Here is a 57344-nt window from a genome sequence, read left to right on the forward strand (position 1 = left end):
CTTCGCGGGCAAGTCGAATCGTCGCACCGCCGCTCCCACAGGGGAATGCATTTCAACTGTGGGAGCGGCGGTGCGACGATTCGACTTGCCCGCGAAGGCGTCAGGTCGGGCAACCTCAATCCGGCTGAAACGGCGAGGCACTCAAAATCACGCCAGTCTCTTCCACATACTTTTGCCAGTGCTCGATCAAAGTGTTGAGCTTGTCCGGCTGACTCGACGCCAGATCATGAATCTCCCCCGGATCACTGCCCAGATCATAAAGCTGCCAGGTCGCCGGCCCCACCGGCCCGGGAATCCACACCGCCTTCCACTGCCCCTGCCGAATCGCCCGGCGTCCGAACAATTCCCAGCCGGTGACGGTGTGCTCGTCATGCACCTGCGCCGTCTCGCCGGACAAAAAGCCCAGCCACGATTTACCGCGCAACGGCGCTACCGGTTTGCCGTGCCACTGCTTGCCCGGATGGCGCACGCCGGCCAGATCGAGGAGGGTCGGCGTGATGTCCATCACCGTGCCGAAACCATGGCTGATCTGCCCCTTCAGCGGCAGTTGCGGATAGTGCAACAGTGCCGGAACGCGAATCCCGCCCTCGGTGGTGAACGCCTTGAACAGGCGTGACGGCGCGGTCGCCACCTGTGCCCAGTTCGGGCCGTACCAGACGTAGGAATTGGCGCGGCCTATGTTGTCGAGGCTGTTGTCGTAATGCTGGTTCAGATAGGTCAGCAATTCCGGGCCGAACTTGGGGAAGGCCTCCAGCAGCGCGCCCTCGGCGCCGTTATCGGACATGAACAGGATGAAGGTATTGTCGAGCTGGCCCTGCTGGCGCAGGTAGTCGACGACGCGGCCGATGTTCCAGTCCATGCGCTCGACCATCGCCGCGTAGACTTCCATCGCCCGGGCGGAGATGCGTTTTTGTTCATCGCTCAGCGCGTCCCATTGCGCGGTCAGCTGGATCAGCGGATGCGGCTCGACATCCGCTTCGATCAGCCCCAGCGATTTGAGTTTTTCCAGACGCTCAAGGCGCAGCACTTCCGGCCCCGCGTCGTAGCGGCCACGGTATTTTTCGACGATGTCGGCGGGCGCCTGCAGCGGCCAGTGCGGCGCGGAAAACGGCAGGTAGGCGAAGAACGGCCGGCTCTGGTCACGCTCCTTGAGGTATTGCAAAAGCTTGTCGCCGAAGGCGTCGGAGGAATAGAAATCCTTCGGTAATTCGTCGATGAACGTGTCGTCCTCGATGTACAGCGCCGGGGTGGATTTCAGTAGACCGGGCGTGTGCTCATCGTAGGTCGGTTCGAATCCGTAGTGGTTCGCCGCGCCGGGCAGCAGCGAGAACGAACGCTCGAAACCTCGGGCGTGGGGCGCCAGTTCGGCGGTCAGGCCCAGGTGCCATTTGCCGCTCATCAAGGTCTGGTAACCGGCCTCGCGCAGCAACTCCGGCAACGCGACGACATGGTCGTTGAGGTAACCCTCGTACCCCGGTTTGCCGATGAGTTCCGGGGTCAACGCTTCGGCCATGGTGCCGATACCGGCGATGTGGTGATCGGTGCCGGTGAGCAGCATCGAACGGGTCGGCGAACAGGTCGGTGCGGTGTGAAAATCGGTCAGACGCAGGCCATTGTTGGCCAGGGCATCGAGGTTCGGCGTGGCGATTTCGCCGCCGAAGGCACCGATGTCGGAGAAGCCGAGATCATCGGCCAGAATCACCAGAAAGTTGGGACGTTGCGGCATCAACAGGCTCCTGTTCAGCAGGCAATGAACGACAGCGGCAGATCACGGATCTGTACCGGTGCGCTCGGTTGGTAATGATCGTCACTGGTCAGTTCGTGCAGCAGCTCTTCGCGCAACTGATGGAAGTCGAAACTGCTGCGCTGGCGCGGATGGGGCAGGGCGATGTCCACCACTTGTTTGATCCGGCCGGGGCGCGGTTCCATCACCACTACGCGGTCGGCGAGGAAGATCGCTTCCTCGACATCGTGGGTGACCAGAATCGTGGTGATTTTTGCCCGCTCGCGAATCGCCAGCAGTTCGTCCTGCATCTGCTGGCGGGTCAGCGCGTCGAGGGCGCCGAAGGGTTCGTCGAGCAGCAGGATCCGTGGGCTCGCCACCAGCCCGCGAGCAATCGCCACGCGTTGGGCCATGCCGCCGGAGAGTTGATGCGGGTAGGCGCGGGTGAAGTCGCGCAGGCCCACCAGTTCGATGAAATCGTTGATGCGTTGCTGCTTTTCGGAGGCAGCCAGCGGCTCGTTGACCAGACCCAGGCCAATGTTGTCCGCCACCGTCAGCCACGGGAACAAACGGTGTTCCTGAAACACGATGCCGCGCTCGCCGCCAATGCCGCTGACGGCTTTGCCATCGACTGTGATCTGCCCGCGAAATTGCGTATCGAGGCCCACCAGCAAACGCAGCAGGGTTGATTTGCCACAGCCGCTGGAGCCGACGATGGCGACGAATTCGCCCTCCGCAATGTCGAGGTTGAATTCGCGAATCGCCTCCAGTTCGAAACCGTCGACGTCGAAGGATTTGCCTACATGGTTGAAGCTGACAATCGGTGCGTTCATGCGTGTCTCCAGCGGGTGGCGCGGATTTCCAGGCGTTGGCCAATGAGGTTGAGCAGGGCGCCGGTGAGGCCGACCAGCAGCATCCCGGCCATGATCAGATCCATACGCAGCAGTTGCTGGGCGCCGATCATCTGGCTGCCGATGCCGCCGTTGGACGGCATGAAATATTCGGCGCCGATGGTGCCGAGCCAGGCGTAGATCAGGCTCAGGCGCAGGCCGGCGAAGATCCCCGGTGCGGCACCCGGCAGCACCAGTCGGCGCAGGCGTTGAGCGAGGCTCAGGCGCAGTACTTGTGCGGCTTCGTTGAGCTGTGGTGAGAGGTTGGCGACGCTGCGTTGAGTCGCGACGAACAACGGAAAGAAAGCGGCGAGGGCGACGAACACCCACTTCGCCAGTTCGCCCAGACCGAACCATGCGGTCAGCAGCGGCACCCAGGCAAAAATCGCGATCTGGCGCAGGGCGGCGAGGGTCGGACCGAGTACGCGCTCGCTGGTCCGTGACAGACCCAGCAACAAGCCCAGCACGAGGCCGAGGCCGCCGCCAATCAGCAAGCCGCCGAGGGTGCGGCCCAGGCTCAGGGCCATACCCGAAATCAACGTGCCGTCGAGCAATCCGTTTTTGGTTGCCTCAAGCACCACCCACGGGCTGACCAGAATGTTGGCATCGATCCACCGCTGATCGACTGCCAGTTGCCACAGCGCAAACAGCGCCAGTGGCAGCAGCCACGGCTGCACGCGCTGCCAGCCTTCATAGCGTGGGCCGCGACGAATTTCTGCCGTGGCGGGATGGGGCCAGTGCACCAGTTTCCTGTCCAGCAGGCCGATGCCGCGATCCATCGCCACGCCGATCAGGCCGATCACCACGATGCACACGAACACGATATCGAGCATGAACAATTGACGCGCCCAGACCATCAGGTAACCGATGCCTTCGCTGGAGGCCAACAACTCAACGGCAAGCAACGACGTCCAGCCCGCGGCCAGCGCCAGGCGCACGCCGGCCATGAACGCCGGAAGGGCGGCGGGCAGCACCAGTCGGCGAATCAGCAGGCGTGGCGGCAGACGCAACACGGCGGCGGCTTCGCGCAATTTGGGTTGCGCATCGCGTACGCCGACCAGCGTGTGCAGGGTCACGGGCACCACGATGGCCTTGACCAGCACCACCAGTTTCAGCGTTTCGCCGATGCCGAAAAAAACCATGAACAGTGGAATCCACGCCAGCGTCGGCACCTGGGCCAGACCGGCGAAAGTCGGAAAGACCAAGCGTTCGAGGCGACGGCTAAAGCCCAGCGCCGCGCCGAGTACCGCGCCGGCGGCAATGCCCGTCAGCAGGCCCCAGAACAGCCGTTGCAGGCTGATCCACAAGTGACTCCACAACTCGCCCTGGGACAGCTCGATCGCGCTGTTCAACACCAGCGATGGTGCAGGCAGAATCTGTTCGCTCATCCATTGATTGCGCGCCGCCAGCCACCACAGCGCGAACAGCCCGAGCGGTAATATCCAGGGTAAAACGCGGTGGCTCAGGCTTGGCCAGGTGCGCCGGCTTTTCAACGGCGGAGCGGCCAGTGGCAGGCTGAGCAGGGATTCACGGGCCATGGTGACCTCCGTTGTCGGGTTGGATCGGGTCAGCGGAATTAGCTAAAAACCAATTGTTATAAGAGAATTAGAAAATAATAATTTTGGAGATAAGCAGCGCCATTTAAGGCCTCCAGCCCTCCACGCATCCAATGCATTCGAAGAATATTTTCGATGCTCTCCATGCATACGGCTCTGCATGTCCCGACTTTGCTGGCTTAGCGTGAAAAGCTATAAAAATGTGCTTTTTAAGTATTTAAGCGCTGATGCGGATTGCGCCTACTTTCGGCTCCTCAATGCCCGCCGTGATCAGGAGCTGCACCCATGAACCTTCCCTTCAAACGTGTCATCAGTCTGTTTGCCGCGCCGGCACTGGCGGGTCTGCTGGCGTTCTCTGCCCAGGCCGACGAGCTCAAGGAAATCAGGATTGCCGTGCCTGATCTGAGCGCGGGTACTCAACACAGCGGCGGGGGTATCGTGGACGTGCTGCGCGATCAGCAGATCTTCGAAAAGGCCTTCGCCGATCAGGGCATCAAGATTCAGTGGAGTTTCTTCAAGGGAGCCGGGCCTGTGATCAACGAGGCGTTTGCCAACGGCCAGGTGGATCTCGCCTATCTCGGAGATCTGGCGGCCATCATCGGCAAGTCCAACGGACTGGATACGCGCCTGCTCAGCGCCAGCGCCCGGGGTGTGAAGCAATACCTGGGCGTGGTGCCGGGTTCGGGGATCAAGACGTTGCAGGATCTGAAAGGCAAGCGCGTGGCGATCTTCCGCGGCACCGCGACCCAGTTGTCGTTCGATGCCGCGCTGGCCAGTGTGGGCTTGAGCGAAAAGGACGTGAAAGTGATCAACCTCGATTTCAATGCAGCGGTTGCCGCGCTGGCGGCGAAGCAGATCGATGCGTCGTGGGGCAGTTCCGGGTTGACTGCATTGCAGGCCAAGGGCCTGGCCGAGTTGCCGCTTAGCACCAAAGACCTCGGTGGCGCCGGCAGCGTACAGTCGGTGCTGGTGGGCACTGGCAAGTTTGTCGACGGGCATCCGGAAGCGGTAGCGAAGCTGCTCAAGGCGCAGCAACAGGCGGTGGAGTGGCTGACTCAGGACAGCAACAAGGACGCCTACGTGCAACTGGTCTCGGGGCTGGCGAGCTATCCGCCAGTGATCCTGACCCAGGATCTGAAGGATCAGAACCTGAGTGAAGTCTTCCCGTCGACACTGGACCCGCTGTTCCTCGAAAACCTGCAGGGCAAGGTGGATCTGGCGGCACAGCAGAAGCTGATCCGCAAGCCGTTCAAGGTGAACGAGTGGGTGGCGCCTGAGCTGGCGGCTGCGAAGCTCTGAATTTTTAGCGTCAGAGCAGACCTCATCGCCAGCAGGCTGGCTCCCATAATTGGATGCATTTCATGTGGGAGCCAGCCTGCTGGCGATGACGACCTCAAACCGCGACGCTGATTTCCTGTTTATCCACTGCCACCAACGTCTCGATCATCGCCCGCGCCGCCGGTGACAGCCGGAATCCCGTGCGGCTGACGATCCCGCACCGTGCATTCATGCTCTCCAGGTTCTGCGGCAGGTTGCGCCAGTGCAGCAGCGCCAGCGAGCCCTGGGCGATGTCCTCGACAAACGCCTCTTCAGTGCCCACGCCAATCGCGTTGGATTGCAGCACCACTTTCACCAGCGCCGGAAAATGCTCGGTCTCGATGGTCGGGGAAAAATCGATCCGCCCGCTGAGATTCGCCAGCAGTTTGCGAATGCCCGGCGGGATCAGCGTGGTCGCCAGCGGATAGTCGAACATGTCGTTGGTCGACAGGCTTTCCTTGGCCAGCAGCGGATGCCCCGGCCGGCAGAAAAATACCCCGCGCTTGGGCGTCAGCGGCTGGGTCTGGAAGTTCGGGTCGGATTCGAAATGGCGGATGTCGGCGATGAAGAATTCGATCTCTTCACGGCTCAGGGCGCGGCTGAGTTTTTCCCAGTTATCCACCTGAAAACAGGTGCGCACTTTCGGGTGCGCATTGATGAATTGCGCCACCGCGTCCGGCACCAGTTTCACCGCCGGCGCCGGGCCGCAACCGAAGTGCAGTTCGCCGGCATCGAGCTTGGTCATCTGCGTCACTTCGGCGCTGAGCAACGCCGCGCCCTGCACCAGGGTCAAGGCGTGTTGCAGCACCACCTGGCCTTCGGGCGTGGGGCGCAGATCCTTGTTGCCGCGATCCACCAGCACGCAGCCGAACTCCTGCTCCAGCCCTTGAATGCTCCGGCTGAACGCCGGTTGAGTGATGCCCATGGCGTCGGCCGCGCGGACAAAACTGCGGTGTTCGTTGAGGGCGATGAAGTAGCGCAACTGGCGAAGATCCATATGCTTTTCCGGCATCCTAAAAATAGCTCGAAGGCATTTGCGACGAGGTTGCTTGAGGTTTTAAATGCAAGCTCTTATTCCGTCAACGAAGCATGTGAATATCTATTAGATGTAAATGGAATATAGATAGAGCGTTGTTTCGCTGCCGTCCAACCGCAAGCAGTCGATGAGGGTCTACCCATGAGCAATGCCGCACTCGCTGTAAAACCCGCTGTCCACGCGCTGGACATTCATCCGGTGGCCGGCCGTATCGGTGCCGAAATCCGTGGCGTGCACCTGTCCGGTGAGCTGGATGCCGCGACGGTTGAAGCCATTCAACAGGCACTGATTCAGTACAAGGTCGTGTTCTTCCGCGAGCAGACCCAGCTCGACGATCAACGTCAGGAAGCCTTCGCACATCTGCTCGGCGAGCCCGTGGCGCACCCGACCGTGCCGTCCCGCGAGGGCACCCGTTATCTGCTGGAGCTGGACGGCGCCGAAGGGCAGCGCGCCAACTCCTGGCACACCGACGTGACCTTCGTCGATGCCTACCCGAAAGCCTCGATCCTGCGCTCGGTGGTGGCTCCGGCATTCGGGGGCGACACGCTGTGGGCGAACACCGCGACCGCGTACAACGAACTGCCGACCGAGTTGCGTGAGCTGGCAGACAAACTGGTGGCCGTGCACAGCAACGAGTACGACTACGCTGCCGTGAAGCCGGACGTGTCGGCGGAGAAGCTTGAGCGCTATCGCAAGATCTTCACCTCGACGGTTTACGAGACCGAGCACCCGGTGGTCCGCGTACACCCGATCAGCGGCGAAAAGAGCTTGCTGCTGGGGCATTTCGTCAAACGCATCAAGGGCTATTCCCAGGCTGATTCGGCGCACCTGTTCGGCTTGCTGCAAAGTCATGTGATCCGCCAGGAGAACGTCGTGCGCTGGCGCTGGAAGGCCGGTGATGTGGCGATCTGGGATAACCGCTCAACCCAGCATTATGCGATTGATGATTACGGCACTCAGGATCGTGTGGTGCGTCGGGTGACGCTCAAAGGGGAAGTGCCGGTCGGGGCGAATGGGCAGCGTAGCCAGACCATCAAAGGCGCTGAAATCGTCGGCGTCTGATCGGGCCTTATCGCGAGCAGGCTCGCTCCCACAGGATTTGTGTACGCCGCAAAACTGTGGGAGCGAGCCTGCTCGCGATGCTTTTAATCACCACACGCCGATCTGCACCATTTTCTCGGTCTCCGGCTCCCCATAACGAAACCGCTGCCCGCGCAAATCAATCTCCTGATGACTGATGGTCGTGCGCCGCTTCAACCCGCGCACCCACTCGAACAGATACCCCGCATGCTCCTCGCGCACCGCCGCATATTCCGGATCCGCGCCCAGATCCTGCAGCTCCTGCGGGTCATTCAACAGATCGAAAAGCTGCGGCCGGAAGCCGTCATACGCCAGGTATTTCCAGCGTTCGCTGCGCACCATGGTCATGCGGCAACGGTCGATCGGCTGGCCCAGTCGCTCCCGTGCCGGGGCCTGGAAGGCGTAGTCGTATTCGCTGATCGCATAGCGGCGCCAGTCGGGATTTTCACCGTGCAGCAGCGGAATCAACGAGCGACCCTCCAGGCGATGCTCAGCCCCCGTCACGCCCAGCGCTTCGAGAAAGGTCGGCACGCCGTCGATGGTTTCCGCCAGACGTTCGTCCACCGTGCCTCGTGTGACATCCGCCGCCGCACGCGGGTCGCGCACGATCAAGGGGACGCCCACCGCCTGCTCCAGCAAAAACTCCTTCTCGCCCAGCCAGTGATCGCCCAGAAAGTCGCCGTGATCGCTGGTGAACACGATCAGCGTGTCCTCCCAGCGACCGTTGCTTTGCAGGAAATCGAACAGCCGCCCCAACTGGTCATCGACCTGTTTGACCAGGCCCATATACGTCGGGATCACGTTCAGTCGTACCGGATCTTTGGAGAAATTCAGGCTTTCCTCATGCTGGCGAAAGGCCTGATAGACCGGGTGGTCGCTTGGAGAGGCATTACGTACCGGCTCGAGAATCGATTTCGTACTGTACAAAGTGTGGTACGGAGCCGGTACGATGTAGGGCCAGTGGGGTTTGATATAGGACAGGTGTAAAAACCACGGTTTTTCACCTTGCTCACCGATGAAGTCGATGGCTCGATTTGTAGTGTAGACAGTCTCTGAATGTTGCTCGGGAATTCGCGCTGGCAAATGGGCATTGCGCATTTTCCAGCCACTGAGTATTTCGCCGTTGTCGCCTTCGGCCGCGTTGGCCCAGTCGTGCCAGGGGTTGCGCCCTTCGAAACCCTGCTCGCGCAGGTAATGGGTGTAAGGCGCGGATTCGCGTTTGTCGTCGAACAGCGGATCGTCGGGGAAGATGCCGTCGTGACGAAAGTACGGCTCGAAGCCGACTTCGTTGAGCACTTCGGCCTGGGCGCTTTCGGGGTTGATCGCCAGCCGCTGCAAGGCATCGACGTTGGCCGTGGCGTGGGTCTTGCCGACCAGCGCAGTACGAATGCCGTGGGGGCGCAGGTAATCGCCGATGGTCAGTTCTTCCAGCGGCAGCGGCACGGCGTTCCACGCCACTTGATGGCTGCTGACATATCGCCCGGTGTAGGCCGACATCCGCGACGGCCCACAAATCGTGCCTTGGGTGTAGGCACGGCTAAAGCGCACGCCGGCCGCAGCCAGGCGATCGATGTTCGGGGTGTGCAGGTGCGGGTGGCCGTAGCAGGACAGGTAATCGCGGCGCAGTTGATCGCACATGATGTACAGCACATTGCGCACGGGGTTTTGCGGGTTGGACATGGGGTTCACCAGTCAGGAAGACAGGCGAGGTTTTTCGCTTTCGGCGAGGGTGTTCGGCAAGTGCATTCGGGGAATGGGTTTCATGCAGGAAATGCATCGGCGCCTGCACAGGCCTCTTCGCGAGCAAGCTCGCTCTCACAGTAGTTTGTTGGTGGATAGAGAATTTGTGATCGACACCGATCCTGTGGGAGCGGGCTTGCTCGCGAAGGCGGTGTGTCAGACGGCAAAGTTCTCCAATGAACACACTTCTTCATCCACCGCATCAATCGCCTTGATCTGCTCGATCATCGCCTCGGCCAACGGTGACAACCGATACCCGGCGCGGCTGACGATTCCATAACGGGTGTAAAGCTCCTCCAGATCATCCGCCAACCCTTCAATCTTCAAGCACACCAACTCACCCCGGGCCTGATGCAGCGCATCCGAATAGGCGCCGACGATGCCGATTGCATCGGAGCGCAGCACCACACCGAGCAGGCTGGCGCTGTTTTCACATTCCACATTCGGAACGAAATCCGGGCGGCCACTGAGGTCGACGATGACCTTGCGCAGGTTCGGCGGACGAATGCTCACGGCCAGTGGATAACTCATCAATTGCTCGGCCGTGACCCGATCCGATGCGGCGAGCGGATGCCCGGCGCGGCAACAGAAATGCCATTTGCGCGGCCGCAAGCGGTGGGTCAGATAATCCGGATCCGCTTCGAAATGGCGGGTGTCGGCGACGAAGAATTCGAACTCCTCGCTCAGCAGCCGTTTGCTCAGGCTCTGCCAGTCATCAACCTGGTAATGCACCCGCGCTTTCGGGTAGCGGCCGATGAAGCTGCCGATCGCTCGCGGGATCAATCCTGCCGCTGGCGCCGGGCCGCAGCCGAAGCGCAATTCCCCCGCTTCCAGCCCGTTGAACTGGCTGATCTCGTTGGCCATCTGCTGCGCACCGCTGACCAGCCGCCGCGCGTGTTCAAGCAGCACCTGGCCCTGTTTGGTCGGCGGCAATTCCTTGCGCCCGCGATCCACCAACTGGCAACCGACGCTGTGTTCCAGCGCCTGAATGCTGCGGCTGAATGCCGACTGCGACAGGTTCACCGCCTGCGCGCCGGCGACGAAGCTGCGTTGTTCGGCGAGGGCGATGAAGTGTCTGAGTTGGCGCAAGTCGATATGCATTTTTCACATAAAAAATATCCGGGAAATGCATTGGATATGCATTAGGTCGACTCCTTATAAAGGCAATCTCTTATGCAGTAAATCTTTGTAAAAACATAAATAAATAACTTAAAAGAATATGCGGCAAGAGAGATGTCTGCGTGTTTTTTGACCAGGAGCAGCCCCATGAGTCCGTTGAACCTCGCTTCACCGCCGCCGCCACGACGGCTCAAACGTCTGCCTCTGGCCCTGTTGCTGGCGGGGAGTGCCAGTTGGAGCCACGGCTACGCCGCTGAAGCGCAAACCCCTGCGCCGGCACCGGCAGACAAGACCACGAACGCCACTTCGCAACTGGAAACCGTGACCGTCACCACCCGCCGTCGCGAAGAAAGTTCTCAGGATGTGCCGACGCCAATGAGCGTGGTCAGCGGCCAGACGCTAGAGACGCAAAGGGTCTACCGGATTCAGGATCTGCAGCAGCTGGTGCCCAGCGTCAACGTCGCCTACATGCATGCGCGCCAGTCCAGCGTGTCGATCCGGGGCCTGGGCAACAACCCGGCCAGTGACGGTCTGGAAGGTAGCGTCGGGCTTTACATCGACAACGTTTATCTGGGTCGCCCGGGGATGGCGGTGTTCGACCTGATGGACATCGAACAACTCGAAGTCCTGCGCGGGCCGCAAGGGACGTTGTTCGGCAAGAACACCACCGCCGGGGTGATCAACATCAGCACCCGCGCGCCGAGTTTCACCCCGGAACGCAGCATCGAAACCTCGGTCGGCGAGGACGGTTATTTCCAGACCAAGGGCACGCTGTCCGGGCCGCTCAACGATCAGTTGGCCGGGCGCATATCTGCCTATCGCACTCGCAGCGACGGCGACATCAAGAACGAATTCAACGGCCATGATCTGAATGGTGGCTCCCGCGACGGTTTCCGGGCGCAGTTGCTGTTCAAGCCCAACGAAAACTTCAATCTGCGCTGGATCGGTGATTACAACGAAGAGGATTCCAGTGCCGGCACCCGCGTGTTGTACAACACCGGGCCGACCATCAATGGCGTCAATCTCTACTCGACCCGAGCCGCCGCTGCTGGCGCGACGCTGGTCAACGGCTCGCACCGCAAGGTCAATCTGGACAACGACCAACACGTCACCGTGCATCAGGGCGGCACGTCGGTGGAGGCCAACTGGACGCTGCCGAGCGACTTCACCCTGACCTCGGTCAGCTCCTACCGCTTCTGGAATTTCACCCCGCGCAACGATGATGGCCTCAACGTGGCGGCGACCTACAACGCCGGGGTGTCGGTGGAGGACAAACAGTATTCCCAGGAATTTCGTCTCGCATCGCCCAAGGGCGAATTCTTCGATTACGTCCTCGGCGCTTATTACTTCGGCTCGGATCTGGACAACAAATCCTTCGCCTATTACGGCCCGCAGGCAGACATCTGGAACGGCACGCCACGGGGCGCGCTGGCCAACGTCAACAGTGTCGGCCGTGGCCATATCAAGACCGACAGTTTTGCGCTGTTCGCCCAAGGCACCTGGCACCTGACCCCGCGTCTGGATTTCACCGCCGGGGTGCGTGGCACCTATGAAGAGAAGAACGCCTGGGTCAATCGTGATGCGCCGGTCGGTGGCGCCGCTGTCACGGGTGCCGCTGCCACCGCGCGACGTGGCCGGACCGGCGCCTACGATTCCGGCGATTTGAACCAGTACAGCTCCAGCCCGTCCGGATTGCTCAACCTCAGCTATCGCTTCACCGATGACCTGCTCGGCTACGCCACGCTGTCCCACGGCGAGAAGTCCGGCGGGGTCAACCTTGTGGTCGGCTCGGCACCAACCGCTGGCGCCGACTCGTTGCTGATCGGCACCGAGCGCGCCAACAACGCCGAACTCGGCTTCAAGAGCACGCTGTGGGATCGGCGTTTGCAGCTCAACGCCAACGTGTTCTGGACTCAGGTCAACGCTTACCAGACCAACGCCTACGACGACGTCAACCGTGTGCAATACCTGGCCAACGCCGGTTCAGTGCGCTCGCGCGGGGTGGAGTTCGAAAGCACCGTGATCCCGTTGCGCGGCCTGACGCTGAACTTCAACGGCTCCTACAACGACGTCAGTTACCTCTCGTACAAGGACGCGCCGTGCCCGCCGGAAGTCAGCCAGGCACCGGGTGCTCCGGCCTCGTGCGACCTTAGCGGTCATCAGGTGGTCGGCGCCTCAAAATGGATTGGCAACGCCAACGGCAAGTACGAATGGAATCTGGATAACGGCCTGCAACCTTACGTCACCGGCAGCTACGCGTTCCGCTCCAAAGCGGTCGGCACGGTGGAAGATTCCGACTACGGCCAGATCCCGAGTTACGCGGTGGTCAATCTCTCCACCGGCCTGCGCGGCGATTTCAATCAGGGCCAGTGGGACGTCTCGCTGTGGCTGAAAAACGCCTTCGACAAAACCTACTACACGACCCTGTGGACCGGCGGCAACGGCGGCTATGAAGGCCTGCTCGGTACGCCGCGCACCCTCGGCGTCACCGGTTGCTACGACTTCTGATCGATCCTTCAAGGAGCTGCATCATGTTGCGCATCAAAACCGCTTTACCGGTGTTGTTGTCCGGCGCAGTGCTCAGCGCCGGGGCGCTCGCCGCGCCCAGCGTCTACCCCACCGGCGTCACCCGATACGACCCGGCCAAGGCCTTCAATCAATATGTGATCTTCAGCGGTGCCGACAAGCAGACGCACCTGATCGACATGAACGGCAACGAGGTCAAGAACTGGCCTCAGGCCGGTTTCCCGTCGGCAATCATCGACCCGCAACTGGTCGGTGGCGAGCGCGGCCATGTGTTGCTGCAACTGAGCGAAAAGGATCCGGGCAAGCTCGGTTCCGCCGGCAATGGCCTCGGCAATCAGAGCGTCGGGGAGGTGGACTGGAATGGCAAAATCGTCTGGCAGTGGGGCGACAAGGCCCCCGGTGGTGCTGCGCAACAGCATCACGATCAGCGTCGCCTGAGCAACGGCAACACCGTGGTGCTGGCGAACAAGGTGCACAAGGTCAAAGGCTTCAAAGTGCCCGAGGTGATCGACGATGCGATCTATGAAGTCAGCCCCGCCGGCGAGGTGAAATGGCAGTGGCTGGCGTCGGATCACTTGAACGAATTCGGCTTCACCGCCGAGCAGTTGAAGCTGGTTCGCGCCAGTGAAAATCCGGATTACCTGCACATCAACAACCTCAACCTGGTCGGGCCGAACAAGTGGTTCGATGCCGGCGACAAGCGCTTCAATCCGGACAACCTGCTGATCGATTCGCGCAATGCCAACTTCATCGCGATCATCGACAAACACAGCGGCAAAGTGGTCTGGCGCCTGGGGCCGAATCTGCCGCTGGCCAATCCGAAAACCGCGCAGATAATTCCGCGTCCGGTGGACCAGTTCGTCGGCCAGCATGACGCGCACATTATCCCGGCCGGACTGCCCGGCGCGGGCAATCTGCTGGTGTTCGACAACCAGGGTTCGGCGGGTTACCCGAACGTCACGCTGGGACTGATTTCCGGTTCGCGGGTGCTGGAGATTGACCCGGTGAAAAATGAAATCGTCTGGCAGTACAGCGCCGCCAATTCCAAGCAGCCGGGGTGGGCATTTTACAGCTCGTTCATCAGTAGCGCGCGGCGCTTGCCCAACGGCAATACGCTGATCGATGAAGGCATGAACGGGCGGTTCTTCCAAGTGACAGCCAGTGGTGAAAACGTCTGGGAATACGTCAGCCCTTATCTGGGCAAGGCACCGGGAAGCGACGCGATCAGCAACTGGGTCTATCGGGCCCTTCCTGTGAGTTATGACTGGGTGCCGGCAGGAACGCCGCGTTCGGAAACGGCAGTGATTGCGCCGGCCATTGGTGTGCAACAAACCAATGCCAGTCGTTAGTTATCAGGACTGTTCATAATCGAAATAAGTTATGAACGACTTGAATAGTGCATATAGCAATTTCGTTGAAAAGTCGCGTGGACAATAAATCAATGTCCAACCATTCTGTGTGTCGTGAGTTTCCAGGAGGAAACTTGCTCTCATCGGAAGACACTTATCCAACGATAAAGGAAATCTCGTTATGTCGAGCATTAATGGCAACTATGTAAACGCTAACGCTGGCGCCAAACTGACGATCACCGATGGCAACGACTCCAACGGCACCTTCAGCGGCAAGTTCAGCCAGAACGGCGTGAACTACGACATCGCGTACGGTCACTATCACTTCCAGAACAGCACCGGGCAGCCTACGATTATTACTTTCGCGGCTCTGAACGACGGCACTGGCTATCAGTCCTGGACCCTGTTCTCGCCGGATCACAACTACTCGAAAGTTCGCGCGGTGGGTTCGCGCACCAACTTTGATGGTGATGTAGTCGGTCTGGCCGGGGAGTTTGTGAAGCAATAAGAAATTCCGTAAATCGAAGGCCGATGCGTTAAACATTGCATCGGCCTTTTTGTTTGTAATTTAAAAAAGTTCGTCAACTATCACCTTGGTGTTAGTTGTCACTGAATCCCGGGTCATCGATAACCCGATGCCTTGGATGAATACTTTTTATGCCGGGAAAGCATGTCGATTTCGGTGAATCGCTGGAAGCCTTGCAGACCGTGGCTTTGGCGGAAATGACCGTTTTATATATTCCATAGAGGTCTATTCATAACATGAAAGATTACTTTCCGAGATAAGCGTCTAGCCCAATGATTGACCCATCGATCACGCCGTGGGGGATTCAACAAGCGGCGAATCGGCTACGCGAAAAAACGCAAAGAGACCGCAGGGAGTAAATCAATGGGCAATGTCCAGACCGCCGCCAGTGCACAGGAGGTGCTGTGGCGCCAGGCGCCGAGCGGCGAGTTGGTCGATCTCGGCCGGCCCCATCGCTTGCCGTTGGGACAGCTGCGTTTGCAGCGTGCCCCCAAGGGCATTCTGAGCCGCCGCGAAACGATTCTGCTCGGCGTTCTGGCGCTGGTGGTGCACGGCGCAGTGATCTACTGGATCAACCAGCATCCGACACCGGCGCTGCCGATCGTGCCGCCGGAAATTCCACCGATGACCATTGAGTTTTCGCGCCCGGCACCACCGGCACCACCTGTGGTTGTACCGCCGCCACCGGCACCTGTGGTCGAGCCACCGCCGCCAGTGGAAGACGAACTGGCAACCAAGCCACCACCGAAACCGAAGCCGATCCCCAAACCGAAACCGGTCGCCAAACCTGTACCGAAACCAGCGCCAAAAGCGGTCGAGCAACCACCGGCTCCGCCACAACCGGCCGCCCCGGTCGCCGCGCCAGCGCCACCTGCACCGCCGGCGCCTGCTCCGGTGACGCCGGCCTCGGCCAACGCCGCGTACCTGAAGAACCCGGCGCCGGAATATCCGTCGCTGGCCCAGCGTCGCGGTTGGGAAGGCACGGTGTTGCTGCGGGTGCACGTGTTGGCCAGCGGCAAACCGGGTGAGATCCAGATTCAGAAAAGCAGTGGCCGGCAACAGCTCGACGACGCGGCGCTGGACGCCGTGAAGCGCTGGAGCTTCGTGCCGGCCAAGCAGGGTGATGTCGCCCAGGACGGTTGGGTCAGCGTGCCCATCGATTTCAAGATTCACTAAACCGAAACCAAATTCGCGCGAAATGTTTACACGAGGGAACACATCATGACGTTACTGGCATCTCCACTGGAATCCATCGAAAGCGCGGTGATCTGGCTGTTGGTGGTCTTCTCTGTCGCCACCTGGGGCCTGGCATTGCTCAAGGCGCTGCAGTTCGGCCGGTTGAAGGCGCAGGACCGCAAATTTCACAAGCGCTTCTGGGCGGCGTCGAGTCTGGACTCCGCCGCCGAGTTGAGCGAAACCCAGCCCGGTGCTGCAGCGCGGGTGGCACAGGCCGGTTATGCGGCGATACAAGTGGGCGAGACGCCGCAGGCCAATGACCTGAGCCAGGCGATCAACCATCAGGATCGTCTCGAACGCGCCTTGCGCCAGCAGATCGTCCGCGAGCGCCGTTCGCTGGAAACCGGTCTGGCGGTGGTCGCGAGTATTGGCAGCACCTCGCCGTTCATTGGTCTGTTCGGCACGGTGTGGGGAATCATGGAAGCGTTGAAAGGCATCAGCGCGGCGGGCTCGGCGAGCCTGGAAACGGTCGCGGGGCCCATCGGTGCAGCGCTGGTCGCCACCGGCGTGGGGATCGCGGTCGCGGTGCCGGCAGTGCTGGTTTACAACTACTTTTTGCGTCGTCTGAAACTGACGGCGGCGGACCTGGACGACTTTGCCCACGACTTCTACAGCCTGGCGCAAAAGAGCGCGTTCCGCGTGCTGATCCACCCGACCGCGCACAAGGCAGCGGCCCAGGGCAACGCAACAAAAGTGAAGGAGGCGTCCTGATATGGCCTTCTCCACGCAAGACAGCGACGAGGTGCTGAGCGAGATCAACGTGACGCCGCTGGTGGACGTGATGCTGGTGCTGCTGGTGGTGTTCATCGTCACCGCGCCGCTGCTGACCAACGCGATACCGATCAACCTGCCGAAGACCGAAGCGGTGGCGCCGGTCGAGCAGAAAGACCCGTTGGTGGTGAGCATCGACGGTGCAGGAAAGCTGTTTATCAACAAGGACGAAATCCAGCCGGACTTGCTGGAGTTCAACCTCAAATCGGCCAAGGCCAAGGACCCGGAAGTGCGCGTGCAATTGCAGGCCGACGACGGGGTGAATTACGGCGAAGTGGCGCGAGCCATGGCTTCGATTGAGCGGGCGGGAATCACCAAACTGTCGGTGATCACTGCACGATAAGGGTTTCACGTTTTTCCGGGGCCGTCTCCTTGGCAGGGTGCGGCCCCTTTTTTGTCTACGGCTTAATATTCTTTTCGGGTCTTAATAAATAGCTTCTTATTCCTTAACGAATATAAATCCCGTCCCTATACTCGTTCAGGAACAGACACGACGCAGGAGAGCTCCCCCATGCGCAACGAATCAATCCGTTATCTGATTGTGCCGGGCTGGCAAGGATCGCCAGAAGATCATTGGCAAACCCACTGGCAGAACAGCCTGCCCAACAGCGCGCGGGTGGAGCAGGCCGACTGGCTGACGCCGCGTCGAGAAGACTGGGTCGCGGCACTGGCCGAGGCGATTGCCGCCGACAGCTCGCCGGTGATTCTCATCGCGCACAGCCTGGGCTGCATCACCGTCGCGCACTGGGCGGCCACCGCGCCGTTGCATCATTTGCGGCAGGTACGCGGGGCGTTGCTGGTTGCGCCAGCGGATGTCGAGCGCCCGGCCTGCGTGCCGGCACTGCGCAATTTCGCACCGATCCCGACCGATCTGCTGCCCTTTCCGAGCCAGGTCGTCAGCTCCGACAACGACGCCGCCGTCAGTGCGCCGCGTGCGCTGGAACTGGCGCGCAACTGGGGCGCCGAGGCGGGGATTCTCGCAGGCGCCGGCCATATCAATGTGAAGTCCGGGCATCAACGCTGGGAGCAGGGATTCGCTTATCTGTATCGCCTGCAAAACCGCATGGAACACCACGCCCGGCGCCGTGCCTGATCACTTTTATTTTTTCAACGCCCCCGTCTCCCGGCGATTTGGGGCGGGAGTCTGCCATGAGTCTTGAAACCTTCGGTCAGCCGTTGCTGACCTTTCCCGATGCGGAAAAAAGTCCCCTGAGCATTCGCGCCAAGGCGCTGGTGTTCGTCGATCCACGTTCGCGCCAGTTGCGCGAAGAAATGGCCCAACTCGCACCACGCTCGATCTCGGTGTTGATTCGCGGCGAGACCGGCACCGGCAAGGAATTGCTCGCCCGCCACATCCACCGCGCCAGTGATCGCAGCGGCTTGTTTGTCTCGGTCAATTGCGGCGCCATCAGCCCGACCTACGCCGATGCCGAATTGTTCGGCTACGCCGCCGGCAGCTACAGCGGTTCGGCCAGCAGCCGCGCCGGCTGGTTCGGCTCGGCCAACGGCGGCACCTTGTACCTGGACGAGATCGGCGACCTGCCGCTGCCGATCCAGATCAAGTTGCTTTCCGCTCTGGAAAACCACGAAGTCACCCGCGTGGGTGCGCATCAACCGAGCCCGGTAGACGTGCGCCTGGTGGCCGCGACCAGCATCGATCTGGCCCAAGCGGTGGCGGCGGGGAAATTCCACGAGCGGCTTTATCACTATCTCAGTGAAGGGCAACTGGAACTGCCGGCACTGCGCGCGCGGGTCGGCGACATTCTGTCGCTGGCCGAGTACTTCCTCGGCATCTACAGCCAGCGCCTCGATCTGCCGGTGCCGCTGATCAGCGAAGCGGCGCAGCAGGTGCTGGAACAACACAGTTGGCCGGGCAACACTCGGGAGCTGGAAAATGTCATTCATTTTGCGCTGCTGGTGAGCACCGGCGACGAAATCCTGCCGGAGCACCTGAACCTGCCCGAAGTGTCTGGGCCGCTGGTTCAGATCGAGCGTCAGGTGGCGAGCGTGAGCCTCAACGGCACTGCCGGCGAGCGTAAGGCATTGAAAGAATTGCTGTTGAGCCTGAGCGAGGCGTTGTAACCATTTTGTTCAACATGAACAAAATGGAATATGAAGCTGAATAAACGTTATTGTCCGGGAATAAAAAATCCCGGTATTGTCCGCTTCACGCCAGCAGTAGCACATCGCTGGCACACGTATTAATGCCGTCGTCGATGACGACCGATTTTCGATAAGGACACTGCATGAAAAAGGTTCTGTTGTTTACCGCATTGGCGGCTGCTCTGACGGCTTCCCTGGCCCAGGCCGGCGAGAAACTGGTGGTGGCCGCGACGCCGGTGCCGCACGCCGAAATCCTCGAGCTGATCAAGCCGACCCTCGCCAAAGAAGGTGTGGATCTGGAAATCAAGGTTTTCACCGACTACGTTCAGCCGAACGTACAGGTGGGCGAGAAGCGTCTGGATGCCAACTACTTCCAGACCAAGCCTTACCTGGACAGCTTCAACGCCGGCAAATACAAGGATGACAAGGCCAAGTACCTGGTGACCGTGCAAGGCGTGCACGTTGAACCGTTCGGTGGCTACTCGAGCAAGTACAAGACCCTGGCTGAACTGCCGGACGGCGCCACCATCGCCATTCCGAACGAAGGCAGCAACAGCGGTCGCGCTCTGATCCTGCTGCAGAAGGCCGGCCTGATCGAGCTGAAAGATCCGAAAAACGCCCTGGCTACGCCAAAAGACATCGCCAAGAACCCGCACAACTTCAAGTTCAAGGAACTGGAGTCGGCCCTGCTGCCGCGCGTTCTGAAAGAAGTCGATCTGGACATGATCAACACCAACTACGCGCTGGAAGCCAAGCTGAACCCGACCAAGGACGCCCTGGTGATCGAAGGCGCGGATTCGCCTTACGTGAACTTCCTGGTCGCCCGTGAAGACAACAAGAACAGCGACGCCATCAAGAAACTGGCCGCTGCCCTGACCAGCCCTGAAGTCAAAGCGTTCATCGAGAAGAAGTACAACGGCGCGGTACTGCCGGCGTTCTGATCCGACGCAACAGCAACCCCCTTCAAGGTTGAAAAAAACGCCGATGACCAGCGATGGCCATCGGCGTTTTTGTGTGTGCGTCTGCGATGATCGTTCCCACGCTCTGCGTGGGAATGCCTCATCGGACGCTCTGCGTTCGGCTCTTGATGGGACGCGGAGCGTCCCGGGCTGCATTCCCACGCGGACGGTTCGACGCCTCGACGTGGGAACGATCGAAGTGGGGGCTACGCAGCGCTGGTTTTCAGCGCCCTGCGCAAGGCCACCAGCCATTTCACGAAATCCTGCGGGTCCGGTCGCTGCGGCACTTTTACGTCCATGTTCTCTTCCTTGTTATGAGTTCGGCCGGGGGAGTCTGGCCAAAAGCTGATCGTCCTTGGAGGGCTTTTACGAAAAAAAGATCCTTCCTACAGCGAAAGGAAAAATAGCCTTCTTATTCTGTCGGGGCAAACCCGCAGGATAGTTTTTTGCGTGATATCAATATGCTTTAACGGTATTTAAATTCTTTTTCTTATGCCTTTAAAGTCGGTGCCTGCCGGACAGTTATCCGCTGTCCATGGACTGCACCACCGTCGCTTACCGAGCGGCGTCAGGATGTTTCATGACCTTCGATTACGCATTTATCCTCAGCACCCTGCCGGCGTTTCTCAAGGCCGTGGGGGTGACGCTGCAGGTCGGTTTGATCGCCATCGGCACTTCGTTGCTGGTGGCGCTGCTCAACGCAACGATTCTGGTGTTCCGCACGCCTTACCTGCAAAAACTGGTCGGGTTGTATGTGGAGCTGGCGCGCAACACGCCGCTGCTGATCCAGCTGTTCTTCGTCTACTTCGCGTTGCCAGCCTTGGGGATCAAGGTTTCCGGATTCACCGCCGCGATCATCACCATGACTTTTCTCGGCGGCGCCTACCTCACCGAAGTGCTGCGCGCCGGCGTCGATGCGGTGCCCCAGGCGCAGCTTGAGTCGGGCCGCTCCATCGGCCTGTCCCACGGCCAGTTGCTGCGCTACGTGATCCTGCCGCAAGCGGGGATCCTCAGCCTGCCGTCGCTGTTCGCCAATTTCATTTTCCTGCTCAAGGAGACCACCGTGGTCTCGGCCGTGGCGGTGCCGGAGATTCTCTACACCACCAAAAATTACATCGCGCTCTACTACAAAACCTACGAAATGCTCGCCGTGCTGACGTTGATCTGCGTGCTGCTGTTCCTGCCGCTGTCGCTGCTGTTGAGCCGTCTGGAAAGGAGGCTCCAGCATGGCCAGTTCGGGTCTTGAACTGCTCTGGGTGTCGTTGCCGCAACTGGCAAAAGGCGCCGGGCAAACCCTGTCGATCTCGTTCTTGAGCATCGCCATCAGCACCGTCGGCGGCGTGCTTTACGGTGTGCTGCGCACGCTCAACGTGAAGTGGCTGAACGCGCTGCTGCGAATCTATCTGGAACTGTTCCGGGCGATCCCGGTGCTGGTCTGGTTATACCTGCTGTTTTTCGGCCTGCCGATCTTCTTCGGCCTGAGCCTGCCGAGCTTCTGGTGCGCGGTGTTGGTGCTGTCGCTGTGGGGCGCCAGCGAGGTGGGCGAAGTGGCGCGCGGTGCGCTGCATTCGTTGCCGCGCGGGCAGCGTGAGGCGGGGTTGTCGATCGGTCTTGATGCTGTGCAGCTCTACGGCTACGTGCTGTTGCCTCAGGCGCTGAAGCGCATGACGCCGCCGACCATCAACGTCTACACGCGGATCATCAAGACCAGTTCGCTGGCGGTGCTGATCGGTGTGGTGGATGTGATCAAGGTCGGCCAGCAGATCATCGAGCGCACCTACGAATCGGTGCTGATCTACGGCGCGCTGTTCCTGTTTTTCTTTTTCATCTGCTACCCGCTGTCGGCCGCCTCGCGCGTGCTGGAGCGGCGCTGGACGCAAGCATGAGCGCATTGATCGAGTTTCAGGGCTTCAACAAATTCTTCGGTGAGCAGCAGGTGCTCAAGGGCATCGACCTGCAAGTGAAGTCCGGCGAAGTCATCGTCATCCTCGGCCCCAGCGGCTGCGGCAAAAGCACCCTGCTGCGTTGCCTCAATGGTCTGGAAACCGCCCACAGCGGCTCTCTGAAATTCGCCGGTCGCGAATTGCTGGACAAGGCCACCGACTGGCGCGAAGTGCGCCAGCAGATCGGCATGGTGTTCCAGAGTTATCACCTGTTTCCGCACATGAGCGTGCTCGACAATTTGCTGCTCGGCCCGCTCAAAGTGCAGAAGCGCGAACGCCGCGAAGCACAGCAACAAGCCGAAGCGTTGCTTGAGCGCGTGGGCCTGGCGGACAAGCGCGACGCTTTCCCGCGCCAGCTCTCCGGCGGCCAGCAGCAACGCATCGCCATCGTCCGCTCGTTGTGCATGAACCCGCGGGTCATGCTCTTCGACGAAGTCACCGCCGCCCTTGATCCGGAGATGGTCAAGGAAGTGCTGGAAGTGATTCAGGGCCTGGCCCGCGAAGGCATGACCCTGTTGATCGTCACCCACGAAATGGCCTTCGCCCGCGCGGTGGCCGATCGCATCGTGTTCATGGATGGCGGGCGCATCCTTGAACAGAACCCGCCCGAGCTTTTCTTTACGAACCCGCAAACCGCACGTGCGCAGCAGTTCCTGGAGAAGTTCTCCTACGTCGAAGCGCTGACTTCGACGACTTCGCCCACAACGTCTCAAACCAAGGAACTGGAACTGCCATGAAAACTGCCAAAGCCCTATTTGCTTTACCGCTGATCAGCCTCGCGCTGCTGGCCGGCTGCAACAAGACCGAAGAACCGGCCAAGCCGAAAGTCGCCAGCGAAAGCACCGCGCCGGCCGGTTACCTGGACAAGATCAAGGCCCGCGACAAACTGATCGTCGGCGTATTCACCGACAAACCACCGTTCGGTTTCGTCAACGAAGCGGGGCGTTACGTCGGCTTCGATACCGACATCGGCCGTCAATTTGCCAAGGATCTGCTGGGCGATGAAAACAAGGTCGAGTTCGTGGCCGTGGAACCGGCGAGCCGCATTCCGTTCCTGCAAAGCGACAAGGTCGACCTGATCCTCGCCAACATGACCGTGACCCCGGAGCGCAAGGAAGCGGTGGAATTCACCAACCCGAACCTCAAGGTCGCGGTACAGGCGCTGGTGCCGCAGGGCAGTGAAGTGAAAAAGCTGGATGACCTGGCGACCCGTACCACCATCGTTACCACTGGCACTACTGCCGATATCTGGCTGACCAAGAACCACCCGGACTGGAAACTGCTGAAGTTCGAGAAAAACTCCGAATCCCTGCAAGCCCTGGCCAACGGCCGTGGCGATGCCTACGCGCAGGACAATCTGGTGCTGTTCAGCTGGGCCAAGCAGAACCCGGGCTACCGCGTGCTGGATGAAAAACTTGGCGCCGAAGCGCCGATTGCGCCGGCGGTGAAGAAGGGCAACATTGAACTACGCGACTGGGTGAATGCGGAGTTGGCCAAGCTTGGGGAAGATAAATATCTGCTCAAGCTGTATGACCAATATGTGCGCAAAGAGCTGAGCGATGACACCAAGCCTGAGAGCGTGATTGTTGAAGGCGGGAAGTGGCAGGGTTAACTCCCTGACAGATGATCGTTCCCACGCTCTGCGTGGGAATGCAGCCCGTGACGCTCCGCGTCACTGGACGCGGAACGTCCCCAGAGGCATTCCCACGCAGAGCGTGGGAACGATCAGATACGGTGTGGAAGCGAGAGTGTGCGGCTAATCAGGCCAATTCCACGCCGGCTCATCCAGAACCCTCTGCCCGACGATCCCCGTCTGGCCGAGGGTTTTTTCCAGCACGATGCAATTGCATTCCGGATCTTCCTGCAACGCCGAGATCAATCGCCGGGCATGGGATACCACCCACACCTGACACTGCTCCGACACCCGGATAATCAAGCGCGCCAGCGCCGGCAGCAGGTCCGGATGCAGGCTGGTTTCCGGTTCGTTCAGCACCATCAGCGATGGCGGACGTGGCGTCAGCAGCGCGGCGACCAGCAGCAGATAACGCAACGTGCCATCCGACAGTTCCGCCGCCGACAACGGCCGCAGCAATCCTTCCTGAAAAAACTCGATGGCAAAGCGTCCGCCCGCCAACGGTGCAATGTTCAGCCTTGCACCGGGAAACGCATCGCTGATCGCCGCTTGCAGCGCCTCGGGATCGCCGATCTCGCGGATAGTCTGCAACGCTGCTGCCAGGTCGCGACCGTCGTGGTGCAGCACCGGCGTGCGCGTGCCCAGTTGCGGCTGGCGCACCGGGGCGTCGGCGTCGCTGCGAAAGTGATCGTAGAAACGCCAGCGGCGGATGAACTCGCGCATCTGGAACACTTCCGGTGAGGTGCGCAGGCTGCCGACCTGATCGAACAGACTGTCGAAGTTCGGCGTGTGCTGGGCCAGCACGTCCCAACTGCGACCGTCACGGGTGCGGATCATCGGCCCGTCGCGATCCACCAGCAGGCTGGCTGGACGATAGAGCGGCCCGGCCCAGATGCATTCCTTTTTGATTTCCGGGTCGAGGGAAAAGAACGAAAGGCTTGGCTCCGGCAATCCCAGAGCGATCGAATAGCTGAAATCCTCCCCGGCAAAGCCCAGGCGCAGGCGTTTGACACCCTGGCGCACGGTGGACTGGATCGGCACCTCGCCGTTGCGCATGCGCCGGCTGATAGTTTCCGGCCCGGCCCAGAACGTCGAGTCGAGCCCGCCCTCACGGGCCAGCGCATTGACTACGCCGCCCTGAGCAGTTTCCGCCAGCAACCGCAGTGCCCGGTACAGGTTGGACTTGCCGCTGCCGTTGGGGCCGGTGATCAGGTTGAGCCGGCCCAGCGGGATTACCAATTTATTGATCGAGCGGTAATTGGCCACCGCGAGGGTCTTGAGCATTGAATCCTCGTTGATCGTTCCCACGCTATGCGTGGGAATGCATCTGCGTCAAAGGCAGACGCGGAGCGTCCATGGCGGCGTTACCACGCAGAGCGTGGGAACGATCGCAGGGAGTATAAGATTCGCGCACACAGACTCGGAACCCTGTTCTAAGCTCACAGTCGTATCGTCACTTGCACGTTCGTACACAGGAAGGAGTCTGCATGGCGAGTCCCGGATTGAAAACAGCGTTCATGCTGAGTCTGTTCGCTTTGCTGAGCGCATGCGGCGAGAAAAAGGCCCCGGAGGAATACCTGCCCCGGGTCTTCGTGCAGGAGGTGAACCCCGCCAATTACGCCGCCGCCGTGACCCTCACCGGCGACGTTCAGGCGCGGGTGCAGACCGAACTGTCATTCCGGGTCGGCGGCAAGATCATCCAGCGCATGGTCGATGTCGGTGACCGTGTCTCGGCCAAACAAGTGCTGGCCAAGCTCGATCCCAAGGATTTGCAGACCAACGTCGATTCCGCCCAGGCCCAGGTGCTGGCCGAGCAGGCGCGGGTCAAACAGAGCGCCGCTGCGTTCGTCCGCCAGCAGAAACTGTTGCCCAAGGGCTACACCAGCCAGAGCGAATACGATTCGGCGCAGGCCGCTTTGCGCAGCAGCCAGAGTGCCTTGAGCGCGGCCCAGGCGCAGTTGGCCAACGCCAAGGATCAATTGAGCTACACCTCGCTGATCGCCGATGCACCCGGCGTCATCACTGAGCGTCAGGCCGAAGTCGGTCAGGTGGTTCAGGCCACGGCACCGATTTTCAGCCTGGCCCGGGACGGTGATCGCGACGCTGTATTCAACGTTTACGAATCCCTGCTGGCCGAGCGGCCGGCGGAGCGTTCGATCGTCGTCAGCCTGCTCGACAACCCCGCCATCAAGACCACCGGCACCGTGCGCGAAATCACCCCGGCGGTGTCCGCGCAGTCCGGTACGGTGCAGGTCAAGGTCAGCCTCGACAGACTGCCGCAAGGGATGCAACTGGGCTCGGTGGTGAGCGCCACGGCCAAGGGCACCGGCAAGTCGGCCGTTGAATTGCCGTGGTCGGCGCTGACCAAGAACGTCAGCGATCCGGCCGTGTGGATGGTCGACGATAAAGGCGAAGCGCAGTTGCACAACGTCACCGTCAGCCGCTACCTGATCGGCAAGGTCATCATCAGCGAGGGCCTCAAGGGCGGGGAAAAAGTCATTGTCGCGGGAGGGCAATTGCTGCATCCGGGCATGAAGGTCGAAATTGCCGAAAACACCTACAAGGATCTGCAACCGGGAGCACAGCCATGAAGCGTCTGGGGCTGTTATCCATTGGCGTGTTGCTGGCCGCCTGTTCGAAAAGCGAGCCGCCGCCGGAGCCGGTACGGCCGGTGTTGTCGGTCAAGGTCGAAGCGTTGAGCGAGGAAAACCTCGGGCGTTTCGCCGGCAGCATTCAGGCGCGCTATGAAAGCAACACCGGTTTTCGTGTCGGCGGGCGCATTGCCAGCCGCAACGTCGATGTCGGTACCGAGGTGCAGAAGGGCACGCTGCTCGCCACCCTTGATCCGTCCGACCAGCAGAACCAGCTGCGTTCGGCCCAGGGCGACCTGGCCAGGGTTCAGGCACAGCTGATCAACGCCCAGGCCAACGCCCGCCGTCAGCAAGCGCTGTTTGATCGTGGCGTCGGGGCACAAGCGCAGCTGGACATTGCCATGACGGACCTGAAAACCACCCAGGCTTCGCTGGATCAGGCGCGGGCGGCGGTCAATCAAAGCAAGGATCAACTCGACTACACCGAGCTGCGCTCCGATCACAAAGCCGTGGTGACCGCGTGGAACGCTGAAGCCGGACAAGTGGTGACGGCGGGCCAGCAAGTAGTGACCCTGGCGCAACCGGACATCAAGGAAGCCGTGATCGATCTGCCGGACACCCTGGTCGATGAGATCCCTTCCGACGTGGTGTTTCTAGTGGCCGGGCAGCTCGACCCGAGCATCAACACCACGGCGACCCTGCGTGAGATCGAACCGCAGGCTCAAAGTGCAACGCGCACCCGACGCGCACGGTTGACCCTGGCCAATACGCCCGACGGCTTCCGCCTCGGCACGGCGATCAGCGTCACCCTCAGCTCGGCGATCAAGCCTCGTATCGAATTGCCCGTCACCGCGTTGCAGGAGGTCGACGGCAAACCGCGGATCTGGGTCATCGACACCCAGAGCAAAACCGTCAACCCGCGCGACGTCAGCGTGATCAGCCGCACCGACAGCAGCGTGGTGCTCGCGGGGGGCGTCAAGAACGGCGAGCGCGTGGTCAGCGCCGGCGTCAACAGTCTCAAACCCGGACAATCCGTGAAACTTGACGAGGACAGTCAATGAAAGGCTCTTTCAATCTCTCCGAATGGGCCCTCAAGCATCAGTCGTTCGTCTGGTATCTGATGTTCGTGGCATTGCTCATGGGGGTGTTTTCCTACTTCAATCTGGGGCGCGAGGAAGACCCGTCGTTCACCATCAAGACCATGGTGATCCAGAGCAAATGGCCGGGCGCGACCCAGGAAGAAACCCTCAAGCAGGTCACCGACCGCATCGAGAAAAAACTCGAGGAACTCGATTCCCTCGACTACGTGAAAAGCTACACGCGCCCCGGCGAATCGACGGTCTACGTGTACCTGCGCGACACCACCAGTGCCAAGGACATACCGCAAATCTGGTACCAGGTGCGCAAGAAGATCGACGATATTCGCGGGCAGTTTCCTCAAGGTATTCAAGGGCCGGGATTCAACGACGAATTCGGTGACGTGTTCGGTTCGGTGTACGCCTTCACCGCCGACGGCCTGACCATGCGCCAGTTACGCGATTACGTGGAACAGGCGCGGGCCGAGATCCGCAGCGTGCCGGGGCTGGGCAAGATCGAGATGATCGGCCAGCAGGACGAAGTGATTTACCTGAACTTCTCGACCCGCAAACTGGCGGCGCTGGGCATCGATCAGCGTCAGGTGGTGCAGAGCCTGCAATCGCAGAACGCCGTGACTCCGGCCGGTGTCATCGAGGCGGGGCCCGAGCGGATTTCCGTGCGGACTTCGGGGCAGTTCGCTTCGGAGAAAGACCTGGCCGAGGTCAATCTCAAGCTCAACGACCGCTTCTATCGCCTGGCGGACGTGGCCGACATCACCCGTGGCTACGTCGACCCGGCCACCCCCGAGTTCCGCTTCGACGGCAAGCCGGCCATCGGTCTGGCGATTGCGATGCAGAAGGGCGGCAACGTTCAGGAGTTCGGCAAGGCCCTGCACAAACGCATTGATGAGGTGACGGCGGATCTGCCGGTGGGCGTAGGTGTGCACACGGTGTCCGATCAGGCGGTGGTGGTGGAGGAAGCCGTCGGCGGCTTCACCAGTGCCTTGTTCGAAGCGGTGGTGATCGTGCTGGTGGTCAGCTTCATCAGCCTCGGGGTGCGCGCCGGGCTGGTGGTGGCGTGCTCGATTCCGCTGGTGCTGGCGATGGTGTTTGTGTTCATGGAATACAGCGGCATCACCATGCAGCGGATTTCCCTCGGTGCTCTGATCATCGCCCTCGGCCTGTTGGTGGACGACGCGATGATCACCGTGGAAATGATGGTCACGCGCCTGGAAATGGGCGAGAGCAAGGAGCAGGCGGCGACGTTCGCCTACACCTCGACCGCGTTCCCGATGCTCACCGGTACGCTGGTGACGGTCGCCGGTTTCGTCCCCATCGGTCTCAACGCCAGCTCGGCCGGCGAGTACACCTTCACGCTGTTCGCGGTGATTGCCGTGGCGATGATCGTGTCCTGGATCGTGGCGGTGTTCTTCGCCCCGGTGATCGGCGTGCACATTCTCAGCACCAACGTGAAACCCCATGAGGCCGAGCCGGGGCGCGTCGGCCGCGCATTCAATAGCGGTTTGCTGTGGTGCATGCGCAATCGCTGGTGGGCCATCGGCTTCACGGTACTGATGTTTGTCTTGGCGGTGTTCTGCATGCGCTTTGTGCAGAATCAGTTTTTCCCGTCCTCCGATCGACCGGAAATTCTGGTCGACCTCAACCTGCCGCAAAACGCCTCGATCGACGAGACCCGCAAGGCCGTCGACAAACTCGAAGCGACGCTCAAGGGTGACCCGGACATCGTGCGCTGGAGTACCTATATCGGTCAGGGTGCGATCCGTTTCTATCTGCCGCTCGACCAGCAATTGCAGAACCCGTACTACGCGCAACTGGTGATCGTCAGCAAGGATTTCGAAGCCCGCGAGGCTCTGAGTCAGCGCCTGCGCGAACGCTTGCACAAGGACTTCGTCGGCATTGGCAGTTACGTGCAGGCGCTGGAAATGGGCCCGCCGGTGGGGCGTCCGATCCAGTATCGGGTCAGTGGCAAGGACATCGATCAAGTGCGCAAGCACGCCATCGACCTGGCGACTGAACTGGACAAGAACGAGCACATCGGCGAGATCATTTACGACTGGAACGAGCCGGGCAAAGTCCTGCGTATCGATATCGCCCAGGACAAGGCACGCCAGCTCGGGCTGTCGTCCGAAGACGTGGCGAACCTGATGAACAGCATCGTCAGTGGCGCGCCGCTGACCCAGGTCAACGACGACATCTACCTGATCAACGTGGTCGGTCGCGCGGTGAGTTCGGAACGCGGTACGCCGGAAACCCTGCAGAACCTGCAGATCGTCACGCCAAACGGCACGTCGATTCCGCTGCTGGCCTTCGCCACGGTTCGTTATGAGCTGGAGCAGCCGCTGGTCTGGCGTCGTGACCGCTTGCCGACCATCACCATCAAGGCGTCGGTGCGTGACGAGATTCAGCCGACCGATCTGGTAAAAATCCTCAAGCCGTCCATTGATGACTTCGCCGCCAAATTACCGGTGGGCTACAAGGTCGCCACCGGTGGTACGGTCGAGGAGAGTGGCAAGGCGCAGGGGCCGATTGCCAAGGTGTTGCCGCTGATGCTGTTCCTGATGGCGACTTTCCTGATGATCCAGCTGCACAGCGTGCAGAAGCTGTTTCTGGTGGCCAGTGTCGCGCCGCTGGGGCTGATCGGCGTGGTGCTGGCGCTGGTGCCGACCGGCACGCCGATGGGCTTCGTGGCGATCCTCGGGATTCTGGCGCTGATCGGCATCATCATCCGCAACTCGGTGATCCTCGTGACCCAGATCGACGAGTTCGAGCGCAAAGGTTATGCGCCGTGGGATGCGGTGGTGGAAGCCACCGAGCACCGACGGCGCCCTATCCTGTTGACCGCTGCGGCGGCGAGCATGGGCATGATTCCGATTGCCCGGGAAGTGTTCTGGGGCCCGATGGCTTACGCGATGATCGGCGGGATCGTGATTGCGACCCTGCTGACGCTGCTGTTTCTGCCGGCGCTGTATGTGGCCTGGTACAAGATTCGCGAGCCGAAGAAAGAGGCGCAGTAAGGCGAGCGCCTTGCGCTCATCGCCAGCAGGCTGGCTCCCACATTTGGAATGCATTGCCCTGTGGGAGCCAGCCTGCTGGCGATGACGTCTGAATGAATTACACCGTTTTGCGCCAGACACTCGCCAGCCAGGGCTGCTGCTCACGCGGCAGCCCCACCGGCCGGTAGTAATGCTCCAGCTCCACGAATCCGGCAGCGGTCAGCAATCCACGCCAAGCCTCCAGATCGTGATATGAGCCATAGCGCGGTCCGTTCCAGCCCTCACGGTTATCCCCGCGTGGATTGGAGCTGAAGAGTACGCCCCCCGGTTTCAGTGTCTCGTGAAGTTGCCCCAGAACCCGTGGCAACTCCTGCAACGGCACATGAAACAACACTGCGTTGGCGAAAATCCCGTCGAAGCGTTCTGGCGGCAGATCCAGCTTCAGAAAGTCCTGGCACCACACCTCACAACCGCTGTCCTCGTGGGCCATCTGCGCGAACTTTTCCGCACCATCGAGGCCGACGGCGAGGTGGCCCATGCGGGTGAAAGTCTGCAAGTCGCGCCCCGGCCCACAGCCGAAATCGAGAATGGAAAACGGCGCGTCCCCCTGGATGTGCCGCAACAGGGCGTCGATGTTCTGGCTGACATCGTGATCGCGAGTGCCTTCACGAAAATCCTCGGCCACCGAGTTGTAGTGGCCGAGGGTTGTAGCGGTGATCTGCTCAAGGTCGATGGGCGTCTGCTTCATGGTCAGGCTGCAATGACAATCGGGTTTGCAGAATATACGCCATACATGATCCGGACTGTTTATCGGCGATACCCATGTACCGCACGGAATGATCCTCCAGCGATTGAAATGACACCTGTGCGACAGATGATTGTCGCGATACCCGTTTTTTCGGACGGTTCATTCAACAGCAGGTTTTCTCATGGTTATCGGTCGTAAATCCCACGTCACGCCATCACCCGTCCATACCGCGCCAGACTCGAATTCGATCCGGATCAGACCGGGCAATACCACCTCGATCGAGACCCCGGCACACAAGATTGCGCGTTCAGCTCTGCCGCCTGAAGACTATCGCGCAATGCAGAAATCTTCGGATACCGACGTCAGGATTACCGGGTTGCCTCTGGCAGAGAATGCCTCTATCCGATCTGTGGTGATGTCGCTTGAAAACTATCGCCTCAGGCTTCCGTCCCGCTTGCCGGCGGCGGATATCTGGGGGATCAGACGATTCAAGGGACGTGAATTCGTCGATGTCGCCCCGGGAGAAATCGTGCAGGTCCGGCTGGATATCTCGTCGGGTCAATACCGGGCAACGCTTGCGTCCGAGCAGTTCGCCTCTGGGCCGAGGCTTGTTCTTGACCGCAGGACGATGATCTGGGGGGCCGAGCAACTGTCGATTCTTCCTGAAGTCGGTAATGTCATGAGCTCCCGGCCCGATCTCGACCCGAGTGGCCCCAAGCCTTCAATCGAAAAGAATGTTCCGCCAGGGCCGGGAAAACTCTATGAAGGCCGGGACGATATATTCGAGCGCCGGGCCTCTCAAACAGTGAAGATCGTTGCGCGCGGGCTGAAGCAATTCACTCCCTCGGACTCAGCCAGCCTGCGCGCGGAGCTGAGCGCCACCCGGCTGATTTTTTCCGATGCGAACCATGGAATCGCCATGAACTATGTCGAGGCCGCAGGGATTTTTCAGGGGTATTTTGGCGAGCATCATGCACTCGTCAAAGAGCGGCTGACCGATTGCCTGTCGCGCGGCGAGGCTCTGTCAAAGGAGTACCAGGGGCCATGGGGACTGGACAAGTTCGTGGGTGTCGAGTTTGACCAGGATCGCAGAGCGTGGATGTACTCCATGGATTTTCATGGCCGGTTTTTCATCAGTCTGAATCACCTGCAAGCGGGGGACTTTGCGGCCGTTCTGGGTCATGAAATGCTGCATACCAACAGGGTCAACCGGTTCACCAGCGTCGGGCCTGGTGCGCTGGATTTCTTTTACCTCGATGCGCGAATGGGCAAGGCTCTGGATCGCCCCGTTCCGGTCTACGACATCGCCGAGCAAGGTGTTTCCGAAATCATCATGCAGGGTGGTTTGACGTTGGCCTACCTGGACGGTTTTACGAGCGACCACAGCAGCTTCACAACCGGGGTCAGAGACAGTCTGGGGCTGCCCGGCAGGCTCGAAGTCCGGACAGCTGTCGACCTGTTCAATGCCCATTCGGCCGTTCGGACATGGATGGCCGCAAACAATGCCGACAGCATCATTTACGCCGCCAAAAGCCTGCAGGCGTTGCATCGGGGCAGAACCGCAGACAGCCAGTTGCTGAGCAGCCTGTTGAACAACTGACGATGTCAGCGCTTGTTCAATCCCCGTGCCAGACGGTCGCCACCCAGTTGGATCAATGCGACCAGCGCCACCAGCAGAACGATCACGGTCAACATGATCTGGCTGTCGAATCGTTGATAGCCGTAGCGATAAGCGATGTCTCCCAGCCCGCCGGCGCCAATCGCTCCGGCCATGGCCGATGAGTTGATCATCGTCACCAGGGTTATCGTGAATCCGCCGACGATTCCCGGCAACGCCTCGGGCAACAACACATGCCAGACGATGTGCCAGCGCCGGCAACCCATGGCTTGTGCCGCTTCAATCAGGCCGTAGTCGACTTCACGCAGGCTCACCTCGGCGATCCGCGCAAAGAACGGTGTGGCCGCAATGGTCAACGGCACGACCGCCGCCCAGACACCATAAGTGGTGCCGACGATCAGCCGGGTGAACGGGATCAGCGCGACCATCAGGATCAGAAACGGAATCGAGCGAAACAGGTTCACGAACGCACCCAAGGCGCGATTGAGCACCGGCGCTTCGTAGATTCCGCCCTTGTCGCTGGTGACCAGAATCACTGCCATCGGAATACCTGCCAGCAGAGCGATCAGCGACGAAACGCCGACCATCAGAAACGTATCGATAAAACCCTGCAGCAAGCGATCAAACCACATAGCCCAGCACCTCCGTGCGTTGTGCCCACTGGCCGGCACGCTCACGCAATTGCTCGGCGTTCAGCTTTGATCCCGCCACCGCCAGCAGTAATTGACCGAGCGCGTGGCCCTGGATCCGTTCCACGCCGCCCTGCAGCAATTTCACCCGACCACCAAGCGCGGCGAACAGCGCGGCCAGATCCGGTTCGTCCTGCTGGCTGCCGGTGAACTGCAAACGCAGCACAACTGACGCATCGGACGACGACGGCTGCGCCTGCAAACGGCTCTGCAATTCTTCGGGCAAAGCGTGCTGCAACGGTGCAAGCAACGTCTGGCTGACCTCGTGCTGCGGGTTGCCGAACACTTCCCAGACCGGGCCTTGTTCGACGATGTGGCCATGTTCCAGCACGACGACGCGGTCGCAGATTTCGCGGATCACCGCCATCTCGTGAGTGATCAGCACGATGGTCAGGCCCAGGCGTTTGTTGATCTCGCGCAGCAGGCCGAGGATCGACTGGGTGGTTTCCGGATCGAGGGCCGAGGTGGCTTCGTCACACAGCAGAATGTCCGGGTCGTGCACCAGCGCGCGGGCGATGCCCACACGTTGTTTCTGCCCACCGGAAAGCTGCGCCGGATACGCCTTGTGCTTGGCTTGCAGGCCCACCAGCTCCAGCAGTTCGCGAACCTTTTTCTCCCGTTGTTCTTTCGGGACACCGGCGACTTTCAGTGGCAGTTCGACGTTCTGCCACACCGTTTTCGCCGACATCAGATTGAAGTGCTGAAAAATCATGCCGATCCGCCGACGCAGGGCGACGAGGCGATCCTCGTCGTACTCGCCGATGTCCACCTGATCGATCAGCACCCGGCCCGAGGTCGGTTGTTCGAGGCGGTTGATGGTGCGGATCAGCGACGACTTGCCGGCGCCGCTGCGGCCGATGATGCCGAACACTTCACCGCGCTGGATCGCCAGGTCGATGCCTTGCAGGGCGGCGACCGGACCTTGTTTGCCGTCGTAGGTTTTGCCGAGCCCGACGAAGCGCACATGGGCGCGGTTCAGTTCAGGATGCAGTTCGGTGCGTTGCGCAAGCGCGGGTGGCTCTGGAAGATCCAGTCGCCGTTGAATGGCTGCCGTCATCCTCAGCTTTCCCAACCGGCCTGGTACAGCTTGCCGTGGGCTTTATCCAGCGCGGCGCGAACAGCCGGTGAATGCTGGTAGATATCGACGAACTTGATCAGGCGCGGGTCGGTTTTGCTCTTCGGCTGGATCACGAACTGGATCACGTATTCCTTGTGGTCGAGGCCGTCGAAGAGCAGCGCGGAGCCGGCATCGAAGGTTTTCGCCAGACGGATGTAGGCCGGGTAACCCTGGACCAGATCGGCGTCGTCGTAGGCGCGTACCAGTTGCACGGCTTCGACCTGGAGGATCTTGATCTTCTTCGGGTTGGCGACAATGTCGTCTTCGGTGGCCTTGTAGCCGACGCCCGGTTTGAGGGTGATCAGACCGGCCTTGGCCAGCAGTTGCAGACCGCGTCCGCTGTTGATCGGGTCGTTGGCGATGGCGACGCTGGCGCCTTCCGGCAGCTCGTCGAAGCTTTTGTATTTCTTCGAGTACAGACCGACGTTGTTGATGATGCCCGGGGCGAATGGCACCAGGTCGAAACCGGAGGCTGCCTTGGCGTTTTCCAGGAACGGGATGTGCTGGAAGTAGTTCACGTCGATGTCACCGGCGGCGAGGCTGACGTTCGGTGCGATCCAGTCGGTGAACTCCACCAGCTCGACTTTCAAGCCTTGTTTGGAGGCCTCTTCGACGGCGGCTTCCAGCGGAATCGCGAAGGCTGCGGTGGTGCCGATTTTCAACGGGGCATCGGCGGCGAACACCGCCGAGCTGAACAGGCCGAAGGCCAGGGCCAGTGCTTTGACTGGGTGGGAGAGTAGTTTCTTGGTCATGGAAGTTGTCCAGTCAGTGCATTGATTTTTTAGTGTCTGGTCGGGCCTCATCGCCAGCAGGCTGGCTCCCACAGGGAAATGCATTCCAACTTGTGGGAGCCAGCCTGCCGGCGATGCTCTTAGCGGCGGAAGGCCGCGCCAGTGTGTTGCTGCGGCAAATGCGCTTCGCCGTGAAACAGTTTTTCCCGCAGGCTGCCGGTGTCGTAAGCGGTTTTGTACGAGCCGCGCCGTTGCAGTTCCGGGATCACCAGCTCGATGAAATCCACATAGCTTTCCGGGGTGACGATGCGGGTCAGGTTGAAGCCGTCGAGACCGGTTTCGGCGATCCACGATTCCAGTTCATCCGCCACTTGCTGCGGCGAGCCGACCACGGTGATGTAGCGTCCGCCGAGGGCGTGCTGGTCGAGCAACTTGCGCCGGGTCCAGTCGTTGTTCTGCAGGTTCTTGGTGGCGGACTGGATCGCGTTGCTTTTGACGTACTGGATCGGTTCGTCGATTTCGTACTGGGAAAAATCGATGCCGGTGGACGCCGAAAAATGCGCCACACCCGCTTCGGCGCTGGCGTAGCTCAGGTATTCGGCGTGCTTGGCCCACGCCGCTTCCTCGGTCTCGCCGACGATCACGTTGAGGCCCATGAACACCTTGATGTCCTCGGGGTTGCGACCCGCTTCGACGGCGCTGGCGCGGACCTTGTCCACCTGCACCTTGGTCGACGGTTTGTTCTGGCCGCTGATGAATACGCACTCGGCATGACGCCCGGCGAACAGCAGACCGCGATCCGAACTGCCGGCCTGGAACAGCACCGGCGTGCGCTGCGGCGACGGCTCGCACAGGTGATAACCCTCGACCTGATAGAACTCGCCCTTGTGTTCGACCTTGTGCACCTTGTCTGGCTGCGCGTAGATCCGCTGCTGCGGATCGTTGAGCACCGCACCGTTTTCCCAGCTGCCTTCCCAGAGTTTGTAGAGCACTTCGAGGTACTCGTCGGCCTGGTCGTAACGCCGGTCGTGCTCGACCTGTTCGCTCAGGCCCATGGCCTTGGCGGCGCTGTCCAGATAACCGGTGACGATGTTCCATCCCACCCGCCCACGGCTCAGGTGATCGAGGGTCGACATGCGTCGGGCGAACAGATACGGCGGCTCGTAGGTGAGGTTGGCGGTCAGGCCGAAACCGAGGTTGTTGGTCACCGCGGACATCGCCGATACCAGCAACAGCGGATCGTTGACCGGCAGCTGGATCGACTCTTTCAGGGTGACGTCCACCGAGTTCTGATAGACGTCGTACACGCCGACGATGTCGGCGATGAACAGCCCGTCGAACAGCCCGCGCTCCAGCAGTTGCGCCAGTTCGGTCCAGTACTCGATGGTCTTGTACTCGGTCGAAGTGTCGCGTGGATGGGTCCACAATCCGTGGTTTATGTGGCCGATGCAGTTCATGTTGAACGCATTGAGCAGGATCTTTTTCTTGCTCATCAGATAGTCCCTCGCAGCGGAGGGTTTTCATCGTTGAGGTAGTAATTGCCCACCGCGTGATACTTCCAGCGCACCGGGTCGTGCAGGGTATGCACCCGGGCGTTGCGCCAGTGACGATCAAGGCCGTGCTCGATCAGGGTGGCCTGGCTGCCGGCCAGTTCGAACAGGGTGCTGCCAGCGGCCAGAGAAATTTCGGTGCTGATCGCCCGTGCTTCGGCAACGGCAATCGACGCCGCCGCAACGGTCTCGGCGTTGGTTTCGGCCTGGGCCGCATCGAGGAATTCACCGGCACGTTCGAGCAGGGCTTCGGTGGCGTGCAGGCGAATGCTCAAGTGGCCGAAACTCTTGAGGGTCAGTGGGTCTTCGGTGGCTTTGTCGTTGCCCGAATCGATCCATGGCCGGGTCTTGCTGCGCACGAAGTGCAGCGCATCTTCGTAGGAGGCGCGGGCGATGCCGGTGTCGATGGCGGCGTGAAGGATCTGCGCCAGCGGGCCGACCGGGGTCGGGCGTTCGAAAGCGCTCTGGAACGGAATGACATCTTCGGCGGCGACATACACGTCTTCGAACACCACCGAACCGCTGCCAGTGGTGCGCTGGCCGAAGCCGCTCCAGTCGTCGATCACGGTCAGGCCTTTGCTGTCGCGCGGGACGAACGCCAGTTGCTGCACGCCGTTCTCATCGACGACCGACGTTGGAATCCGTTGGGCGTAAATGGCGCCGGTCGCATAGAACTTGCGGCCGTTGATGCGGTAGCCGCTGCCGTCGCGCTTGAGGCTGGTGACACGGTCATGGGCGGTCTTGGTGCCCAGTTCTGCCAGAGCATTGCCGAAGCGCTGGCCGGCGAGGACTTCGGCGTACAGTCGTTGTTTCTGCTCGTGGCTGCCATTCACCCGGAGCACTTCGAGGGCATAGAAATGGTTCTGCGGAATCTGCCCCAGCGAGCCGTCAGCCCGAGCAATCAAGGCGATGACTTTGGCCAGGGTCACGTTGGACACGCCGGCACCGCCGTACTCCTTGGGCACGCTGATGCCCCACAGGCCGGAGCGGGAAAACACGTCGAGTTCCGGCAGCGGCAGGCGGCGTTCGCGGTCGCGCAGGTTGCTGTCGCGCTGGAAGTCTTCGGCCAGGTCGCTGGCGACGATCAGGGCTTGCTCGTCGCTGGTGATGACCGCGACGGGATGGGAAAGAGTCATGTGTTTCTCCAGAGATCTGGTCAAAAGTGTTCTGGTCGTCAGATCCAGGAATGGCGAGCCGGCAACTTGCCGTTAAGGCGATAGGCGCCGACTGCGTGGTACTTCCAGCGCACCGGGTCGTGCAGGGTGTGCACCCGGGCGTTGCGCCAGTGACGGTCGAGGTTGAATTCGGCGAGGGTGGCGCGGCTGCCGGCCAGTTCGAAAAGTTTTTCGCTGGCCAGCAGCGAGATCTCGGTGGTCAGCACCTTGGCTTCGGCCACGGCAATCGAGGCGCGGGCAGCGGATTCGGCGGTCAGTGGCGCGGCGTGCACCTGATCCAGCACTTGCCCGGCCTTGTGCAGCAGCGCTTCGGCAGCGTGCAGTTCGATTTTCAGTTTGCCGATGTCGGCGATCACGTAGAGATCGTCGCTGGCCCGCTCGACGTTGGCGTCGACCCACGGCCGGGCGCGGGTCTTGACGAATTCGATGGCGTCATCGATGGCGCCACGGGCGATCCCGGCGTCGATCGCTGCCTGAATCAGCTGTGAAACTGCGCCCTGGGTGTTGGGCTTTTCGTTGATCTTCCAGTTGTCCACCACGAGGCCTGCATCGACCCGCACGTTGTGCAGCAGGATCGTGCCGCTGGCGGTGGTGCGCTGGCCGAAACCCGACCAGTCATCGACGATGCGCAATCCCGGCGTGCCGCGACGGACGAAGGCCAGCACTTGCTTGCCGTCATCGTTGAGTGCCTTGACCGCGACCCAATGGGCGAAAAGGGCGCCGGTGGAATAGAACTTCTGGCCGTTGATCACGTAGTCATCGCCGTCAGCGGTGATGCGCGCTTTCAGTTCGAGAGTGTCCTTGGTGCCGCGTTCGGGTCCGGCGTTACCGATGCGCCAGCCTTCGAGCACGCTCTGCAGCAGCTGTTTTTTCTGCTGTTCGGTGGCGCTGCCGAGGATCAGGTTGATGATGCCGAACTGGTTTTGCGGGATCTGTCCCAGTGCCGGGTCGGCCGCGGAAATGATCGCGAACACCTCGGCCAGGGTGACGAAGGAAACCTGCGGCCCGCCGTACTCGCGCGGGATGGCGATGCTGCCGAGGCCGCTGCGGGTGAACTGTTCGATTTCCGACCACGGCAGCTTGCGCTGGCGATCACGTTTGGCGGCCTGCACGCGGGCGACCTGCGCCAGCTCATGGGCGGCCTTGATGGCTTGAGCGTCGTTGCGCAGCACTTGCGCGGGCAACAACAACGGGGCGATGTCCAGGTCACTCTGGACGTTTGCGTCTGCCAGACTGGACATCAGTGCCGCTCCTTGGCTGCACGCAATGCCCTGGCGATCTGCACTGGGGTGATTGTGTTCCGGACCATGTTACCTACCTCACATCTCATGAAAAACGCCGCAAAAGTGCGGCGAACGAAAGAATGTCCGGTGGTCCGGTTCATATACCCTAAGCGCGTATAAAATTTAAATAAACTAACTTTTAGGAATATGTATAGAAGGGGGCGTGGTCCGGTTGGTTAAGCGTGTGGCGGTGAGGGAAGTCGTCCCTCACCGACTGTCGGTGCTCATTTTTTTTGCGGCTCTGCTGCCTTCAGCGTTTCCTTGAGCGGCACCTTGAGGTAGGGATTCACGCAACCGATCTTAAGCGTTCGCGGCGGCGCCCAGCGCGAGTTGTTGCCGACCCGGTCGAGGATGCAGTAGGTCACGTCCAGCCGCAGGTCCTCGCCGGCCTCGGTGATGATCGCCGGCGGCACCCAGACCTGAATCGGCTTGCCGATATCGGCCGGGGAAATGCGCGCCAGGTCCATCCGTACATCACCCCAGCGCAGGGTGATGGCGTCGCCTTCGGCCATGTTCAGATAGGGCTCGATGGTCAGTGGTACGCCGCGTCTGATCTGGTTCGCGTTGACGCCCTGACGGCGAATGGTGTCGGGCAGCGTGACGGGTGCCAGTTGCTGGTTTTCGTCACCGCAGACTGCCGGGGGCTGCCCGCCGGGACAGTCGAGTTTGACCGTGACCCGCGCGGCTGCTGACAGCGATGCTCCGTGACCCACCCGCATGACCCGGTAGTGGATGCGAGACGAGCCGCTGTCGATAAAACTCTCCGGCACTCGCAGGCTGATTGGGGCCGCGACGTCCTGTGCTGTCAGCAGGTGAGAGGCGACGTAGCAGTTGTTCCAGAACAGTTCGATCAGATCGCCCGTGTCCATGTCCGGGTAGGGCGGCACATCGACCAGCAGATGAGCCGCTGCAGCAAGGTTGATGCCGTTGTTTTGGGATGGCGCCAGACTCGGCGCGGCCAGTTCGGGGATGTGCGAAGTGCGGGTCATGAAGTCCTCTCCTTGAAGCCTTGCAGCGAAATCCGTTTCTGAAAGTTCAAATAGCGTGAATTGCCCGGTAATAAAAACAGGGTCGTTCGGCCATTCGTTATCGGGTCTTGGTAATGTTGTGGGGCGCGATGAGTGACTAGATAAAAGTTCGCTGAATGGCGTGTCAACGGACAGAATTGGTTAATTGAAGAATTACGGATTTATCAGAAGCTTCCTACGCCGATAAGGCACTCTACCTATTCTTTCTGGCGAATCGGACCACAGCTTTTGCCGGATTTTATTGTTCTGTCGTCGGTCTGTTTGTATAGCTGGAAACTTGGAGGGGGCAAACTTTAGTCGCGGCGATACTGTTGCAGGACATATATATGTAATGCAGTCACTTGATTGAGTTTTTATTCGGTGGGGGGTAAAGCAAACTTCCATCCATGGAAGTTTATATTCAGGAAAGTTTACGGATCAGCCGTTGTTTCTGAACTTACTCAGGAACTGTCGAGTGCGTTCTTCTTTCGGATTGGCAAACAACGCTTTCGCTTCACCTTGTTCGACGATCACGCCTTTATCGAAAAACACCACGCGGTTAGCCACGTCACGGGCGAACGCCATTTCGTGGGTGACGATCACCATGGTGCGTTTCTCCTCCGCGAGGCCGCGGATGGTCGCGAGCACTTCACCCACCAGCTCCGGGTCGAGGGCCGAGGTCGGCTCGTCGAACAGGATCACTTCCGGCTCCATCGCCAGCGCCCGGGCAATCGCCACGCGCTGTTGCTGGCCACCGGACAGGCGCCGTGGGTAGGCGTCTTCCTTGCCCGCCAGGCCGACCTTGGCCAGCAGCTTCTTGCCCAGGGCAATGGCTGCATCGCGGGGCGTCTTCTTGACCACGATCGGGCCTTCGATGACGTTTTCCAGGGCGGTGCGGTGCGGGAACAGGTTGAAGTTCTGGAACACGAAGCCCACGTGCTGGCGCAGGTTGCGCACCAGGCTCTGCTGCTGGTTCAGCGGGCGGCTGGTATCGATCTCGATCTCGCCGACCTTGATCCGGCCGCTGGTGGGTTGCTCGAGGAAGTTCAGGCAGCGCAGGAACGTGGTCTTGCCCGAGCCGCTGGGGCCGATGATGGCCACGACCTCGCCTTCCTTCACCTCCAGATCAATGCCGTTGAGCACGACTTGACCCTTGAACTGCTTTGTCAGTTTTTCCACGACAATCATGGGTCAGGACTCCTGGTCGTGCCGATTGACCCGCACTTCCAGCTTGTTCTGGAAGTGCGACAGCACCGTGGCCAGAATCCAGTAGATCAGCGCGGCGGCAAGATACATGGTGAAGACTTCGAAAGTCCGGGCGGTAATCAGTTGTGCCTGACGGAACAGCTCCGGCACCTGAATGGTGGCGGCCAGTGCGGTGTCCTTGACCAGCGAAATGAAGCTGTTGCCCAGCGGCGGCAACGCCGTGCGCATCGCCTGCGGCAGGATGGCCCGGCGCAGGGTCTGCGCGCGGGTCATGCCGATGCTCGCAGCGGCTTCCCACTGGCCGCGTTCGATCGAACCGATCGCGGCACGCAGGATTTCACAGGCATAGGCGGCCATGTTCAGCGAGAAGCCGATCAGCGCCGCCGGCAGCGGGTCGAGTTCCATGCCCAATTGCGGCAAGCCGTAATAGATCACGAACAGTTGTACCAGCAACGGCGTGCCGCGAAAGAACGACACGTAGATGCGGGCCAGCCAGCTGACCGACTTGAAACGCGACAGGCGCATCAACGCCAGGCCAAAGCCCAGCAGCAGGCCGAAGAACATGCCGCCGAGGCTGAGGATTACCGTGTAGTACGCGCCCTTCAACAGGAAGGGCGCGGAGTCCAGAGCGAGTTGGAAAGCTTCTTCCATTATTGGGTGACGTCAGCGTTGAAGTATTTCGTGGACAGCTTCTCAAGGGTGCCGTCGGCTCGCAGTTCGTCGAGGGCCTTGTTCACGGCAGCCAGCAGTTCAGGCTCGCCTTTGCGCAGGGCAATACCGGCTTCCTGACGCGAGAAGGCTTCACCGGCAGCGACGGTTTTCGGCGCTTTCTTGGCATATTCCAGCGCGGCCAGACGGTCGATCAGGATGGCGTCAGTACGGCCGTTGTTCAGGTCGGCGAACTTGGTCGGATCATCGTCGTAGGTGCGAACGTCGGCACCCGGCACGTTGGCGCGCACCCACTGTTCGTAGTTGGTGCCCAGACCGACGCCGACTTTCTTGCCGGACAGGTCAGCGGCGGACTTGATGTTCAGCGCGGCGGCCTTGTCTTTCAGCACCAGCGCCTGAATCCCGGAAACGGTGTACGGCTCGGAGAAGTCATATTTCTTCTTGCGCTCGTCGGAGATGGTCACCTGATTGACCACGACGTCCAGACGTTTGGATTCCAGGGCCGCGAGGATGCCGTCCCATTTGGTCGGCTGGATCTTGGCCTTCACGCCCAGCTTCTTGGCCAGTGCTTCGGACAGCTCGACTTCGAAACCGGACAGTTTGCCGTTCTCGTCAACGAAGCTGAATGGTGGATAAGTGCCTTCCAGGCCGACGTTGATAACGCCTTTGTCCTTGATCTGTTGCAGTTGCTCACCGGCAACCGCCTGCCCCAGCAGACCGGCGCTCAGTGCCAGACCCAGCGAACCTACCAGCAGATTTCGACGTAGTGCGGAAAGAATCATGACAAGCCCCTGTGTTTTCTTATGGAAGACGCTTAAGGAAAGTTGGCGAATCCGGGAATTGGACGACAGCGCTATCCTGCCTTAAAGCAGCTTATGCGTCTCTCGCGAAATTCGCCTGCGGCGAGACTATATGACGGTTCTTTTAGAATGGAAAATAATGAATTTTCCATTTGTTATTCTTCTTTGGAATATTTGCTGTTGTTTTGCGAGTGTTCCCTGGCTCTGCGTTCGCCTTTCAAATGGGACGCGGAGCGTCCCGGGCTGCATTCCCACGCAGAGCGTGGGAACGAGGGCTGCACTACGCGCGTCGACCTATAGAAAGTCCTTGTACGCGAACAACGCCGGAGCGCCGCCGGTGTGCAGGAAGATGATCGGGCCGTCGTCGAAACGCCCGCGACCGATGCCGTCGAGCAACCCGGCCATGGCCTTGCCGGTGTAGACCGGATCGAGCAGCACGGCGTCCTGGCTGGCCAGCAGTTTCACTGCCGCCAGTGTCCCGGCGTTCGGCTCGCCGTAGCGCGGGCCAAAGTATTCATCCCATAACTCGACCTTGAAGCTGTCCGGCAGTGCCACGCCCAGCAGGTCGGCGGTACGTTCGGCCAGGCCCTGGACTTTCGGACGCTGATCTTCTTCGCTGCGCGAGACGGTCACGCCGATCACCGGCAGTTGCGGCAGGGCTTCGCTCAAGGCCAGCGCCAGACCGCTGTGGGTGCCGGCACTGCCGGAGGCCAAAACGACGGCGGAGAATTGCAGGCCGGTGTCCTTGATCTGCTCAGCCAACTCCAGGCCAGCACGTACGTAACCCAGCGCGCCGAGGGCGTTGGAGCCACCGATCGGCACCAGGTACGGCTTCTTGCCGTTGCTGCGCAGGCGCACGGCGAGGGCGGCCAGTTGTTCGTCGGCGTTGTCGAGGTTGTCGACCAGCTCGACCTTGGCATCGAACAGGTCCAGCAGCAGGCGGTTGCCGTTGCCGGTGTAGTTGCTGTCGTCGGTGCCCAGCGGATTTTCCAGCAGGGCTACACAGCCCAGACCCAGTTTCGCGGCCAGCGCGGCGGTCTGGCGAACGTGGTTCGATTGCAGTGCGCCGGCGGTGATCAGGGTATCGGCGCCTTGGGCAAGGGCATCGGCGGCGAGGTATTCGAGCTTGCGCAGCTTGTTGCCGCCCATGGCCAGCGGAGTGAGGTCATCGCGCTTGATATAGACATCGCGGCCGAGCCAGGTGGACAGGCGCTCGAGTTTTTCCAGTGGGGTCGGTTGGCCAAGCAGGTCGAGGCGGTTAAAGCGGTCCAGCTGTTGTTTGATCGGTTGTGTGGACATGATTCCGTACTGATCCAAGGAGATGTCAGGACTATAGGCACGCCGATTTACCGGGGCAACCGCCAATCGCTTATAGCCAAATGTGCTTAGGCCAGCACTATCGGTTCTTAATTCGCCCCGGTGCGGTTGCCGTAAAGTAGTCGCCGTTGACGCGGCCAGACAGTCCGGCCGCCCGTGAGGAGTCTTTACCGTGAGCGAGCGTTCCAGCCATTGGCAATTGCAGACCATCGTCAGCCAGCTGCGTACCGCGCGGGATCAGTGGCGTGCACAAAATGGCCGTGCTTCCGGCGAGCAGGGCGGGCGCGAATTGCCGTCCCGTGATGCGATGGCGCAGATCCTTGAAGCCTTGTGCGGCGCGTTGTTCCCGATGCGTCTGGGTCCGGTGGATCTGCGTGAAGAGAGCGAGGACTTTTACGTCGGCCACACCCTCGACGTCGCCTTGAATGCGCTGCTGGCCCAGGCACGACTGGAACTGCGTTACGTTGCCCGTCACAGTGCCCAGGCCGACACTGAAGTCGAGGCGCAGGCGATCAGGATCATCCAGGATTTCGCCCTCGCGTTGCCGGGCCTGCGCAGCCTGCTCGACACCGATGTGCTGGCCGCCTACCACGGCGATCCGGCGGCGCGCAGCGTCGATGAAGTGCTGCTGTGCTATCCGGGGATTCTGGCGGTGATTCACCATCGTCTGGCCCACCATTTGTATCGCGCAGGCCTGCCGCTGCTGGCGCGGATCAGCTCGGAAATCGCCCACTCGGCGACCGGCATCGATATTCACCCGGGCGCGCAGATCGGCCGCAGTTTCTTCATCGACCATGGGACCGGGGTGGTGATCGGCGAGACCGCGATCATCGGCGAGCGCGTCAGGATTTATCAGGCCGTGACCCTCGGCGCCAAACGCTTCCCGGCGGACGAGGACGGCCAGTTGCAGAAGGGCCATCCACGCCATCCGATCGTCGAGGACGACGTGGTGATCTACGCCGGGGCGACGATTCTCGGGCGGATCACCATCGGCAAAGGCTCGACCATCGGCGGCAACGTGTGGCTGACCCGCAGCGTGCCGGCCGGGTGCAACCTGACCCAGGCCAACCTGCAGCATGATGACGGGACGCAAAAGTAGATCTTCAGATCTCTTTCTGAATGATCTTGCCCCATCGCGAGCAGGCTCGCTCCCACAGTGGACTGCGTTCCAGATGTGGGAGCGAGCCTGCTCGCGATGGGCGTTCACACAAAAACCGATGACTGAACGAATTCACTCAAACCCCCGTCATACCCCTCCTTAAGCTAGCGTACGAAAGTTACCGCTGAGCCCTGCGATTAGTCCTGAGCGTGCTATCCATGTTTAACTTGAACGTTCATTCAAGTTAAACCGGCGGTTCGCTGCCCGCTCACAACAGGAGGCTTGCCTTTGCTGAGTCCGATCATTTCAGCCATTTTCCACCCCCTTGAGGTGCACCGTTCATGAGTGCATCGTCTACCCCCGCCAGCGGTCTGGTACGGATGAATCCGCCGGTGTTCTGGTTCGCCGCGACGGTGATCCTGCTGTTTGGCCTGACGGTCATCGCCATGCCGGAACAGGCCGGCGCCTGGCTTCTCGAAGCGCAAAACTGGGCGGCCAACACGGTCGGCTGGTACTACATGCTCGCGATGACCCTGTATCTGATCTTCGTGGTGGTCACCGCATTGTCGGGCTACGGCAAGATCAAACTCGGTGCCGACCACGACGAACCCGAATTCAGTTACCTGTCCTGGGCCGGCATGCTGTTCGCCGCCGGGATCAGCATCACGCTGTTTTTCTTCTGCGTGTCCGAACCGCTGACCCACATGCTCCAGCCGCCCCAAGGCGAGGCCGGCACCGCGGAGGCGGCGCGTCAGGCGATGCAGATTCTGTTTCTGCACTGGGGCCTGCACGGCTGGGGCGTGTTCGCCTTTGTCGGGATGGCGCTGGCGTATTTCGCCTACCGGCATAACCTGCCGCTGGCCCTGCGTTCGGCGCTGTACCCGCTGATCGGCAAGCGTATCAACGGCCCCATCGGCTACGCCGTGGACGGCTTCGGCATCATCGCCACGGTGTTCGGCCTCGGTGCGGACATGGGCTTCGGCGTGCTCCATCTCAACTCCGGACTGGATTACCTGTTCGGCATCGCTCACACCCAGTGGATTCAGGTCGGCCTGATCACGCTGATGATGGGCGCGGCGATCATCGTCGCCGTTTCCGGAGTGGATAAAGGCGTGCGGGTCATGTCCGACATCAACATGCTGTTGGCCTGTGCGCTGCTGCTGTTCGTGTTGTTCGCCGGCCCCACCCAGCATTTGCTCAACACCCTGATCCAGAACCTCGGCGACTACCTCGGCGCCTTGCCGATGAAGAGTTTCGACCTCTACGCCTACGACAAACCGAGCGACTGGCTCGGCGGCTGGACGGTGTTTTACTGGGCCTGGTGGATCGCGTGGTCGCCGTTCGTGGGTCTGTTCATCGCACGAATTTCCCGTGGCCGGACCATCCGTGAATTTGTCTTCGGTGTGCTGCTGATTCCGCTCGGTTTCACCCTGGCGTGGATGTCGATTTTCGGCAACAGCGCCATCGACCAGGTGCTCAATCACGGTATGTCGGCGCTGGGCATGTCGGCTCTCGACAACCCGTCGATGACCCTCTACCTGCTTCTGGAAACCTACCCGTGGAGCAAGACCGTCATCGCGGTGACGGTGTTCATCAGCTTCGTGTTCTTCGTCACCTCCGCCGACTCTGGCACCGTGGTGCTCTCGACCCTGTCGGCCAAGGGCGGCAATCCGGATGAAGACGGGCCGAAATGGCTGCGGGTGTTCTGGGGGGCGATGACCGCGCTGGTAACCAGTGCGCTGCTGTTCTCCGGCAGCATCGATGCACTGAAGTCGGCGGTGGTGCTGACCTCGCTGCCGTTCTCGATGATTCTGCTGCTGATGATGTGGGGCCTGCACAAGGCGTTCTATCTGGAGTCGCAGAAGCAGATCGCGCAACTGCATTCGCTGGCACCGGTGTCCGGTTCACGGCGTGGCAAGGGCGGCTGGCGCCAGCGCCTGAGCCAGGCCGTGCACTTCCCGTCGCGCGACGAGGTGTACCGCTTCATGGACACCACGGTGAAACCGGCCATCGAAGAAGTGACGGCAGTGTTCGCCGAGAAAGGCCTGAACGTGGTCACCCAACCGGATCCGGCGCACGACAGCGTCAGCCTGGAAATCGGTCACGGCGAGCAGCATCCGTTCATCTATCAGGTGCAGATGCGCGGTTACTTCACTCCGTCGTTCGCCCGTGGTGGCATGGGCTCCAAGCAGCTCAACAATCGCCGCTACTACCGCGCCGAAGTGCATCTGAGCGAGGGTAGTCAGGACTACGATCTGGTCGGTTACACGAAAGAGCAGATCATCAACGACATCCTCGACCAGTACGAACGGCACATGCAGTTCCTGCATCTGGTGCGTTGATCGGGGCAGGGCGCCGGGACGCTTTCAGGTCTCGGCGCTCAGCACCATGAACAACACCATCGCCGCCAGCGGCACGCCATACACGGCGCTGCCGATCGCAATCTCCGACCCCAACGGCTGCCCGGCATGCACCACGCCGACCGCACCATTGATCACCGTCAACGCCAGCCACAACGCCGCGAAACCATAGGCCAGCGTCTGCCGACTGAAGCCGATGCGCTCGCCGATGTAAAACATCAGCGCCAGCAGTATCAGGCCGAAGAAGATGATGATTGCGGTGTGCATGGTCGGGATCTGCCTGTGAATGAGTCGTCCTGGCTTTGCTCACGTTGAGCATAGGCCAGCTGTCAGCCTCATGTCGTTCGACACATCTCGGCACGTATCTATCTGTTTATGTGGGCCGCGTGTCAGGCGCGCTCACCGCCGATCTGGCCATTAAACACGTGTCTGCCTGGTAGGCTAATATTTGTCCGAGTGTGTATCGTGTGTATTTGGCGCAGCATCCAGCTCCTAAAGTACGCGGCTCTTGCTGTCGAACAGGACGAAGGAAATGCGTAGTCGGGAAATGATCAGGATGATCGAGGAGGATGGATGGTATCTGGTCGCCGTCAAAGGCAGTCACCACCAATACAAACATCCGGGCAAGCCAGGGAGGGTGACGATCAAGCATCCGGATTCAGATCTTCCCAAGGGTACGATCAACAGCATCTTGAAACAGGCGGGTTTGAAATGAAGCCCGTGATTGGAAATGAAAGTCCGTTTATGGACATGTCAGAGGAAGGACTCACTTACATGAAATTCCCGGTCGTTCTGCACAAGGATGCCGACTCAGACTACGGAGTGATTATCCCGGATGTACCCGGGTGCTTCTCCGCAGGCACTACGGTAGCCGAAGCATTTGACAACACTCAGGAGGCACTGGCCTTGCACTATGAGGGACTGGTCGCTGATGGCGCACCGTTGCCTCGGGTTCAGGACATTGATGCCCATCTCGAGAATCCGGATTACGCCGGCGGTATCTGGGGTGTGGTCGAGTTTGATATCACACCCTATTTCGGTAAGTCGGTGCGCTTCAACGCTACGCTGCCGGAACAGTTGCTGGAGCGTATCGATCAGACGGTTCGGCGTGATCAGCGGTACAGTTCCCGCTCCGGATTTTTGGCCGCTGCTGCCTTGCGCGAATTGTCGGCTTAAGGCTGATTTACAGGATTTGGGTCAGGTACTTTCCCGCTCAATAATCGTGCACTGCAGCAGATTCAACCGCTGCACCTCATCGCTCGGCAACACGCCAAGGCTTTCCAGCACTCGCGTCGCCGCCAGTACGCCGATCTCCAGCGCCGGCGGTTTGATGGTGCTCAGGCTCGGCAGCAGCATCTCGGCGAACGGGTAGTTGCCGAAGCCGAGGACGGCGCAGTCCTCGGGGATCTTGAGGCCGGCGCGTTGCCCGGCGAGCAGGCCGCCGGCGGCGAGGTTGTCGTTGGCGAAGATAATAGCGTCAGGGCGCGGCGAGGCGTTCATCAGCGCTTCCATCGCTTGCTTACCGGCCTCGAACGGGGCGCGATTGGCGTCCGGTGCGAATATCCACGGTTCCAGACCCAACTCGCGGACGGTCGCGGCATAGCCGTCGCGGCGTTCCAGTGCGCTGAAGTCGCCGGGTGCGCTGTTCTGTACGAAGGCGATGCGTCGATAGCCTTTGCCGTGCAGATAGCGAGCGGCGCTGACCCCCACTTCAAAGTGCGAAAAACCGATCTGCATCGGCTCTCGATCTGGTTGGTAATCCCAGGTTTCGATCACGGGGATATCCGCTTCGGCGAGCATCTTTTCCGTGCCCACGCTGTGGAAGTGACTGGTGACCACCAGCGCTGCCGGCGACCAGCCGAGGAATGCCCGCACTGCGTTTTCTTCCTGCTCGGTGCTGAAGTAACTCGATGCCAGAAGAAGCTGATAACCGTGATGGCTGAGGGTGTCGCTGAAGCCCTGAATGGTGTTGGCGAAGATCGGCCCGGAGATGTTCGGGATCACCATGCCGACGATTTTCCCCCGCGCCGAGGCGAGCCCGCCGGCCACCAGATTCGGCACGTAACCCAGTTCGGCGACCACCGCCGCGATCCGTTCGCGGCGTTCGGGCGAGACCTGTTCCGGCTGGTTGAAGTAGCGCGACACGGTGATCGCCGAAACACCGGCCTGGCGCGCCACCGCGTTGAGGGTCACGCGACCGGCGCCACGGCGTTTGCGGGGCTTTTCTTCGCTCAAGGCTCGATCCTTCTTAAAAACCAAAACGCATATAAAAGTAATTTTTCAGTATTGGACGGTCTATGTCCGGCTTGCCAATACTGGTGATGTTAGCGCTAACAAAGCGCCTTGTCTGCTACTCGCTCGAGCGAATGCCCAAGACATCGAGACAGGCGCTGTCGTCGCGGAACGGCAGCGGTTCAGGGCAACTTTTCGAGCGGGCAAACATGCACAACATTCCTGGGGCGACACACAAACTGGCGCAATCGATCCGCGCTGCGGGCTGGCTACTGACCGGGCTGGCTGCGCTGCCACTGCCCGCCGCGTTCGCCGCCGACAGCACCGATCAGGAGCCGACACTCAAGTCCGTCACGGTCACCGCCACCCGCCGCGAAGAGTCGCTGCAAAAGGTGCCGGTGGCGGTGTCGGTGATCGACGGCGAGCAACTGGAGCGCGACAACCGCAACAGCGTGGCGAGCATCGTCCAGCAGGTGCCGTCGCTGAATTTCCGCACCGGCGCATCGAACAAGGACACCTCATTGTTCGTGCGTGGCGTGGGGACGATTTCCACCTCGCCGGGCGTCGAGCCGACCGTGGCTACAGTGATCGACGGTGTGGTTTATGCGCGTCCCGGCCAGTCCACTCTGGATCTGCTGGACCTGGAACGCGTCGAAGTCTTGCGCGGCCCGCAAGGCACGCTCTTCGGCAAGAACGCCTCGGCCGGCGTGCTGAACATCACCAGCAAGGCGCCGACTGCCGAGACCCACGGCTACATCGATCAGTCGTATTACAGCGGCAACGAAAGCCGCACCCGTTTCGGTATCGGCGGTAGTCTCATTCCGGACACACTCAAGGGGTCGATCAGCACCCTTTTCGGCACGTACGACGGCAACGTCGACAACAAGCACAACGGTCAGGAGGTCAACGGTTACAACCATCGCGGCGTGCGCGGCAAACTGGAATTCACCCCGAACGACGACGTCACTTTCACCCTGATCGCCGACTACATGCAGTCCCACGATGACGGCCCCAACGGCGTCGTCACCAAGTCGTTGACCCCGGCCTTCGCCAACGCGCTGAGCCCGGTCAGCACCACTAGCCACAACCGCGACATCAACACCGACACCCGCACCCACGTCGAGGACACCAACAAGGGCCTGTCCGGCCAACTCGACTGGCAACTGGGCAATTACACCCTGACCTCGATCACCGCGTGGCGCGGCTGGGACAACACCCAGTATCAGGATGGCGACCGCCTCGGCACGGTGACGGCCGCGTTCCCCGGCACGGCGGACAAGGGCGATCTGGCCTTTGACCAGTACTCGCAGGAGCTGCGCCTGGCTTCGCCAAAAGGCGAGTTTCTCGAATACGTCGGCGGCCTGTTCTACATGCACGGCAAGGATGACGAGACCTATCAGCGCACGCTGACCACCACCACACGGACTGATCGCGGTGTCGCCGATTACAGCACCACCAGCGACAGCTATGCGGTGTTCGGCGAGAGCACGCTGAATTTCACTTCTGACTTCCGTGGCATTGCCGGCCTGCGCTACACCCACGACGATCTTGAATACGATCATCGTCGCGTTTCCACCTCCGCCACCACCGTCAGCGGCATTCAGCCAGCCACCCGCAGCTCCGGTTCGGTGGACGAGGATGGCTGGTCCGGCCGCCTCGGTTTGCAGTACGACCTGAGCGATACCGTCACCACTTACCTGACCTACTCGCGTGGCTACAAAGGCCCGGCCTACAACGTGTTCTTCAACATGCAGCCGCGCGATACCGAAGCGCTGAAACCGGAAACCTCCAACACCTGGGAGGCGGGGATCAAAGCTTCCTCGTGGAACAATCGCCTGACCACCAACCTTGCGGTTTTCCACAGCGACTACGACAACTATCAGGCGAATTTTTTCGACACCGTTGCCGGGCAAGTCGTAACGCGCCTGATCAACGCCGGCAGCGTCAGCACCGAGGGTGTGGAACTTGATTTCGCCCTGCAGGCGACCCAGCAACTGAAGTTCTCCGGCGCGCTGGCTTACACCCGCGCCCGCATTGATGAGTTCGCCTGCCCGGCGGGCGCGGCGGCGTCGTGCAACGTCAACGGCAAACCGCTGCCGTTCAGCCCGGACTGGAAAAGCTACGTGCGGGCCGACTACACCATCCCGCTGGATAACGGCCTGGATATCGAACTCGGCACCGACTACAGCTGGCAGAGCGAAGTGCAGTACGACATCAGCCAGAACGCCGACACCAAACAGGGCGCCTACGGCCTCTGGAACGCCAGCGTGGCCCTGGCCGATTACACCAACGGCTGGCGCGTGGCATTGCTCGGCAAGAACCTCACCGACAAGTCGTATTCGCCATTGCTCGCCAGCGGTGGCAACTACATCTACCGCGCTGTGCCCCGCGACGACGAGCGCTACTTCGGCGTGCAACTGCGCAAGGACTTCTGAGATGAGCAGACAGCTGAAACTCGGCGCGTTCCTCATGGCCACCGGGCATCACGTCGCCGCGTGGCGCCATCCGGATGTACCGGCCAACGCCGGGCTGGATTTCGCCCATTACAAACGCCTGGCGCAGATTGCCGAGGCGGCGAAGTTCGACACCTTGTTCGTCGCCGACAGCGTCGCCGCCCCGACCCAGGACATCGCCAGCCGCATGGCCCGTTCGGATCACTTCGAACCGCTGACATTGCTCTCGGCTTTGAGCGCAGTGACCGAACACATAGGCCTGATCGCCACCGCCACCACCAGCTACAACGAGCCATACCATGTGGCGCGTAAATTCGCGTCCCTCGATCACCTGTCCGGCGGGCGAGCGGGATGGAATCTGGTGACCTCGGACAACGCCGCCGAAGCGCAGAATTTCGGCCGCGACGAACACATCGGCCATGCCGAACGCTACAGCCGCGCCCGGGAATTTCATCAGGTGGTCACCGGGCTCTGGGACAGTTGGCAGGACGACGCCTTCATTCGCGACAAAGCCAGCGGCGCGTATTACGACCCGGAAAAACTGCATGTGCTGGATCACGTCGGCGAGCACTTCCGGGTCAAGGGCCCGCTGAACGTCGCGCGTTCGCCACAGGGTCAGCCGGTGATCGTGCAGGCCGGCTCGTCGGAAACCGGACGTGAACTGGCGGCGCAGACGGCCGAAGTGGTGTTCACCGCGCAGACCTCACTGGCCAGCGCCCAGGCGTTTTACGCCGACCTCAAGGGGCGCTTGCCGAAGTACGGGCGCAGCGCCGATTCGCTGAAAATCATGCCCGGCGTGTTTGTCGTGGTGGGGCAGACGGAAGCCGAAGCGCAGGAAAAATGTGAAACGTTTCAGCAATTGGTCGAACCCGAGGTTGGCGTCGCCCTGCTTGGGCGTATGCTGGGCAACTTCGATCTGTCGAAGTATCCGCTGGACGGGCCGTTGCCGGAGTTGCCGTTGACCGACAGCGGCCAGCAGAGCCGACAGACGCTGCTGACCGAACTGGCCGGCCGGGAGCATCTGACCCTGGCCGAACTGGGTCGCAGAATCGCCGGTGGTCGCGGGCATTACAGCGTCGTCGGCACACCGTCGCAGATTGCCGACCGTTTGCAGGAATGGTTCGAGCAGGGCGCGGCGGATGGCTTCAACGTGCTGGTGCCACACCTGCCCGGAGGGCTCGAAGACTTCGCCAATGGCGTGGTCCCGGAACTGCAACGGCGCGGGCTGTTCAGAACCGGATACGAGGGCCGGACCTTGCGCCAGAACCTTGGCCTCGCCCGGCCCGGCAACAGATTTGCCTGACCGCTTTGCGGTCAATCGCCAGCAGGCTGGCACCCACAGGAGAACGCGTTTCCATGTGGGAGCCAGCCTGCTGGCGATAAGGTCGGAGCGACCTTCAGAGTTTTCAGACAAGACCGACAAGAGAGGATTCGATGACTTACACCGCTGCCGAAAACCGCTATGACTCCATCCCTTACCGCCGCGTCGGACGCAGCGGTCTGGTGCTGCCGGCGCTGTCCCTGGGCCTGTGGCACAACTTCGGCGACAGCACGCCGATCGACACCCAGCGCGCGTTGCTGCGCACGGCGTTCGACCTGGGGATCAACCACTTCGACCTGGCCAACAACTACGGCCCGCCCTACGGCAGCGCCGAGACCAATTTCGGTCGCCTGCTGCGCGAAGACTTCAAGCAGTATCGCGATGAGCTGATCATCTCCAGCAAGGCCGGTTGGGACATGTGGCCCGGCCCTTACGGCCAGGGCGGCGGCTCGCGCAAATATGTGCTGGCCAGCCTCGACCAGAGCCTGCAACGCCTCGGCCTGGACTATGTGGATATCTTCTATTCGCACCGCTTCGACCCGGACACCCCGCTGGAAGAAACCGCCAGCGCCCTCGCCACGGCGGTGCAGCAGGGCAAGGCGTTGTACATCGGCATCTCGTCGTACTCCGGCGTAAAAACCCGCGAAATCGCCGCGCTGCTCAAAGAGTGGAAAGTCCCGCTGCTGATTCACCAACCGGCGTACAACCTGCTCAACCGCTGGGTGGAAAAGGACCTGCTCGACACCACCGACGAACTCGGCACCGGTGTGATTGCATTCACCCCGCTGGCGCAGGGTCTGCTGACCGACAAATACCTCAACGGCGTGCCGGCGGATGCGCGGGTCAATCGTCCAGGCGGTGGTTCGTTGCAGGCTTCGCACTTGTCCGAGGCGAACATTGCTCATGTGCGGGCGTTGAATGAAATCGCCAAGCGTCGTGGGCAGAGCCTGGCGCAACTGGCATTGGCGTGGACGCTGCGCGATCCTCGGGTGACTTCGGCACTGATCGGTGCGAGCCGGCCGGAGCAGATTGTCGAGAACGTCGGGGCGTTGAAAAACCTGAGTTTCAGTGCGGAGGAACTGGCGGAGATTGACCGGTTTGCCCAGGAGGGCGGGATCAATCTTTGGGAGAAGCCTTCTACGGCGGAATAAGTGCCTGGCGCCGAGTTATTCGGCGCCTGCTCTGACGCTATCGCGGGCAAGCCCGCTCCCACAGGGGCCGAGTCGTACACAAAATCTGCGAACACAGCGGTATTTGTGGGAGCGGGCTTGCCCGCGAAGAGGCCGGCTCAAGCACCAAGGAAATCGGGGCCTATTTAAAGAACGGCACATCCCCCAACACCGTAGCCCGCTGCATCACCCGCCGCGCCGGCCGGTAGTCATCCACCGCGTAATGCTGCGTCACGCGGTTGTCCCAGAACGCGATGTCATCCTTCTGCCAGCGCCAGCGAATGGTGAATTCCGGCCGCGTCGCATGCGCGAACAGAAACTTCAAAATCGCTTCGCTCTCGGTCTCCGACAGCTCATTGATCTTCGACGTGAACCCTTCGCTGACGAACAACGAGCGCCGTCCGCTCACCGGGTGCGTGCGAATCACCGGGTGCGACAGCGGTGGATTCTTGCGCCGCGCCGCTTCCCACTGCGCCAGTGCTTCCGGCGTGTTGCCATAGCGCTCCAGCGGAAACGAGCGGGTGAAGTCGTGAGTCGCGGTCAGCCCTTCGAGCAGTGCTTTCATTGGCGCCGACAGCGCTTCGTACGCAGCAATCCCGCTGGCCCACAACGTGTCGCCACCAAATTCCGGCAATAGCTTGGCGCTGAGTACCGCGCCCATGGCCGGGGTCGGCAGGAAGGTCACGTCAGTGTGCCAGATCGCGTTGTCGCGTACGTCGGTGACGGCGGTGTCGAGGATCAGCACTTCCGGCTGTTCCGGCACGTTCGGGTAGATCGGATGAATGTGCAGGTCGCCGAAGTAGGCGGCGAAACGCGCCTGCTGCGATGGCTCGATCGGTTGATTGCGGAAGAATAGCACCTGGTATTTGAGCAGTGCCTGCTCGATGGCATCGCGCTGTTCCAGGTTCAGCGGCTGGCTGATGTCAACGCCGCCGATCTGTGCGCCGAGGGCCGAGCTTAAAGGGGTGATGTTCAGGCTGCTCATGGTGGTTCTCTTCAAATTCTTGGGGGCATGCTTTTGGTGGGAGCGAGCTTGCTCGCGAATGCTGAGTGTCAGGCGACAGTGCAGTGACTGATCCGACGCTTTCGCGAGCAAGCTCGCTCCCACAGGTTTTTCACCTGAAGTTTTTCAGTGGGCCTGGCCGTGCCAAGGCACCAGTTTGCGTTGCAGGGCGCGCAGGCCCATCTCCATGGCGAAGGCGATCAGGGCGATGACCAGAATCCCCAGCACCACGACATCGGTGACAAGGAACTGCGCAGCCGACTGCACCATGAAGCCCAGGCCGCTGGTGGCCGCGATCAGTTCGGCGGCGACCAGAGTCGACCAGCCGACACCCAGGCCAATGCGCACCCCGGTCAGAATGTCCGGCAGGGCACTCGGCAAAATCACATGGCGGATCAGTTGTGCGCGAGTGGCGCCGAGCGACTGCGCCGCGCGCAGTTTGGCCGGGTCGACGGTGCGCACGCCGGTGGCTGTCGCGATCGCGATCGGAGCGAAAATCGCCAGATAGATCAGCAGCACTTTCGACAACTCGCCGATGCCACACCAGATCACGATCAACGGCAGATAAGCGAGTGGCGGAATCGGCCGGTAGAACTCGATCAGCGGGTCCAGCACGCCACGGGCGATGCGGTTGGCGCCGATGGCAATGCCCACCGGCACCGCGGTCAGAATTGCAAAACCGAGGCCCAGACCGATGCGGCTCAGACTTGCGCCCAAGTGCTGCCACAACGTCGAATCCATGTAGCCCGTGGTCGCCAGCAGCCAGCCTTTTTGCAGCACGGCGGACGGTGGCGGCAGGAACAGCGGTTCGATCAGACCGGTGGCGGTCACGGCCCACCAGATCACCAGCAACGCGAACAGGGTCAGCAGGCTGATCCAGCGGGTGCTGAGGCTGCGGCGTACGGGAACCACCACCGACGTGGCGGTGGGTTTCACGGCGGTGGCGGAAACGTCGTAACTGCTCATGCGCGCTCCTGCCGCTGAACGGCGCTGCGTTGCGAGAACACTTTGGCGAGTACGTGTTCGCGGGTTTCGATGAAGCGCGGATCGGACTTGATCGCCCGCGCCGATTCGCCGGCGGCGTAGCGCTGGCCGAAGTCGAGATGCAGACGCTCGACGATCTGCCCCGGATTCGGCGCCAGCAGAATCAGGTCAGTGGCGAGGAACACCGCTTCTTCAATGTCATGGGTAATCAGGAACACCGGTTTGGCGGTGCGTTGCCAGACTTGCAGCAACAGCTCTTGCATCTGCTCGCGGGTGAAGGCGTCGAGGGCACCGAAGGGCTCGTCCATCAGCAACACACGCGGGTCGGCTGCGAGGGCGCGAGCCAGGCCAACACGCTGCTTCTGGCCGCCGGAAAGCTGCCAGATACGACGATGTTCAAAACCGGAAAGATCGACCAGCGCGAGCATTTCCCGGGCGCGCTGTTCGCGTTTGTCCTTGGCCACACCGGCCAGTTCCAGACCGAAGGCAACGTTGGCCAGCACATCCTGCCAGGGCAGCAGAGCGTCATCCTGGAACACCACGCCGCGCTCGGCACTCGGGCCTTTGACCGGCATGTTGTCGAGGGTAATACGGCCGGCGCTGGGTTCTACGAAACCGGCAATCA

Annotated in this window: 50 protein-coding genes (1 of these 50 running past the window's edge); 26 read left to right on the forward strand and 24 right to left on the reverse strand. The window is 61.0% G+C overall.

What is annotated here, in order from left to right:
* Nucleotides 1-115 precede the first annotated feature (115 nt).
* From CAF63_RS07470 to CAF63_RS07480, 3 genes are read right to left on the reverse strand one after another with little or no spacing between them, the layout of a single operon-like run.
* Nucleotides 116-1726 carry an arylsulfatase gene (locus tag CAF63_RS07470; protein WP_085684250.1) on the reverse strand — a complete coding sequence of 537 codons (1611 nt, stop codon included), beginning with the start codon at nucleotides 1724-1726 and terminating at the stop codon, nucleotides 116-118.
* A gap of 14 nt (nucleotides 1727-1740) precedes the next feature.
* A complete protein-coding gene (locus tag CAF63_RS07475) occupies nucleotides 1741-2556 on the reverse strand; it encodes an ABC transporter ATP-binding protein (protein ID WP_085684248.1) in 816 nt (271 codons plus the stop codon).
* The gene (locus tag CAF63_RS07480; protein ID WP_085684246.1) at nucleotides 2553-4151 is read right to left on the reverse strand and encodes an ABC transporter permease; all 1599 of its coding nucleotides are present in this window, start codon (nucleotides 4149-4151) and stop codon (nucleotides 2553-2555) included. Before CAF63_RS07480 ends, CAF63_RS07475 begins: the two co-directional genes overlap by 4 nt.
* Nucleotides 4152-4454: 303 nt before the next feature.
* Between CAF63_RS07480 and CAF63_RS07485 the strand changes: the two genes are divergently transcribed.
* Complete coding sequence (locus tag CAF63_RS07485; RefSeq protein ID WP_085684244.1) at nucleotides 4455-5468, forward strand: ABC transporter substrate-binding protein; 1014 nt, start codon at nucleotides 4455-4457, stop codon at nucleotides 5466-5468.
* A 94-nt stretch (nucleotides 5469-5562) separates the two neighbouring features.
* Here CAF63_RS07485 and CAF63_RS07490 read toward each other — a convergent pair whose 3' ends face one another.
* On the reverse strand, nucleotides 5563-6483 hold the full coding sequence (locus tag CAF63_RS07490; protein ID WP_039764497.1) for a LysR family transcriptional regulator: 921 nt from the start codon (nucleotides 6481-6483) through the stop codon (nucleotides 5563-5565).
* A 180-nt stretch (nucleotides 6484-6663) separates the two neighbouring features.
* On the opposite strand from CAF63_RS07490, the gene CAF63_RS07495 reads away from it, so the two are divergent.
* Nucleotides 6664-7584 (forward strand): TauD/TfdA family dioxygenase, encoded by a 921-nt coding sequence (locus CAF63_RS07495; protein ID WP_007952791.1) that lies wholly within the window; start codon nucleotides 6664-6666, stop codon nucleotides 7582-7584.
* 87 nt (nucleotides 7585-7671) lie between these two features.
* Here the strand turns inward: CAF63_RS07495 and CAF63_RS07500 are convergent, their stop codons facing one another.
* Nucleotides 7672-9282, reverse strand: a complete 1611-nt coding sequence (locus CAF63_RS07500; protein ID WP_085684242.1) for an alkaline phosphatase family protein — start codon at nucleotides 9280-9282, stop codon at nucleotides 7672-7674.
* A 216-nt stretch (nucleotides 9283-9498) separates the two neighbouring features.
* Nucleotides 9499-10443, reverse strand: a complete 945-nt coding sequence (locus CAF63_RS07505) for a LysR family transcriptional regulator (protein WP_085684240.1) — start codon at nucleotides 10441-10443, stop codon at nucleotides 9499-9501.
* Nucleotides 10444-10608: 165 nt separating this feature from the next.
* On the opposite strand from CAF63_RS07505, the gene CAF63_RS07510 reads away from it, so the two are divergent.
* The 13 genes from CAF63_RS07510 (at nucleotide 10609) to CAF63_RS07570 (ending at nucleotide 23486) form a co-directional block, all read left to right on the forward strand.
* On the forward strand, nucleotides 10609-12969 hold the full coding sequence (locus tag CAF63_RS07510) for a TonB-dependent receptor (protein ID WP_085684238.1): 2361 nt from the start codon (nucleotides 10609-10611) through the stop codon (nucleotides 12967-12969).
* Between the two features lie 23 nt (nucleotides 12970-12992).
* A complete protein-coding gene (locus CAF63_RS07515; RefSeq protein WP_085684236.1) occupies nucleotides 12993-14336 on the forward strand; it encodes an aryl-sulfate sulfotransferase in 1344 nt (447 codons plus the stop codon).
* Nucleotides 14337-14517: 181 nt separating this feature from the next.
* Entirely contained in the window at nucleotides 14518-14844 is a 327-nt protein-coding gene (locus CAF63_RS07520) for a hypothetical protein (protein ID WP_007952780.1), read from the forward strand.
* A gap of 381 nt (nucleotides 14845-15225) precedes the next feature.
* Nucleotides 15226-16038 (forward strand): energy transducer TonB, encoded by an 813-nt coding sequence (locus CAF63_RS07525; protein WP_085684234.1) that lies wholly within the window; start codon nucleotides 15226-15228, stop codon nucleotides 16036-16038.
* Nucleotides 16039-16083: 45 nt separating this feature from the next.
* Nucleotides 16084-16809, forward strand: a complete 726-nt coding sequence (locus CAF63_RS07530; protein ID WP_085684232.1) for a MotA/TolQ/ExbB proton channel family protein — start codon at nucleotides 16084-16086, stop codon at nucleotides 16807-16809.
* Nucleotide 16810: 1 nt separating this feature from the next.
* On the forward strand, nucleotides 16811-17212 hold the full coding sequence (locus CAF63_RS07535) for a biopolymer transporter ExbD (RefSeq protein WP_003220570.1): 402 nt from the start codon (nucleotides 16811-16813) through the stop codon (nucleotides 17210-17212).
* A gap of 168 nt (nucleotides 17213-17380) precedes the next feature.
* Nucleotides 17381-17962, forward strand: a complete 582-nt coding sequence (locus tag CAF63_RS07540; protein WP_007952774.1) for an alpha/beta hydrolase — start codon at nucleotides 17381-17383, stop codon at nucleotides 17960-17962.
* A gap of 56 nt (nucleotides 17963-18018) precedes the next feature.
* Complete coding sequence (locus tag CAF63_RS07545; RefSeq protein WP_085684230.1) at nucleotides 18019-18951, forward strand: sigma 54-interacting transcriptional regulator; 933 nt, start codon at nucleotides 18019-18021, stop codon at nucleotides 18949-18951.
* Nucleotides 18952-19115: 164 nt separating this feature from the next.
* Nucleotides 19116-19913: a MetQ/NlpA family ABC transporter substrate-binding protein gene (locus tag CAF63_RS07550; RefSeq protein WP_011331930.1), complete on the forward strand. Its 798-nt coding sequence runs from the start codon at nucleotides 19116-19118 to the stop codon at nucleotides 19911-19913.
* 598 nt (nucleotides 19914-20511) lie between these two features.
* Entirely contained in the window at nucleotides 20512-21177 is a 666-nt protein-coding gene (locus tag CAF63_RS07555) for an amino acid ABC transporter permease (RefSeq protein ID WP_085684228.1), read from the forward strand.
* Nucleotides 21158-21817, forward strand: a complete 660-nt coding sequence (locus CAF63_RS07560; RefSeq protein ID WP_085684226.1) for an amino acid ABC transporter permease — start codon at nucleotides 21158-21160, stop codon at nucleotides 21815-21817. Before CAF63_RS07555 ends, CAF63_RS07560 begins: the two co-directional genes overlap by 20 nt.
* On the forward strand, nucleotides 21814-22611 hold the full coding sequence (locus CAF63_RS07565; RefSeq protein WP_085684224.1) for an amino acid ABC transporter ATP-binding protein: 798 nt from the start codon (nucleotides 21814-21816) through the stop codon (nucleotides 22609-22611). Before CAF63_RS07560 ends, CAF63_RS07565 begins: the two co-directional genes overlap by 4 nt.
* Complete coding sequence (locus tag CAF63_RS07570) at nucleotides 22608-23486, forward strand: transporter substrate-binding domain-containing protein (RefSeq protein WP_085684222.1); 879 nt, start codon at nucleotides 22608-22610, stop codon at nucleotides 23484-23486. Before CAF63_RS07565 ends, CAF63_RS07570 begins: the two co-directional genes overlap by 4 nt.
* A 144-nt stretch (nucleotides 23487-23630) precedes the next feature.
* Here CAF63_RS07570 and CAF63_RS07575 read toward each other — a convergent pair whose 3' ends face one another.
* Nucleotides 23631-24791 carry an AAA family ATPase gene (locus CAF63_RS07575; RefSeq protein ID WP_085684220.1) on the reverse strand — a complete coding sequence of 387 codons (1161 nt, stop codon included), beginning with the start codon at nucleotides 24789-24791 and terminating at the stop codon, nucleotides 23631-23633.
* A 203-nt stretch (nucleotides 24792-24994) separates the two neighbouring features.
* Between CAF63_RS07575 and CAF63_RS07580 the strand changes: the two genes are divergently transcribed.
* The 3 genes from CAF63_RS07580 to CAF63_RS07590 are packed head-to-tail and all read left to right on the forward strand — an operon-like array spanning nucleotide 24995 to nucleotide 30209.
* Nucleotides 24995-26098 (forward strand): efflux RND transporter periplasmic adaptor subunit, encoded by a 1104-nt coding sequence (locus CAF63_RS07580; RefSeq protein ID WP_085684218.1) that lies wholly within the window; start codon nucleotides 24995-24997, stop codon nucleotides 26096-26098.
* Nucleotides 26095-27159 carry an efflux RND transporter periplasmic adaptor subunit gene (locus tag CAF63_RS07585; protein ID WP_085684216.1) on the forward strand — a complete coding sequence of 355 codons (1065 nt, stop codon included), beginning with the start codon at nucleotides 26095-26097 and terminating at the stop codon, nucleotides 27157-27159. Before CAF63_RS07580 ends, CAF63_RS07585 begins: the two co-directional genes overlap by 4 nt.
* Nucleotides 27156-30209 carry an efflux RND transporter permease subunit gene (locus tag CAF63_RS07590; RefSeq protein WP_085684214.1) on the forward strand — a complete coding sequence of 1018 codons (3054 nt, stop codon included), beginning with the start codon at nucleotides 27156-27158 and terminating at the stop codon, nucleotides 30207-30209. Before CAF63_RS07585 ends, CAF63_RS07590 begins: the two co-directional genes overlap by 4 nt.
* Before the next feature lie 97 nt (nucleotides 30210-30306).
* On the opposite strand, the gene CAF63_RS07595 is transcribed toward CAF63_RS07590, so the two are convergent.
* Nucleotides 30307-30936 carry a bifunctional 2-polyprenyl-6-hydroxyphenol methylase/3-demethylubiquinol 3-O-methyltransferase UbiG gene (locus tag CAF63_RS07595; protein ID WP_085684212.1) on the reverse strand — a complete coding sequence of 210 codons (630 nt, stop codon included), beginning with the start codon at nucleotides 30934-30936 and terminating at the stop codon, nucleotides 30307-30309.
* 181 nt (nucleotides 30937-31117) lie between these two features.
* On the opposite strand from CAF63_RS07595, the gene CAF63_RS07600 reads away from it, so the two are divergent.
* Entirely contained in the window at nucleotides 31118-32536 is a 1419-nt protein-coding gene (locus tag CAF63_RS07600) for a hypothetical protein (protein WP_143492430.1), read from the forward strand.
* Nucleotides 32537-32541: 5 nt separating this feature from the next.
* Here CAF63_RS07600 and CAF63_RS07605 read toward each other — a convergent pair whose 3' ends face one another.
* The 11 genes from CAF63_RS07605 to CAF63_RS07655 form a co-directional block, all read right to left on the reverse strand.
* Nucleotides 32542-33186, reverse strand: a complete 645-nt coding sequence (locus CAF63_RS07605; protein WP_007952752.1) for a methionine ABC transporter permease — start codon at nucleotides 33184-33186, stop codon at nucleotides 32542-32544.
* Nucleotides 33176-34300 carry a methionine ABC transporter ATP-binding protein gene (locus tag CAF63_RS07610; protein ID WP_085684207.1) on the reverse strand — a complete coding sequence of 375 codons (1125 nt, stop codon included), beginning with the start codon at nucleotides 34298-34300 and terminating at the stop codon, nucleotides 33176-33178. The genes CAF63_RS07605 and CAF63_RS07610 overlap by 11 nt, the downstream gene beginning before the upstream one ends.
* A 2-nt stretch (nucleotides 34301-34302) precedes the next feature.
* A complete protein-coding gene (locus CAF63_RS07615) occupies nucleotides 34303-35112 on the reverse strand; it encodes a MetQ/NlpA family ABC transporter substrate-binding protein (RefSeq protein WP_007952748.1) in 810 nt (269 codons plus the stop codon).
* A 119-nt stretch (nucleotides 35113-35231) separates the two neighbouring features.
* The gene (locus tag CAF63_RS07620) at nucleotides 35232-36584 is read right to left on the reverse strand and encodes an LLM class flavin-dependent oxidoreductase (protein ID WP_085684205.1); all 1353 of its coding nucleotides are present in this window, start codon (nucleotides 36582-36584) and stop codon (nucleotides 35232-35234) included.
* Nucleotides 36584-37777: an SfnB family sulfur acquisition oxidoreductase gene (locus tag CAF63_RS07625; protein ID WP_085684203.1), complete on the reverse strand. Its 1194-nt coding sequence runs from the start codon at nucleotides 37775-37777 to the stop codon at nucleotides 36584-36586. Before CAF63_RS07625 ends, CAF63_RS07620 begins: the two co-directional genes overlap by 1 nt.
* A gap of 38 nt (nucleotides 37778-37815) precedes the next feature.
* Nucleotides 37816-39057: an SfnB family sulfur acquisition oxidoreductase gene (locus tag CAF63_RS07630; RefSeq protein ID WP_085684201.1), complete on the reverse strand. Its 1242-nt coding sequence runs from the start codon at nucleotides 39055-39057 to the stop codon at nucleotides 37816-37818.
* A gap of 266 nt (nucleotides 39058-39323) precedes the next feature.
* Complete coding sequence (locus CAF63_RS07635; RefSeq protein WP_085684199.1) at nucleotides 39324-40088, reverse strand: hypothetical protein; 765 nt, start codon at nucleotides 40086-40088, stop codon at nucleotides 39324-39326.
* Between the two features lie 456 nt (nucleotides 40089-40544).
* Nucleotides 40545-41294, reverse strand: coding sequence for an L-cystine ABC transporter ATP-binding protein TcyN (gene tcyN / locus CAF63_RS07640; protein ID WP_085684197.1), 750 nt, complete (start codon nucleotides 41292-41294; stop codon nucleotides 40545-40547).
* A gap of 3 nt (nucleotides 41295-41297) precedes the next feature.
* The gene (tcyL, locus tag CAF63_RS07645; RefSeq protein ID WP_085684195.1) at nucleotides 41298-41963 is read right to left on the reverse strand and encodes a cystine ABC transporter permease; all 666 of its coding nucleotides are present in this window, start codon (nucleotides 41961-41963) and stop codon (nucleotides 41298-41300) included.
* Nucleotides 41963-42763, reverse strand: a complete 801-nt coding sequence (tcyJ, locus tag CAF63_RS07650) for a cystine ABC transporter substrate-binding protein (protein WP_085684193.1) — start codon at nucleotides 42761-42763, stop codon at nucleotides 41963-41965. Before tcyJ ends, tcyL begins: the two co-directional genes overlap by 1 nt.
* 312 nt (nucleotides 42764-43075) lie before the next feature.
* Entirely contained in the window at nucleotides 43076-44080 is a 1005-nt protein-coding gene (locus CAF63_RS07655) for a D-cysteine desulfhydrase (protein WP_085684191.1), read from the reverse strand.
* 190 nt (nucleotides 44081-44270) lie between these two features.
* On the opposite strand from CAF63_RS07655, the gene epsC reads away from it, so the two are divergent.
* On the forward strand, nucleotides 44271-45197 hold the full coding sequence (epsC, locus tag CAF63_RS07660) for a serine O-acetyltransferase EpsC (protein ID WP_007952730.1): 927 nt from the start codon (nucleotides 44271-44273) through the stop codon (nucleotides 45195-45197).
* Nucleotides 45198-45577: 380 nt separating this feature from the next.
* The gene (betT, locus tag CAF63_RS07665) at nucleotides 45578-47539 is read left to right on the forward strand and encodes a choline transporter BetT (RefSeq protein ID WP_178081276.1); all 1962 of its coding nucleotides are present in this window, start codon (nucleotides 45578-45580) and stop codon (nucleotides 47537-47539) included.
* A 24-nt stretch (nucleotides 47540-47563) separates the two neighbouring features.
* Here the strand turns inward: betT and CAF63_RS07670 are convergent, their stop codons facing one another.
* The gene (locus tag CAF63_RS07670) at nucleotides 47564-47824 is read right to left on the reverse strand and encodes a hypothetical protein (RefSeq protein ID WP_007952727.1); all 261 of its coding nucleotides are present in this window, start codon (nucleotides 47822-47824) and stop codon (nucleotides 47564-47566) included.
* A gap of 265 nt (nucleotides 47825-48089) precedes the next feature.
* Here CAF63_RS07670 and CAF63_RS07675 point away from each other — a divergent pair, with 265 nt between their 5' ends.
* Both CAF63_RS07675 and CAF63_RS07680 read left to right on the forward strand, forming a co-directional pair.
* The gene (locus tag CAF63_RS07675; protein ID WP_065261145.1) at nucleotides 48090-48272 is read left to right on the forward strand and encodes a type II toxin-antitoxin system HicA family toxin; all 183 of its coding nucleotides are present in this window, start codon (nucleotides 48090-48092) and stop codon (nucleotides 48270-48272) included.
* Entirely contained in the window at nucleotides 48269-48733 is a 465-nt protein-coding gene (locus tag CAF63_RS07680; RefSeq protein WP_371807394.1) for a type II toxin-antitoxin system HicB family antitoxin, read from the forward strand. Before CAF63_RS07675 ends, CAF63_RS07680 begins: the two co-directional genes overlap by 4 nt.
* Before the next feature lie 21 nt (nucleotides 48734-48754).
* On the opposite strand, the gene CAF63_RS07685 is transcribed toward CAF63_RS07680, so the two are convergent.
* Nucleotides 48755-49792, reverse strand: coding sequence for a LacI family DNA-binding transcriptional regulator (locus tag CAF63_RS07685; RefSeq protein ID WP_085684187.1), 1038 nt, complete (start codon nucleotides 49790-49792; stop codon nucleotides 48755-48757).
* 206 nt (nucleotides 49793-49998) lie between these two features.
* On the opposite strand from CAF63_RS07685, the gene CAF63_RS07690 reads away from it, so the two are divergent.
* From CAF63_RS07690 to mgrA, 3 genes are all read left to right on the forward strand, one after another.
* On the forward strand, nucleotides 49999-52224 hold the full coding sequence (locus tag CAF63_RS07690) for a TonB-dependent receptor (protein ID WP_085684185.1): 2226 nt from the start codon (nucleotides 49999-50001) through the stop codon (nucleotides 52222-52224).
* A gap of 1 nt (nucleotide 52225) precedes the next feature.
* Nucleotides 52226-53545 (forward strand): LLM class flavin-dependent oxidoreductase, encoded by a 1320-nt coding sequence (locus CAF63_RS07695; protein ID WP_085684183.1) that lies wholly within the window; start codon nucleotides 52226-52228, stop codon nucleotides 53543-53545.
* A 131-nt stretch (nucleotides 53546-53676) separates the two neighbouring features.
* Complete coding sequence (gene mgrA, locus CAF63_RS07700) at nucleotides 53677-54714, forward strand: L-glyceraldehyde 3-phosphate reductase (protein WP_085684181.1); 1038 nt, start codon at nucleotides 53677-53679, stop codon at nucleotides 54712-54714.
* Between the two features lie 160 nt (nucleotides 54715-54874).
* On the opposite strand, the gene tauD is transcribed toward mgrA, so the two are convergent.
* The 3 genes from tauD to tauB form a co-directional block, all read right to left on the reverse strand.
* Nucleotides 54875-55717 (reverse strand): taurine dioxygenase, encoded by an 843-nt coding sequence (gene tauD / locus CAF63_RS07705; protein ID WP_085684179.1) that lies wholly within the window; start codon nucleotides 55715-55717, stop codon nucleotides 54875-54877.
* Nucleotides 55718-55861: 144 nt separating this feature from the next.
* Nucleotides 55862-56701 (reverse strand): taurine ABC transporter permease TauC, encoded by an 840-nt coding sequence (gene tauC, locus CAF63_RS07710; RefSeq protein WP_085684177.1) that lies wholly within the window; start codon nucleotides 56699-56701, stop codon nucleotides 55862-55864.
* Nucleotides 56698-57344: the 3' portion of a taurine ABC transporter ATP-binding subunit gene (gene tauB, locus CAF63_RS07715; RefSeq protein ID WP_085684175.1), read on the reverse strand. It continues 148 nt past the right edge of the window; only the last 647 of its 795 coding nucleotides appear in the window; the start codon falls outside the window, past its right edge; the stop codon is at nucleotides 56698-56700. Before tauB ends, tauC begins: the two co-directional genes overlap by 4 nt.

The sequence above is a fragment of the Pseudomonas sp. B20(2017) genome, from assembly GCF_002113125.1.
Lineage (GTDB): Bacteria > Pseudomonadota > Gammaproteobacteria > Pseudomonadales > Pseudomonadaceae > Aquipseudomonas.

Coding starts and splice junctions, on each gene's coding strand:
- CAF63_RS07525 (WP_085684234.1), top strand. CDS start 15,226: ATGGGCAATGTCCAGACCGCCGCCAGTGCACAGGAGGTGCTGTGGCGC.
- CAF63_RS07670 (WP_007952727.1), bottom strand. CDS start 47,824: ATGCACACCGCAATCATCATCTTCTTCGGCCTGATACTGCTGGCGCTG.
- CAF63_RS07595 (WP_085684212.1), bottom strand. CDS start 30,936: ATGAAGCAGACGCCCATCGACCTTGAGCAGATCACCGCTACAACCCTC.
- CAF63_RS07485 (WP_085684244.1), top strand. CDS start 4,455: ATGAACCTTCCCTTCAAACGTGTCATCAGTCTGTTTGCCGCGCCGGCA.
- CAF63_RS07570 (WP_085684222.1), top strand. CDS start 22,608: ATGAAAACTGCCAAAGCCCTATTTGCTTTACCGCTGATCAGCCTCGCG.
- CAF63_RS07635 (WP_085684199.1), bottom strand. CDS start 40,088: ATGACCCGCACTTCGCACATCCCCGAACTGGCCGCGCCGAGTCTGGCG.
- CAF63_RS07575 (WP_085684220.1), bottom strand. CDS start 24,791: ATGCTCAAGACCCTCGCGGTGGCCAATTACCGCTCGATCAATAAATTG.
- CAF63_RS07680 (WP_371807394.1), top strand. CDS start 48,269: ATGAAGCCCGTGATTGGAAATGAAAGTCCGTTTATGGACATGTCAGAG.
- CAF63_RS07545 (WP_085684230.1), top strand. CDS start 18,019: ATGAGTCTTGAAACCTTCGGTCAGCCGTTGCTGACCTTTCCCGATGCG.
- CAF63_RS07620 (WP_085684205.1), bottom strand. CDS start 36,584: ATGAGCAAGAAAAAGATCCTGCTCAATGCGTTCAACATGAACTGCATC.
- CAF63_RS07565 (WP_085684224.1), top strand. CDS start 21,814: ATGAGCGCATTGATCGAGTTTCAGGGCTTCAACAAATTCTTCGGTGAG.
- CAF63_RS07490 (WP_039764497.1), bottom strand. CDS start 6,483: ATGGATCTTCGCCAGTTGCGCTACTTCATCGCCCTCAACGAACACCGC.
- CAF63_RS07510 (WP_085684238.1), top strand. CDS start 10,609: ATGAGTCCGTTGAACCTCGCTTCACCGCCGCCGCCACGACGGCTCAAA.
- CAF63_RS07515 (WP_085684236.1), top strand. CDS start 12,993: ATGTTGCGCATCAAAACCGCTTTACCGGTGTTGTTGTCCGGCGCAGTG.
- CAF63_RS07560 (WP_085684226.1), top strand. CDS start 21,158: ATGGCCAGTTCGGGTCTTGAACTGCTCTGGGTGTCGTTGCCGCAACTG.
- CAF63_RS07580 (WP_085684218.1), top strand. CDS start 24,995: ATGGCGAGTCCCGGATTGAAAACAGCGTTCATGCTGAGTCTGTTCGCT.
- mgrA (WP_085684181.1), top strand. CDS start 53,677: ATGACTTACACCGCTGCCGAAAACCGCTATGACTCCATCCCTTACCGC.
- tauC (WP_085684177.1), bottom strand. CDS start 56,701: ATGAGCAGTTACGACGTTTCCGCCACCGCCGTGAAACCCACCGCCACG.
- CAF63_RS07500 (WP_085684242.1), bottom strand. CDS start 9,282: ATGTCCAACCCGCAAAACCCCGTGCGCAATGTGCTGTACATCATGTGC.
- CAF63_RS07470 (WP_085684250.1), bottom strand. CDS start 1,726: ATGCCGCAACGTCCCAACTTTCTGGTGATTCTGGCCGATGATCTCGGC.
- CAF63_RS07540 (WP_007952774.1), top strand. CDS start 17,381: ATGCGCAACGAATCAATCCGTTATCTGATTGTGCCGGGCTGGCAAGGA.
- betT (WP_178081276.1), top strand. CDS start 45,578: ATGAATCCGCCGGTGTTCTGGTTCGCCGCGACGGTGATCCTGCTGTTT.
- CAF63_RS07475 (WP_085684248.1), bottom strand. CDS start 2,556: ATGAACGCACCGATTGTCAGCTTCAACCATGTAGGCAAATCCTTCGAC.
- CAF63_RS07585 (WP_085684216.1), top strand. CDS start 26,095: ATGAAGCGTCTGGGGCTGTTATCCATTGGCGTGTTGCTGGCCGCCTGT.
- CAF63_RS07535 (WP_003220570.1), top strand. CDS start 16,811: ATGGCCTTCTCCACGCAAGACAGCGACGAGGTGCTGAGCGAGATCAAC.
- tauD (WP_085684179.1), bottom strand. CDS start 55,717: ATGAGCAGCCTGAACATCACCCCTTTAAGCTCGGCCCTCGGCGCACAG.
- tcyJ (WP_085684193.1), bottom strand. CDS start 42,763: ATGATTCTTTCCGCACTACGTCGAAATCTGCTGGTAGGTTCGCTGGGT.
- CAF63_RS07615 (WP_007952748.1), bottom strand. CDS start 35,112: ATGACCAAGAAACTACTCTCCCACCCAGTCAAAGCACTGGCCCTGGCC.
- CAF63_RS07480 (WP_085684246.1), bottom strand. CDS start 4,151: ATGGCCCGTGAATCCCTGCTCAGCCTGCCACTGGCCGCTCCGCCGTTG.
- CAF63_RS07690 (WP_085684185.1), top strand. CDS start 49,999: ATGCACAACATTCCTGGGGCGACACACAAACTGGCGCAATCGATCCGC.
- CAF63_RS07675 (WP_065261145.1), top strand. CDS start 48,090: ATGCGTAGTCGGGAAATGATCAGGATGATCGAGGAGGATGGATGGTAT.
- CAF63_RS07590 (WP_085684214.1), top strand. CDS start 27,156: ATGAAAGGCTCTTTCAATCTCTCCGAATGGGCCCTCAAGCATCAGTCG.
- CAF63_RS07610 (WP_085684207.1), bottom strand. CDS start 34,300: ATGACGGCAGCCATTCAACGGCGACTGGATCTTCCAGAGCCACCCGCG.
- CAF63_RS07625 (WP_085684203.1), bottom strand. CDS start 37,777: ATGACTCTTTCCCATCCCGTCGCGGTCATCACCAGCGACGAGCAAGCC.
- CAF63_RS07520 (WP_007952780.1), top strand. CDS start 14,518: ATGTCGAGCATTAATGGCAACTATGTAAACGCTAACGCTGGCGCCAAA.
- CAF63_RS07600 (WP_143492430.1), top strand. CDS start 31,118: ATGGTTATCGGTCGTAAATCCCACGTCACGCCATCACCCGTCCATACC.
- CAF63_RS07495 (WP_007952791.1), top strand. CDS start 6,664: ATGAGCAATGCCGCACTCGCTGTAAAACCCGCTGTCCACGCGCTGGAC.
- CAF63_RS07695 (WP_085684183.1), top strand. CDS start 52,226: ATGAGCAGACAGCTGAAACTCGGCGCGTTCCTCATGGCCACCGGGCAT.
- CAF63_RS07655 (WP_085684191.1), bottom strand. CDS start 44,080: ATGTCCACACAACCGATCAAACAACAGCTGGACCGCTTTAACCGCCTC.
- CAF63_RS07605 (WP_007952752.1), bottom strand. CDS start 33,186: ATGTGGTTTGATCGCTTGCTGCAGGGTTTTATCGATACGTTTCTGATG.
- CAF63_RS07555 (WP_085684228.1), top strand. CDS start 20,512: ATGACCTTCGATTACGCATTTATCCTCAGCACCCTGCCGGCGTTTCTC.
- CAF63_RS07505 (WP_085684240.1), bottom strand. CDS start 10,443: ATGCATATCGACTTGCGCCAACTCAGACACTTCATCGCCCTCGCCGAA.
- CAF63_RS07530 (WP_085684232.1), top strand. CDS start 16,084: ATGACGTTACTGGCATCTCCACTGGAATCCATCGAAAGCGCGGTGATC.
- CAF63_RS07630 (WP_085684201.1), bottom strand. CDS start 39,057: ATGTCCAGTCTGGCAGACGCAAACGTCCAGAGTGACCTGGACATCGCC.
- tcyN (WP_085684197.1), bottom strand. CDS start 41,294: ATGATTGTCGTGGAAAAACTGACAAAGCAGTTCAAGGGTCAAGTCGTG.
- CAF63_RS07550 (WP_011331930.1), top strand. CDS start 19,116: ATGAAAAAGGTTCTGTTGTTTACCGCATTGGCGGCTGCTCTGACGGCT.
- tcyL (WP_085684195.1), bottom strand. CDS start 41,963: ATGGAAGAAGCTTTCCAACTCGCTCTGGACTCCGCGCCCTTCCTGTTG.